General features: G+C 65.9%; 54 protein-coding genes (2 of these 54 running past the window's edge). 20 read left to right on the forward strand and 34 right to left on the reverse strand.

Annotated features, from left to right (window positions below; all coding sequences use genetic code 11):
* The 4 genes from WKW80_RS15790 to WKW80_RS15805 form a co-directional block, all read left to right on the forward strand.
* Positions 1-904: the 3' portion of a bifunctional riboflavin kinase/FAD synthetase gene (locus WKW80_RS15790; protein ID WP_340364516.1), read on the forward strand. It extends 95 nt beyond the left edge of the window; only the last 904 of its 999 coding nucleotides appear in the window; the start codon falls outside the window, past its left edge; the stop codon is at positions 902-904.
* 110 nt (positions 905-1,014) lie between these two features.
* On the forward strand, positions 1,015-3,858 hold the full coding sequence (gene ileS, locus WKW80_RS15795) for an isoleucine--tRNA ligase (RefSeq protein WP_340364517.1): 2,844 nt from the start codon (positions 1,015-1,017) through the stop codon (positions 3,856-3,858).
* A complete protein-coding gene (gene lspA / locus WKW80_RS15800; RefSeq protein WP_340364518.1) occupies positions 3,858-4,358 on the forward strand; it encodes a signal peptidase II in 501 nt (166 codons plus the stop codon). The genes ileS and lspA overlap by 1 nt, the downstream gene beginning before the upstream one ends.
* Positions 4,359-4,417: 59 nt before the next feature.
* Positions 4,418-6,073 carry a Na/Pi cotransporter family protein gene (locus WKW80_RS15805; protein ID WP_340364519.1) on the forward strand — a complete coding sequence of 552 codons (1,656 nt, stop codon included), beginning with the start codon at positions 4,418-4,420 and terminating at the stop codon, positions 6,071-6,073.
* 140 nt (positions 6,074-6,213) lie between these two features.
* Here WKW80_RS15805 and WKW80_RS15810 read toward each other — a convergent pair whose 3' ends face one another.
* The 7 genes from WKW80_RS15810 to WKW80_RS15840 all read right to left on the reverse strand — a co-directional run bounded on the left by WKW80_RS15810 (position 6,214) and on the right by WKW80_RS15840 (position 13,456).
* Positions 6,214-7,224 carry a bile acid:sodium symporter family protein gene (locus tag WKW80_RS15810; protein ID WP_340364520.1) on the reverse strand — a complete coding sequence of 337 codons (1,011 nt, stop codon included), beginning with the start codon at positions 7,222-7,224 and terminating at the stop codon, positions 6,214-6,216.
* A gap of 71 nt (positions 7,225-7,295) precedes the next feature.
* Entirely contained in the window at positions 7,296-7,688 is a 393-nt protein-coding gene (locus WKW80_RS15815; RefSeq protein ID WP_340364521.1) for a response regulator, read from the reverse strand.
* 104 nt (positions 7,689-7,792) lie between these two features.
* Complete coding sequence (locus WKW80_RS15820) at positions 7,793-8,779, reverse strand: quinone oxidoreductase family protein (protein WP_340364522.1); 987 nt, start codon at positions 8,777-8,779, stop codon at positions 7,793-7,795.
* A gap of 118 nt (positions 8,780-8,897) precedes the next feature.
* Entirely contained in the window at positions 8,898-9,689 is a 792-nt protein-coding gene (locus WKW80_RS15825; RefSeq protein ID WP_340364523.1) for an SDR family oxidoreductase, read from the reverse strand.
* Between the two features lie 143 nt (positions 9,690-9,832).
* Entirely contained in the window at positions 9,833-10,738 is a 906-nt protein-coding gene (locus WKW80_RS15830) for a DMT family transporter (RefSeq protein ID WP_340364603.1), read from the reverse strand.
* A 101-nt stretch (positions 10,739-10,839) separates the two neighbouring features.
* Positions 10,840-12,453, reverse strand: a complete 1,614-nt coding sequence (locus WKW80_RS15835) for a gamma-glutamyltransferase family protein (RefSeq protein ID WP_340364524.1) — start codon at positions 12,451-12,453, stop codon at positions 10,840-10,842.
* Positions 12,454-12,493: 40 nt separating this feature from the next.
* On the reverse strand, positions 12,494-13,456 hold the full coding sequence (locus WKW80_RS15840; RefSeq protein WP_340364525.1) for a Bug family tripartite tricarboxylate transporter substrate binding protein: 963 nt from the start codon (positions 13,454-13,456) through the stop codon (positions 12,494-12,496).
* A 129-nt stretch (positions 13,457-13,585) separates the two neighbouring features.
* Here WKW80_RS15840 and WKW80_RS15845 point away from each other — a divergent pair, with 129 nt between their 5' ends.
* Positions 13,586-14,488, forward strand: a complete 903-nt coding sequence (locus tag WKW80_RS15845) for a LysR family transcriptional regulator (RefSeq protein ID WP_340364526.1) — start codon at positions 13,586-13,588, stop codon at positions 14,486-14,488.
* A gap of 42 nt (positions 14,489-14,530) precedes the next feature.
* Here WKW80_RS15845 and WKW80_RS15850 read toward each other — a convergent pair whose 3' ends face one another.
* From WKW80_RS15850 to WKW80_RS15870, 5 genes are all read right to left on the reverse strand, one after another.
* Positions 14,531-16,048: a tripartite tricarboxylate transporter permease gene (locus tag WKW80_RS15850; protein ID WP_340364527.1), complete on the reverse strand. Its 1,518-nt coding sequence runs from the start codon at positions 16,046-16,048 to the stop codon at positions 14,531-14,533.
* Between the two features lie 13 nt (positions 16,049-16,061).
* The gene (locus WKW80_RS15855; RefSeq protein WP_340364528.1) at positions 16,062-16,550 is read right to left on the reverse strand and encodes a tripartite tricarboxylate transporter TctB family protein; all 489 of its coding nucleotides are present in this window, start codon (positions 16,548-16,550) and stop codon (positions 16,062-16,064) included.
* 115 nt (positions 16,551-16,665) lie between these two features.
* Entirely contained in the window at positions 16,666-18,462 is a 1,797-nt protein-coding gene (gene tfpB / locus WKW80_RS15860; protein WP_340364529.1) for a type IV pilus assembly ATPase TfpB, read from the reverse strand.
* A gap of 28 nt (positions 18,463-18,490) precedes the next feature.
* Positions 18,491-19,246 carry a class I SAM-dependent methyltransferase gene (locus WKW80_RS15865; RefSeq protein WP_340364530.1) on the reverse strand — a complete coding sequence of 252 codons (756 nt, stop codon included), beginning with the start codon at positions 19,244-19,246 and terminating at the stop codon, positions 18,491-18,493.
* Positions 19,246-19,788, reverse strand: a complete 543-nt coding sequence (locus WKW80_RS15870; protein ID WP_340364531.1) for a DNA-deoxyinosine glycosylase — start codon at positions 19,786-19,788, stop codon at positions 19,246-19,248. The genes WKW80_RS15865 and WKW80_RS15870 overlap by 1 nt, the downstream gene beginning before the upstream one ends.
* A 57-nt stretch (positions 19,789-19,845) precedes the next feature.
* On the opposite strand from WKW80_RS15870, the gene WKW80_RS15875 reads away from it, so the two are divergent.
* Positions 19,846-20,682, forward strand: a complete 837-nt coding sequence (locus WKW80_RS15875; RefSeq protein ID WP_340364604.1) for a mechanosensitive ion channel family protein — start codon at positions 19,846-19,848, stop codon at positions 20,680-20,682.
* A 48-nt stretch (positions 20,683-20,730) separates the two neighbouring features.
* Here WKW80_RS15875 and WKW80_RS15880 read toward each other — a convergent pair whose 3' ends face one another.
* On the reverse strand, positions 20,731-21,258 hold the full coding sequence (locus WKW80_RS15880) for a hypothetical protein (protein ID WP_340364532.1): 528 nt from the start codon (positions 21,256-21,258) through the stop codon (positions 20,731-20,733).
* Positions 21,259-21,391: 133 nt separating this feature from the next.
* The gene (locus WKW80_RS15885; protein WP_340364605.1) at positions 21,392-22,255 is read right to left on the reverse strand and encodes a TatD family hydrolase; all 864 of its coding nucleotides are present in this window, start codon (positions 22,253-22,255) and stop codon (positions 21,392-21,394) included.
* A gap of 89 nt (positions 22,256-22,344) precedes the next feature.
* On the opposite strand from WKW80_RS15885, the gene WKW80_RS15890 reads away from it, so the two are divergent.
* The 7 genes from WKW80_RS15890 to WKW80_RS15920 all read left to right on the forward strand — a co-directional run bounded on the left by WKW80_RS15890 (position 22,345) and on the right by WKW80_RS15920 (position 28,269).
* Complete coding sequence (locus tag WKW80_RS15890; RefSeq protein ID WP_340364533.1) at positions 22,345-23,328, forward strand: S1C family serine protease; 984 nt, start codon at positions 22,345-22,347, stop codon at positions 23,326-23,328.
* Between the two features lie 15 nt (positions 23,329-23,343).
* A complete protein-coding gene (locus tag WKW80_RS15895; protein ID WP_340364534.1) occupies positions 23,344-24,339 on the forward strand; it encodes an AAA family ATPase in 996 nt (331 codons plus the stop codon).
* 325 nt (positions 24,340-24,664) lie between these two features.
* On the forward strand, positions 24,665-25,651 hold the full coding sequence (locus tag WKW80_RS15900) for a DUF58 domain-containing protein (RefSeq protein WP_340364535.1): 987 nt from the start codon (positions 24,665-24,667) through the stop codon (positions 25,649-25,651).
* A complete protein-coding gene (locus WKW80_RS15905) occupies positions 25,648-26,688 on the forward strand; it encodes a VWA domain-containing protein (protein WP_340364536.1) in 1,041 nt (346 codons plus the stop codon). Before WKW80_RS15900 ends, WKW80_RS15905 begins: the two co-directional genes overlap by 4 nt.
* A gap of 176 nt (positions 26,689-26,864) precedes the next feature.
* Entirely contained in the window at positions 26,865-27,137 is a 273-nt protein-coding gene (locus tag WKW80_RS15910) for a type II toxin-antitoxin system Phd/YefM family antitoxin (protein WP_340364606.1), read from the forward strand.
* Positions 27,134-27,457, forward strand: coding sequence for a type II toxin-antitoxin system RelE/ParE family toxin (locus WKW80_RS15915; protein WP_340364537.1), 324 nt, complete (start codon positions 27,134-27,136; stop codon positions 27,455-27,457). The genes WKW80_RS15910 and WKW80_RS15915 overlap by 4 nt, the downstream gene beginning before the upstream one ends.
* Before the next feature lie 53 nt (positions 27,458-27,510).
* On the forward strand, positions 27,511-28,269 hold the full coding sequence (locus tag WKW80_RS15920; protein WP_340364538.1) for an SDR family NAD(P)-dependent oxidoreductase: 759 nt from the start codon (positions 27,511-27,513) through the stop codon (positions 28,267-28,269).
* A 17-nt stretch (positions 28,270-28,286) separates the two neighbouring features.
* On the opposite strand, the gene WKW80_RS15925 is transcribed toward WKW80_RS15920, so the two are convergent.
* Positions 28,287-29,249 (reverse strand): Bug family tripartite tricarboxylate transporter substrate binding protein, encoded by a 963-nt coding sequence (locus WKW80_RS15925; RefSeq protein ID WP_340364539.1) that lies wholly within the window; start codon positions 29,247-29,249, stop codon positions 28,287-28,289.
* A gap of 347 nt (positions 29,250-29,596) precedes the next feature.
* On the opposite strand from WKW80_RS15925, the gene WKW80_RS15930 reads away from it, so the two are divergent.
* Positions 29,597-31,321: an OPT/YSL family transporter gene (locus tag WKW80_RS15930; protein ID WP_340364540.1), complete on the forward strand. Its 1,725-nt coding sequence runs from the start codon at positions 29,597-29,599 to the stop codon at positions 31,319-31,321.
* 164 nt (positions 31,322-31,485) lie between these two features.
* Positions 31,486-31,815 carry a hypothetical protein gene (locus WKW80_RS15935; protein ID WP_340364541.1) on the forward strand — a complete coding sequence of 110 codons (330 nt, stop codon included), beginning with the start codon at positions 31,486-31,488 and terminating at the stop codon, positions 31,813-31,815.
* A 202-nt stretch (positions 31,816-32,017) separates the two neighbouring features.
* Here WKW80_RS15935 and WKW80_RS15940 read toward each other — a convergent pair whose 3' ends face one another.
* The 8 genes from WKW80_RS15940 to WKW80_RS15975 all read right to left on the reverse strand — a co-directional run bounded on the left by WKW80_RS15940 (position 32,018) and on the right by WKW80_RS15975 (position 41,442).
* Positions 32,018-33,484 (reverse strand): N-acyl-D-amino-acid deacylase family protein, encoded by a 1,467-nt coding sequence (locus WKW80_RS15940; protein ID WP_340364542.1) that lies wholly within the window; start codon positions 33,482-33,484, stop codon positions 32,018-32,020.
* A complete protein-coding gene (locus WKW80_RS15945; protein WP_340364543.1) occupies positions 33,481-34,419 on the reverse strand; it encodes a MurR/RpiR family transcriptional regulator in 939 nt (312 codons plus the stop codon). The genes WKW80_RS15940 and WKW80_RS15945 overlap by 4 nt, the downstream gene beginning before the upstream one ends.
* Before the next feature lie 2 nt (positions 34,420-34,421).
* On the reverse strand, positions 34,422-35,717 hold the full coding sequence (locus tag WKW80_RS15950) for an amino acid deaminase (RefSeq protein WP_340364544.1): 1,296 nt from the start codon (positions 35,715-35,717) through the stop codon (positions 34,422-34,424).
* A 3-nt stretch (positions 35,718-35,720) separates the two neighbouring features.
* A complete protein-coding gene (locus WKW80_RS15955) occupies positions 35,721-36,695 on the reverse strand; it encodes an ABC transporter ATP-binding protein (RefSeq protein WP_340364545.1) in 975 nt (324 codons plus the stop codon).
* A complete protein-coding gene (locus WKW80_RS15960) occupies positions 36,692-37,723 on the reverse strand; it encodes an ABC transporter ATP-binding protein (RefSeq protein ID WP_340364546.1) in 1,032 nt (343 codons plus the stop codon). Before WKW80_RS15960 ends, WKW80_RS15955 begins: the two co-directional genes overlap by 4 nt.
* A 195-nt stretch (positions 37,724-37,918) precedes the next feature.
* On the reverse strand, positions 37,919-38,764 hold the full coding sequence (locus tag WKW80_RS15965; RefSeq protein WP_340364547.1) for an ABC transporter permease: 846 nt from the start codon (positions 38,762-38,764) through the stop codon (positions 37,919-37,921).
* Positions 38,765-38,774: 10 nt separating this feature from the next.
* Positions 38,775-39,716 (reverse strand): ABC transporter permease, encoded by a 942-nt coding sequence (locus WKW80_RS15970; protein ID WP_340364548.1) that lies wholly within the window; start codon positions 39,714-39,716, stop codon positions 38,775-38,777.
* A 160-nt stretch (positions 39,717-39,876) separates the two neighbouring features.
* Positions 39,877-41,442: an ABC transporter substrate-binding protein gene (locus WKW80_RS15975; protein WP_340364549.1), complete on the reverse strand. Its 1,566-nt coding sequence runs from the start codon at positions 41,440-41,442 to the stop codon at positions 39,877-39,879.
* A 153-nt stretch (positions 41,443-41,595) separates the two neighbouring features.
* On the opposite strand from WKW80_RS15975, the gene WKW80_RS15980 reads away from it, so the two are divergent.
* Positions 41,596-41,985: a RidA family protein gene (locus tag WKW80_RS15980; protein ID WP_340364550.1), complete on the forward strand. Its 390-nt coding sequence runs from the start codon at positions 41,596-41,598 to the stop codon at positions 41,983-41,985.
* A gap of 11 nt (positions 41,986-41,996) precedes the next feature.
* Complete coding sequence (locus WKW80_RS15985; protein ID WP_340364607.1) at positions 41,997-42,407, forward strand: type II toxin-antitoxin system VapC family toxin; 411 nt, start codon at positions 41,997-41,999, stop codon at positions 42,405-42,407.
* 10 nt (positions 42,408-42,417) lie between these two features.
* Here WKW80_RS15985 and lolD read toward each other — a convergent pair whose 3' ends face one another.
* Positions 42,418-43,161, reverse strand: coding sequence for a lipoprotein-releasing ABC transporter ATP-binding protein LolD (gene lolD, locus WKW80_RS15990; protein WP_340364551.1), 744 nt, complete (start codon positions 43,159-43,161; stop codon positions 42,418-42,420).
* Positions 43,154-44,410, reverse strand: coding sequence for a lipoprotein-releasing ABC transporter permease subunit (locus WKW80_RS15995; RefSeq protein WP_340364552.1), 1,257 nt, complete (start codon positions 44,408-44,410; stop codon positions 43,154-43,156). Before WKW80_RS15995 ends, lolD begins: the two co-directional genes overlap by 8 nt.
* Before the next feature lie 51 nt (positions 44,411-44,461).
* On the opposite strand from WKW80_RS15995, the gene WKW80_RS16000 reads away from it, so the two are divergent.
* The 3 genes from WKW80_RS16000 to WKW80_RS16010 all read left to right on the forward strand — a co-directional run bounded on the left by WKW80_RS16000 (position 44,462) and on the right by WKW80_RS16010 (position 47,972).
* Positions 44,462-45,430: a hypothetical protein gene (locus tag WKW80_RS16000; RefSeq protein WP_340364553.1), complete on the forward strand. Its 969-nt coding sequence runs from the start codon at positions 44,462-44,464 to the stop codon at positions 45,428-45,430.
* Positions 45,427-47,238: a single-stranded-DNA-specific exonuclease RecJ gene (recJ, locus tag WKW80_RS16005; RefSeq protein WP_340364554.1), complete on the forward strand. Its 1,812-nt coding sequence runs from the start codon at positions 45,427-45,429 to the stop codon at positions 47,236-47,238. Before WKW80_RS16000 ends, recJ begins: the two co-directional genes overlap by 4 nt.
* 233 nt (positions 47,239-47,471) lie before the next feature.
* Entirely contained in the window at positions 47,472-47,972 is a 501-nt protein-coding gene (locus WKW80_RS16010; RefSeq protein ID WP_340364555.1) for a hypothetical protein, read from the forward strand.
* Between the two features lie 20 nt (positions 47,973-47,992).
* Here the strand turns inward: WKW80_RS16010 and WKW80_RS16015 are convergent, their stop codons facing one another.
* The 9 genes from WKW80_RS16015 to WKW80_RS16055 form a co-directional block, all read right to left on the reverse strand.
* Entirely contained in the window at positions 47,993-48,673 is a 681-nt protein-coding gene (locus WKW80_RS16015) for a hypothetical protein (RefSeq protein WP_340364556.1), read from the reverse strand.
* Between the two features lie 190 nt (positions 48,674-48,863).
* On the reverse strand, positions 48,864-49,952 hold the full coding sequence (locus WKW80_RS16020; protein WP_340364557.1) for an ABC transporter ATP-binding protein: 1,089 nt from the start codon (positions 49,950-49,952) through the stop codon (positions 48,864-48,866).
* A gap of 18 nt (positions 49,953-49,970) precedes the next feature.
* Positions 49,971-50,864, reverse strand: a complete 894-nt coding sequence (locus tag WKW80_RS16025) for an N-acetylmuramic acid 6-phosphate etherase (protein ID WP_422822913.1) — start codon at positions 50,862-50,864, stop codon at positions 49,971-49,973.
* A 7-nt stretch (positions 50,865-50,871) separates the two neighbouring features.
* The gene (locus WKW80_RS16030; RefSeq protein WP_340364558.1) at positions 50,872-51,717 is read right to left on the reverse strand and encodes a carbohydrate ABC transporter permease; all 846 of its coding nucleotides are present in this window, start codon (positions 51,715-51,717) and stop codon (positions 50,872-50,874) included.
* The gene (locus WKW80_RS16035) at positions 51,714-52,610 is read right to left on the reverse strand and encodes a carbohydrate ABC transporter permease (RefSeq protein ID WP_340364559.1); all 897 of its coding nucleotides are present in this window, start codon (positions 52,608-52,610) and stop codon (positions 51,714-51,716) included. The genes WKW80_RS16030 and WKW80_RS16035 overlap by 4 nt, the downstream gene beginning before the upstream one ends.
* 20 nt (positions 52,611-52,630) lie before the next feature.
* Positions 52,631-53,878: an ABC transporter substrate-binding protein gene (locus WKW80_RS16040; protein WP_340364560.1), complete on the reverse strand. Its 1,248-nt coding sequence runs from the start codon at positions 53,876-53,878 to the stop codon at positions 52,631-52,633.
* Between the two features lie 12 nt (positions 53,879-53,890).
* Positions 53,891-55,060: a porin gene (locus tag WKW80_RS16045; protein ID WP_340364561.1), complete on the reverse strand. Its 1,170-nt coding sequence runs from the start codon at positions 55,058-55,060 to the stop codon at positions 53,891-53,893.
* Between the two features lie 41 nt (positions 55,061-55,101).
* The gene (locus WKW80_RS16050; protein WP_340364562.1) at positions 55,102-56,064 is read right to left on the reverse strand and encodes a BadF/BadG/BcrA/BcrD ATPase family protein; all 963 of its coding nucleotides are present in this window, start codon (positions 56,062-56,064) and stop codon (positions 55,102-55,104) included.
* A protein-coding gene (locus WKW80_RS16055) for a protein phosphatase 2C domain-containing protein (RefSeq protein ID WP_340364563.1) crosses the window boundary here: on the reverse strand, positions 56,061-56,607 show its 3' portion. The gene runs 341 nt beyond the window's last position; the window shows 547 of its 888 coding nt (coding positions 342-888); its start codon lies beyond the right edge, outside the window; its stop codon occupies positions 56,061-56,063. Before WKW80_RS16055 ends, WKW80_RS16050 begins: the two co-directional genes overlap by 4 nt.

A 56,607-nucleotide genomic window follows, 5' to 3' on the forward strand; every position in this document is an offset into this window, starting at 1 on the left:
CATGCTGGCGCTGCTCAACACCGAGGCGCGCCATCGCGGGCTACCCAGCTGTGTGCTGACTTTCGAACCCCATCCGCGCGATTACTTCGCCGCGCTCACCAAAAAGCCCGAACTGGCACCCGCGCGCGTCGGCACGCTGCGCGACAAGCTCACCGAGCTGGCCGCCTGCGGCGTCGACCAGACCGTGGTCCTGCCCTTCGATGCGCGCCTGGCCGGCCAGGCGCCCGATGAGTTCGTCGACCGCGTGCTGGTCAATGGCCTGGGCGCCCGCTACGTATTGGTAGGGGACGATTTCCGCTTCGGCGCCAAGCGTGCGGGCGACTATGCGACGCTCGATGCGGCCGGCGACGCGCGGGGCTTCGACGTGGCGCGCATGCAGAGCTACGAGGTGCATCGCATGCGCGTGTCGAGCTCTGCCGTGCGCGAAGCCCTTGGCAAGGGCCGCATGCCCGACGTTCAGTCGCTGCTGGGACGGCCCTACAGCATCAGCGGCCACATCGTGCACGGCCGCAAGCTGGGCCGCACGCTGGGCTTTCCGACGCTCAACCTGCGCTTCAAGCACTGGAAGCCAGCGGCCAGCGGCATCTTCGCGGTGCTGGTGCACGGCCTGGTCGACCGGCCGATTCAGGGTGTCGCCAATCTCGGTGTTCGTCCGTCGCTCGATGCCAATGACGTCAACGCCGGCCGCGTGCTGCTGGAGACGCACTGTCTCGAATGGCCGGCTGATCTCGCCAGCGAAGAGGCCTACGGTAAAATCGTCCGCGTGGAACTGCTGCACAAACTGCACGACGAATTGCGCTACACCAGCCTGGAGGCCCTGACTGCGGGCATCGCCAAGGATGGCGACGATGCACGCGCGTTCTTCGCTTCCACCCATCGCCAGACCACGCGCGACCGAATTTAGAGCGGAACCTTCGCTTCCGCCGCGTGCGGCGCGCGCCTTCGATCGGCTCGCCTCACGCCCCTTCGATTCTTCGAGCGTTGCAGGATGCAGCGCAGACTTCTGGAACCCCCATGTCCGACAACAAAACCGCTGGCGCCACCGACTATCGCGCCACCCTCAACCTGCCCGATACCCCGTTCCCGATGCGCGGCGACATGGCCAAGCGCGAGCCCGGGTGGGTGAAGGAGTGGGAGGACGAAGGCCGCTACCACCGCCTGCGCGACGCCCGTGTCGGCGCGCCCAAGTTCATCCTGCACGACGGCCCGCCCTATGCCAACGGGCAGATCCACATGGGCCATGCGGTCAACAAGATCCTGAAGGACATGATCACCAAGGAGCGACAGCTCGAAGGCTACGACGCGCTCTACGTACCGGGCTGGGACTGCCACGGCCTGCCGATCGAGAACGCCATCGAGAAGAAGTACGGCCGCAACCTGAGCCGCGACGACATGCAGGCCAGGAGCCGCGCCTTCGCGACCGAGCAGATCGCGCAGCAGATGGTGGACTTCAAGCGCCTGGGCGTGCTGGGCGAGTGGGACCATCCGTACAAGACCATGGACTTCGCCAACGAGGCGGGCGAACTGCGTGCCTTCAAGCGCGTGATCGAGCGCGGCTTCGTGTATCGCGGGCTGAAGCCGGTGTATTGGTGCTTCGACTGCGGCTCGTCGCTGGCCGAGTTCGAGATCGAATACGCCGACAAGAAGTCACAGACCCTCGACGTGGCCTTCAAGGCGCACGATCCGGCCAGGCTGGCTGCCGCCTTCGGCCTGCCGGAATTGACCAAGAAAGCCTTCGCCGTCATCTGGACCACCACCGCCTGGACCATCCCGGCCAATCAGGCGATCAACCTGAACCCCGAGCTGGACTACGCGCTGGTCGACACGCCGCGCGGCTTGCTGGTGCTGGCCGCCTCGCTTGTCGAGATGTGCCTGAACCGCTATGCGCTCGACGGCGAGGTGCTGGCCACGGTCAAGGGCGAGAAGCTCGGCGGGCTCGAATTCGAGCATCCGCTGTACGACGTCGATGTGGGCTACCGGCGCCTGTCGCCCGTGTATCTGGCCGACTATGCAACGGCCGACGATGGCACCGGCCTGGTCCACTCCTCGCCGGCCTACGGCGTGGACGACTTCAACTCCTGCATCGCGCATGGGGTGGCATACGACGACATCCTGAACCCTGTGCAGGGCAACGGCAGCTACGCGGCCGACTTCCCGCTGTTCGGCGGCCAGAACATCTGGAAGGCCGTGCCCGTCATCATCCAGGCACTGCGCGACGCCGGCCGCCTGATGACGACCGAAGGCATCACCCACAGCTACCCGCACTGCTGGCGCCACAAGACGCCGGTGATCTACCGCGCCGCGGCGCAATGGTTCGTGCGCATGGACGAAGGCGAAGGCGTGTTCACCAAGGACAAGGCGCCGAAGACGCTGCGCCAGACCGCGCTCGAAGCCATCGAGCAGACCAGCTTCTACCCCGAGAACGGCAAGGCGCGCCTGCACGACATGATCGCCAACCGGCCCGACTGGTGCATCAGCCGGCAGCGCAGCTGGGGCGTGCCGATCCCGTTCTTCCTGCACAAGGATTCAGGCGAGCTGCATCCGCGCACGATGGAGATCCTCGACCAGGCCGCCGACATCGTCGAGGAAGGCGGCATCGAGGCCTGGAGCCGCGTCACCGTCGAGGAAATGCTGGGTGCCGCAGACGCGCCCCACTACACCAAGAGCACCGACATCCTGGAGGTGTGGTTCGACTCGGGTTCGACCTTCTGGCACGTGCTGCGCGGCACGCACCCCACGGTGCACCACGAAACCGGCCCCGAGGCCGACCTGTACCTCGAAGGACATGACCAGCATCGCGGCTGGTTCCATTCGTCGCTGCTGATCGCCAGTGCGCTCGAAGGCCGCGCGCCGTATCGCGGCCTGCTCACGCACGGCTTCACCGTCGACAGCCAGGGCCGCAAGATGAGCAAGTCGCTCGGCAACGGCATCGATCCGCAGGAGGTCAGCAAGAAGCTGGGCGCGGAAATCATCCGCCTGTGGGTCGCTGCCAGCGACTACTCCGGCGACATCGCCGGCGACGACAAGATCCTGGCGCGCGTGGTGGATGCGTATCGCCGCATCCGCAACACGCTGCGCTTCCTGCTGGCGAACACGAGCGACTTCGACATCGCAAAGGATGCGGTGCCGCTCGACCAGTTGCTGGAGATCGACCGCTACGCGCTGGCCCGCGCAGCGCAGTTCCAGGCCGAGATCCTGGCGCACTACAAGGTCTACGAGTTCCATCCGGTGGTGGCCAAGCTGCAGGTGTATTGCTCGGAAGACCTGGGCGCGTTCTACCTCGACATACTGAAGGACCGCCTTTACACGACCGCGCCGGGTTCGCTGGCGCGCCGCAGCGCTCAGACCGCGCTCTGGCACATCGCGCAGGCAATGCTGCGCTGGATGGCGCCGTTCCTGAGCTTCACGGCCGAGGAGGCGTGGAAGCTGGTCGGCGACGGCCGGTCGATCTTTGCGCAGGTGTTCAGCCAATTCGGTGCACCCGACGAAGCATTACTGGCCAAGTGGAACCGCATCCGCGAGATCCGCGACGACGTCAACAAGCAGATCGAGGCGGTGCGGGCCGAGGGCAAGGTTGGCTCGTCGCTGCAGGCCAACATCGAACTCATCGCGGGCCCTGAAGACCATGCCCTGCTGGCCAGCCTGGGCGATGACCTGAAGTTCGTGTTCATCACCTCTGCGATCAGCCTGGTGACCGGCAGCGCCGTGTCGACCCAGGTCAAGGTAAGCACGGACGCGAAGTGCGAGCGCTGCTGGCATTACCGCCCCGACGTTGGCCACGATGCAGCCCATCCGACGATCTGCGGCCGCTGCACCAGCAACCTGCATGGCGCCGGCGAAGCGCGGAGCTTCGCCTGATGGCGAGACGTTCGGCTTCTTCCGCGTCGGGTACCGGCGTCTGGCCCTGGCTGGGACTGGCCGCGATCATCCTGATCATCGACCAGTTCACCAAGACGCTGATCCTCGGCTACTACCAGTACGGCGGCGTCACCGAGATCACGAGCTTCTTCAACATCGTGCGGGCGCACAACACGGGCGCGGCGTTTTCGTTCCTGGCGGATGCGGCTGGGTGGCAGCGCTGGATGTTCACCGGCATCGGCGTGGTTGCAGCCGTGTTCATTTTCTGGATGCTCAGGAAGCATGCCGGACAGAAGCTGTTTTCGTTCGCGATGGCCTGCATCCTGGGCGGCGCGATCGGCAATGTGATCGACCGGATGATGCACGGCTACGTGGTGGACTTCCTGGACTTTCATCTGGGCGGCAAGCACTTTCCGGCATTCAACGTGGCCGACAGCGCGATCACCATCGGCGCGGTTTGCCTGGTGCTGGACGAGCTGCGGCGGGTCCGGAAAAGCTGAAACCGCCGACCTGGCGGGCATTTCGCAAGGCAGAGGGTGTTCTATAGTCCCTCCGCTCAATGAAACATTTGCTGAACTTGTTGGCAGCGGTTGCGCTGCTTGTGTGGGGTACCCACCTCGTTCGCACAGGCGTGCTGCGCGTCTTCGGCGCCAATCTGCGCAAGTTCCTTGCGCGCAGCATGCGCAATCGGTTCACGTCCGCCCTGTCGGGCATCGCGGTCACCGCGCTGGTGCAGTCAAGCACGGCCACCTCGCTGATGACTTCGTCCTTCGTCGGGCAGGGACTGGTGACACTGCCTGCGGCGCTGGCCGTGATGCGCGGCGCCGATGTCGGAACGGCCCTGATGTCGGTGCTGTTCTCCACCGATTTGTCCTGGCTGTCGCCGCTGTTCATCCTGGTCGGCGTGGTGCTGTTCATCACCCGCGCGGCGAGCGCGGCGGGGCGCTTCGGCCGCGTGCTGATCGGGCTGGGGTTGATGCTGCTGGCACTGCAGTTGGTCGTCGAGGCGACGGGCCCGCTTTTCTCCGCGCCCGCGGTCCGCGCATTGCTCGCGTCGCTCAACAGCGATGTGTTGCTGGAGATCACCATCGGCGCGGCCTTCGCCGTCGTGGCCTATTCCAGCCTGGCCGTGGTGCTGCTGGTCGCGGCCATGGCCAGTTCGAACGTGGTGCCGCTCGACGTGGCGCTGGGCCTGGTGCTCGGGGCCAATCTCGGCAGCGGCATCCTCGCGGTGCTGACGACCGCCAAGTCCGAGATTCCAGTTCGGCACGTGACCGTCGGCAATCTGATCTTCAAGCTGCTCGGCGTGGCGATTGCGGCGCCCTTTGTCGGGCTGTATCTCAAGCACGTTCGGCACTATGTGGCGGATGCGACGCACCTGGTGGTGCTGTATCACCTGGCCTTCAACGTCGTGGTGAGCATCGGCTTCATCGGGCTGACGAACCGTGTCGCGTTGCTGGTGACGCGCCTGATGCCGGCACCGGTGGAGCCTGTCGCCACGCAGCGGCGGCATCACCTGGACCCTTCTGCCCTCTCCACGCCCAGCCTGGCCATCTCCAACGCCGCGCGCGAGGCGCTGCACCAGGCGGACATCGTCGAGACCATGCTGATCGGCATGCTCAACGTGATCCGGCACAACGACCTGCGACTGGCGCGGGAGTTGCGCGACCTGGACGACACGGTGGACGAGCTGTACTCGTCCATCAAGTACTACATGACGAAGATCTCGCGCGAAGCCCTGGGCGAAGACGAGAGCAAACGCTGGACCGACATCATCAGCTTCACCATCAATATGGAGCAGATCGGCGACATCATCGAGCGCGTGATCATCGACATCGAGGACAAGAAGATCAAGCCGCAGCGCAACTTCTCCGACGCGGGCATGCGGGAGATCGTCGAGCTGCACGAGCGGCTGGTGGCCAACCTGCGGCTCAGCATGAGCGTGTTCCTGAACGGCAACGTGCGCGACGCACAGAGACTGCTGCAGGAAAAGGCGCGCTTCCGCGACCTGGAACGAGCCTATGCGACCACGCACCTGGCCCGGCTCTCTGAGCAGACCGCGCTGAGCATCGAGACCAGTTCGCTGCACATCGACCTGATCAGCGACCTGAAGCGCATCAATTCGCACATCTGCTCGATTGCATATCCCATCCTCGATTCGGCCGGGGCCTTGGCGCCTAGCCGGCTGCGCGCGTCGCGGCTCGGGGATTTGTAGCTCGCCCCCAGGCTCCACCCACTACGTGCGCTCCTCCCACCCCCTGCCGGGGGCAACACCAGCGGCCTGGCAAAGCCAGTTCCACGGTGTTTCTGGAATGTTTGATTGGTCTGTTTGATCCGGTCTGGCCGCCGCCGCTTTCAGCCGGCGCGCTTGAGCGGCGGCACTGCCGTTGCGATCGGCTCGATGCGCCTGGCATAGCGCTGCGCCAGCACCGCGCAGACCATGAGCTGGATCTGGTGGAACAGCATCAAGGGCAGCACGATGGCGCCGACCGCGTGGGAGGCAAAGAGCACCTTGGCCATCGGGATGCCGCTGGCCAGGCTCTTCTTCGAGCCACAGAAAACGATGGTGATCTCGTCGGCCTTGACGAAGCCGAGCTTGCGCGCGATCCAGGTGGTGCTGGTGAGGGCCAGCGCGAGCAGCACCACGCACACGACGATCAGGCCGGCCAGCGCGCTCAAGGGCACCTCTTTCCACAAGCCCTCGATCACGGCCGCGCTGAATGCGGTGTAGACCACCAGCAGGATCGAGCCCTGGTCGACGAACTTGAGCACATGGGCGCGCTTCTTCATGAAGCCGGCGATCAGCGGTCGCATCAGGTGGCCGACGGCGAAGGGCAGCATGAGTTGCATCAGGATGCGGCCGATGGCGTCAAGCGCGCTGCCGGCGCCGCCGCCGCTGTGGGGCACGACCAGCAGGTTCACGAGGATCGGCGTGACGAACACCCCCAGCAACGTCGAGGCCGAGGCGCTGCAAACCGCCGCCGGTATGTTGCCGCGCGCCATCGACGTGAAGGCGATGGCCGACTGCACCGTGGCCGGCAACACGCACAGGAACAACACGCCGGTGTAGATGTCGGGCGTCACCAGCGGTGACAGCACCGGTTTGAGCGCGAAGCCGAGCACCGGGAACAGCACGAAGGTGCAGGCGAACACCAGGAGATGCAGGCGCCAGTGCATGATGCCCGCCAGGATGGCTTCGCGCGAAAGCTTGGCGCCGTGCAGGAAAAACAGCAGGCCGATCGCGAACGTCGTCAGCCCTTCGAAGAAACGGGCCGCGTCGCCGCTCGCGGGCAGGAAGCTGGCCAACGCGACGGTGGAGACGAGGGCAAGCGTGAAGTTGTCGGGGAGAAAGCGTGAGCGGGCCATGGACGCTATTGGACGCCCCGGTCATTCAAAAGTGAAATGGATTTATCTGATAGATATATTCATTCATCTCATCAATAAGCGCTTTGCGGCTCCTCCCGCCGGCGCAGGCAGAAATCGATCAGGTCGTCGAGTTCGCTGGCCTTGTCGAACACCGCATCGGCGCCGAGTTGGGCGCACTTGCGGCGCATGTCGGGCGACGTGTGGTTGCTCAGCACGACGATCTTGCGGGCCGGATCGCGATCGCGCCAGGCTTCCAGGATGCTCAGCCCGGTTCCCTGTCTCAGGAAGAGGTCGACGATGACCAAGTCCCACTCGTCGTCGTGGTCGAGCAGCCAGCGCACGGCGTCGTCCTCGGAATCGGCCGTGCCCACCGGGTCGACATGCGCCACTTCGCGCAGCGTGCTGACCAGGTGACGGAGGATCGTCGGGTTGTCCTCGATGATGAAAGCTCTGACTTCAGTCATGGGTCTCCTTTTTCAGCGGAGGCTATGCTCGGTCGCACGTGAATACGCAGTCCCCGTGCGCAACCGAAAGTAGGAGAACTCCCTGCTTGTGGACGTGCGCTGCGTCAGAGCGTCAGCACGGTGCAACCTGTGGTCTTGCGCGCTTCGAGGTCCCGATGCGCCTGTTGCACGTCCGCCAGTGGATAGCGCTGCTCGACCGGGATCTTCACGGCCCCGCTTTCGACCACGGCGAATAGGTCGTCCGCCATCGCCTGCGTGGCCTCGCGCGTGGCGATGTGGGTGAACAGCGTCGGGCGCGTCAGGTAGAGCGAGCCCTTGGACGCCAGCGTGCCCAGGCTGACCGGCGGCACCGGTCCTGAGCCGTTACCGAACACCGCCAGCAGGCCGAACGGCCGCAGGCAGTCGATCGAGCCGTCGAAGGTGTCCTTGCCGACCGAGTCGTAGACCGCCTTCACGCCCTTGCCGCCCGTGATTTCCCGGACCTGCGCGGCAAAGTTGCCGGTGCTGTAGTTGATCGCATGGGCAGCGCCATGGTCCAGCGCCAGCTTGCACTTGGCGTCGGTGCCTGCCGTGCCGATCAGCTTCAACCCGAGCGCCTTCGCCCACTGGCAGGCAATCAGGCCCACGCCGCCGGCTGCCGCGTGGAAGAGGATGTGGTCGCCGGGCTGCAAGCCTTCCACGGGCAAGGTCTTCTTGAGCAGGTATTGCGCCGTCAGGCCCTTGAGCATCATGGCCGCGCCGGTCTCGAACGAGATGGCGTCCGGCAATTTGCAGACATTCTTGGCTGGCATCACACGCAGCTCGCAATACGCGCCTGGCGGGTTGCTGGCGTAGGCGGCGCGGTCGCCGGCCTTGAGGTGCTGGACACCCTCGCCCACCGCCTCCACCACGCCAGCCGCCTCCATGCCCAGGAGAAGCGGCATCTTGAACGGATAGAGCCCGCTGCGCTGATAGGTGTCTATGAAATTCAGCCCCAAGGCCTTGTGGCGGATGCGGATCTCGCCCGGCCCGGGATCGCCCACGTCGACCTCGACGATCTTCAGCTCTTCAGGACCGCCATGGCGGTCGATGCGGACGGCTTTGCTCTGCATGTCGAGGGGCTCCTTGCGGCGGTTCTGCGGGGAACGGATCGTGCCACGAAACAATGACAACTGTCGCAGTACCGATACGCAGTCAGGGAAAGCCCGCCCGAGCGACGGTAAAGTCCCATCAGAACGTGCCCGGATAGGCCCCGCCGTCGGTCAACACATTCTGGCCAGTGATGTAGCCGGCCTGCATGCTGCAGAGGAAGGCGCACACCGCGCCGAACTCCTCAGGCGTGCCGAAGCGGGCGGCCGGGATGCTCTTCATCCGGGCGGCGCGCAGCATGTCGATGTCCTGGCCGGTCTTCTGTTTCGCGGCTTCCATCATCCCCCTGATCCGGTCGGTGTCAAAAACACCCGGCAGCAGGTTGTTGATGGTCACGCCCTTGGCCGCGATGGACGTGCGCGCCACGCCGGCGACGAATCCGGTCAGCCCACTGCGCGCGCCATTCGAGAGGCCGAGCACATCGATTGGCGACTTCACCGAACTCGACGTGATGTTGACGATGCGGCCATAGCCACGCGCAGCCATGCCATCGACGGTGGCCTTGATGAGCTCGATCGGCGTCAGCATGTTGGCGTCCACGGCCTTGATCCAGGCCTCTCGGTCCCAGTCGCGGAAGTCGCCCGGGGGCGGCCCACCTGCGTTGGTGACCACGATGTCGTAGTCGGCGTGCGCGGCAAATGCGGCTGCGCGGCCTTCGGCGGTGGTGATGTCGGCCGCGACATGCTTGACGAAGGGGGCGGAGGCCGCGCGGACCGCCATCAGTTTCGCGGCGGCGGCCTGCAGCACCTCGGCGCCGCGCGCCACGATCACCACGTTCACGCCTTCGCGCACCAGCGCCTCCGCGCAGCCCAGGCCGAGCCCTTTGCTCGCACCACACACCAAGGCTGTCTTGCCCACGATTCCCAAGTCCATGATCGGCTTTCCTACGGTGTTTCAAAAAGCCGAGATGATCCTCGGAACCTTCCCGGCTGTCGACCGAAGCGCCGGAGAGCCCCCGAGACTCGCCGGATTCTGCGCGCGGTAGATGCCATGGCCCGCTGCGACCCGCGCCGCGCTCACCGCCCCGTTCGCGTGAACACGAAGATGCCGGCGATCACCAGCACCGTACCTACCGCGATCCAGATGGTAAACGGCTCGCCCAGGATGACGATGCCCATGAGGATGGTCGACATCGGGCCGATCATGCCGGTCTGTGCGGCCACCGCGGCGCCAATGCGCTCGATGGCCATCATCACCATCAGTACCGGAACGGCCGTGCACAAGGTGGCGTTGAGCACCGACAGCCATATCACCTGGGGTGCCACGGCGAACGCCGAATCCAGGGGCCGCAAAACCGCGAACTGGGCGATGCAGAACAGGCAGGCCACGCTTGTCGCAAGCCCCACCAGGCGCAATGACCCGAGCCGCTTGACGAACTCGCCGCTATAGATAAGGTACCCCGCGTAACTCACCGCGCTCAGGAAGCACAGGAACGCGCCCCACGCCGCGAGCCCGCCACCAGCGCCCGTGCCACCCCAGATTTCATGGCCGAACACCAGCGCGACGCCGATGTAGCTGATGGCCATGCCGATCAGTTGCCTGCGAGAGGCCCGGCGCCGATACAGCACCCAGCCGAACAACAGCACCAGCGTCGGGTTGAGGTAGAGGATGAGTCGCTCGAAGCCCGCGCTGATATAGGCGAGACCGGCAAAGTCGAGGAAGCTCGCGAGGTAGTAGCCCGAGAAACCCAGTCCCAGCACGCCGAACCAGTCGCGCATCGTCAGCGCCGGCTTGCCGCGGCCGGCCCACCAGGCCATGAGCGCGAACAACGGCAACGCAAACAGCATGCGCAACATGATGAGCGCGACCGCGTCGACACCGTGGCGGTACGCGAGCTTGACGATGATCGCCTTGCCGCTGAATGCGATGGCGCCCACAGTCGCCAACACCAGCCCCGCTGCACGACCGGAACCTCGCGGGATTGCGGGGAACGCCGCAGAACCGGCGCCGCCGGCCTGCGGGGGTTGCACGCTTGAAGGGGATTGGAGGAGCGACACGAAATGCGGGGACCTTGAAGGTGGGCCTAGTAACCGGCGGCCAAGCCGTCGCGGCGCGGATCGCTGGCCGCGACGTAGCCCTCGACACCCGGATCGCCCTGGCGCCAGATGAACTGGCCCGCGCCGAAGTCCTGGTAGGAATCGTTGATGACTTCCGTCTGGTGGCCGAGCGCGCCCAGGCCCTGGATGGTTTGCGCATTCATCGCCGATTCGACGTTGATCTCGAACCCGGCATTGAAGCGCCAGCGCGGCGCATCGCAGGCAGCCTGCAGGTTCTGCTTGTAGTCGATCATGCGCACCAGTGTCTGCATGTGGCCCTGCGGCTGCATGTTGCCGCCCATCACGCCGAAGCTCATCACCGGCTCGCCGTCCTTGGTGAGGAAGGCCGGGATGATGGTGTGGAAAGGCCGCTTGCCCGGCGCCACGACATTTGGGCTGTCGGCCTTGAGGCTGAAGCCGTGGCCACGGTTCTGCAGGCTGATGCCGAATTCCGGCTCCACGCAGCCCGAGCCGAAGCCCATGTAGTTGCTCTGGATGAAGCTGACCATCATGCCGCGCTCGTCGGCGGCGGTGAGGTAGATGGTGCCGCCCTTGACGGGGTTGCCGGCCTTGAAGTCCTGTGCCTTGTTCACGTCGATCAGTTTGGCACGCGATGCCAGGTAGGCGTCATCGAGCATTTGCGCGGGGGTCACCGTCATCGACGATGGCTCCGACACGTAGCGGTACACGTCGGCAAAGGCCAGCTTCATGGCTTCGATCTGCAGGTGCTGCGATGCAACCGAGTCGACCGGCAGCGAGGCGATGTCGAACTTCTCGAGGATGCCCAGCGCGATCAGCGCCGCGATGCCCTGGCCGTTCGGCGGGATCTCGTGCAGCGTGTAGCCGCGGTAGTCGCGCGAGATGGGCGTGACCCATTCGGGCTGGTAGGCCGACAGGTCTTCCACGGTGAGCGCCCCGCCCTGCTCCTTTGAAAACCTTGAGATGGCTTCGGCAATCTCGCCGCTGTAATACGCCTCGCCCTTGGTGCGGGCGATGGCCTTGAGCGCACGGGCCGCGGCGGCAAAGCGGAACAACTCGCCCACTTCCGGCGCGCGCCCCCAAGGCAGGAAGGCTTGCGCAAAGCCCGGCTGCCCCTGCAGCAGCGGCGTCGCGGCGGCCCATTTCTGTTGCACCACCGGCGGCATCAGGTAGCCGCGCTCGGCGATGTCGATGGCCGGCGCCATGAGGTCCGCGAACGGCAGCTTGCCAAAGCGGTCGCTCAACGCAACCCAGCCACGCACCGCGCCCGGCACGGTGACCGAGTCGATGCCGCGCTGCGGGGGCGTGGTCTTGTCGGCGCCGTACTTGTTGCGGAAGTAGTCGGGCGTCCATGCCTTCGGCGCTGGGCCGGAGGCATTGAGGCCATGCAACTGCTGCCCGTCCCAGAGAATGCAGAAGGCATCGCTGCCCAACCCGTTGCTCACGGGCTCGACCAGCGTCATCACGGCAGCCGTTGCAATGGCCGCATCGACCGCGTTGCCGCCCTGCTGCAGGATGCGCAGACCCGCCTGCGCGGCCAGCGGATGCGAGGTCGACACCACATTGCGCGCAAACACGGGAATGCGGGTGGAGAGATAGGGGTTGGCGTAATCGAATTTCATGCAGAGCCTCTTCTGTGAGCAGCGAATGGGGCGAGCTAGTTCAATCACTCGTGATCTTGCGATCGACGATGATCTTTTTCCACTTGGCAGTGTCGTCGGCCACGGTCTTGGCCAGTTGGTCGGGCGTGCTGATCACGGGCTCGATGCCCAGCCGCGAGAGCTTGTCCTTCACATCCGGATCGGCCAGTGCCTGGTTGGCCGCGGTGTTGATGCGCGCCACCAATTCAGGCGGCAAGCCCTTGGGGCCATACAGGCCGAACAGCGTGTTGGACTCGTAGCCGGGCAGGGTGTCGGCCACCGCCGGCAAATCGGGTGCCAGCGGGCTGCGCTTGAGCGAGGTCACGCCGAGCGCACGAAGACGACCGTCGCGCACATAGGGCAGCCCGGTGGGCAATGAATCGAACAGCAAGTCGACCTTGCCGCTCATCAGGTCGGGGATCGCGAGGGCCGTGCCCTTGTAAGGGATGTGCGTGACCTGCACGCCTGCCTGCGCCTTGAACAGCTCGGCCGACAGTTGCACGATGGTGCCGGGGCCGCTCGATGCGTAGTTGAGCTTGTCGGGATTCTTCTTCGCGTAGTCGATGAACTCCTTCACCGTCTTCGCGGGGGAAGTGTTTGGAACCAGCATGATGCTCGGCGCGTTGCCGACGTGGGCGATGGGCGTGAAGTCGCGCACCGTGTCGTACGGCAGCTTGTTGGGCAGGGCCGGCCCGATGGAATGCGTGCTCGTGGTGGCGAGCAGCAGCGTGTAGCCGTCAGCGGGCGCTTTCGCTGCGGCGTCGGAACCGATCGAACCACCGGCCCCCGGCTTGTTGTCGATGACAAAAGTGGCGCCGAGCGTTTCGGCCATCTTGTGGGTGAGCGTGCGCGCAAACAGGTCGGTGGCGCCGGCTGCGGGGAACGGAACGATCAGGCGAATCGGCCTGGAGGGGTAGTTCTGGGCCCAGGCGGGCAAGGTCGACATCAGCAGCGCGGTCACCAGCGCAAGGCTTCTGCGTTTCATTGGATCGTTTCTTTCATGGACATCTGAAGGGCGTGGCGCCTCGCCTCCCCGCGAGCCGCGCGCTCGATTGGACACGCGCCGCATTCAAACGGGAAATGGATTTATTTGATAGATATATGATCCGTCCGCATGAATGTGACGTTGCGCCAGCTTCGGGTTTTCCTTGCGGTGGCCGAGAGCCGCAACTTCAGCCGCGCGGGCAACCAGATCGGGCTGACGCAGCCCGCCGTGAGCCGGTCGATCGTCGAGTTCGAGGCACAGCTGGGCCTCAAGCTGCTGGACCGCACGACGCGTGAAGTCGCGCTGACCGAGGCCGGCCAATCGCTGGCCGCACGGCTCCACCGCGTGCTCGACGAGTTGGAGCAAACCCTGCTCGACGTGCAGGGCATGTCGAACGCGCGCCGCGGCAAGGTGCGCGTTGCCAGCAGCCCGACGCTGTCGGCCAACCTCATGCCCGCCTGTATCGCGGCCTGCGCCAAGGTGGAGCCGGACATCGAACTGGTGCTGCTCGACCGCATCCAGCAGGACGTGCTCGACAGTGTGCGGGCGGGCGAAGTCGACTTCGGCGTGGTGATCGAGCCAGCCTCGCCGGACGACCTGCATTGCGAAACCATCCTGGCCGATCCGTTCTGCCTCGTGGTTCCGCCGGGGCACCGCTTCGCCGGCCGCAAGCAACTGCGCTGGTCGGCGCTCGACGGCGAGGCGCTGGTACTGCTCGACCATGCCTCGGGCAGCCGCCGCCTGATCGACCAAGCCTTGCAGCATCAGGGCGCCCACTGCACGGTGCGCCAGCAAGTCGGCCACCCGACCACTGCGTTCCGCATGCTCGAAGCCGGCCTCGGCATCAGCGTGATGCCGTCGCTGGCCGTGCCGCCCGCGGGCTTTCGCAACCTACAGGTGGTGCAACTCACACCGCGCATCGATCGCGCCGTGATGCTGGTCCACCGCCGCAACCGCGCCCCCGCCCCGCTGGCCCAGCGCGTGTGGGGCCTGATCCGCGATACCGCGACCGACGTTCACCCCGCCCCATGAAAAACGGCGCCCGAAGGCGCCGTTTCTGTTCACGGGCGAGCGTCAATCCTCTTCTTCGTGGAAGGCTTCCTCGCGCTTCGCCTTGATCGAAGGCATCAGCACGATCACAAGCAACAGCGCAGCTGCGGCCAGCAGCACGGCCGAGATCGGCCGCAGGACGAACACGCTCCAGTCGCCCCGCGACAGCAACAACGCGCGGCGCAGGTTCTCTTCCATCATCGGCCCGAGGATGAAGCCCAGCAGCAGCGGCGCCGGCTCGCAGCCCAGCTTGAAGAACAGGTAGCCGATGAAGCCGAAGCCGCCCACCATCCAGATGTCGAAGGTGTTGTTGTTGGTCGAGTACACGCCGATCGCGCAGAACAGCACGATCGCCGGGAACAGGTACTTGTAGGGCACCGACAGCAGCTTGATCCACATGCCGATCAGCGGCAGGTTCAGGATGATGAGCATCGCGTTGCCGATCCACATCGAGGCGATCAGGCCCCAGAACAGCTCGGGGTTGCTGGTCATCACCTGCGGGCCCGGCTGGATGTTGTGGATGGTCATGGCGCCGACCATCAGCGCCATCACCGCGTTGGGCGGAATGCCCAGCGTCAGCAGCGGGATGAACGAGGTTTGAGCGCCAGCGTTGTTGGCCGACTCGGGGGCCGCCACGCCGCGGATGTTGCCCTTGCCGAACGGCACTTCGCCCGGGTGCAGCTTGGTCTTCTTCTCGATGGTGTAGGCCGCAAAGGCCGCCAGCAGCGCGCCGCCGCCGGGCAGGATGCCCAGCGCCGCACCCAGCGCCGTGCCGCGAAGCACGGCAGGCAACATGCGCTTGAAGTCTTCCTTGGTCGGGAACAGGCCCGAGACCTTGGCCGTAAACACTTCGCGCTCGTGCTCGGGGCGCGACAGATTGGCAATGATTTCGCCATAGCCGAACACGCCCATCGCGATGGCCACGAAGCCGATGCCGTCGGTGAGTTCGGGCACGTCGAAGCTGAAGCGCGCCACGCCCGAATTCACGTCGGTGCCGACCAGGCCGAGCAGCAGCCCGAGCACGATCATGGCGATAGCCTTGAGCAGCGAACCCGAGGCCAGCACCACGGCGCCGATCAGGCCCAGGATCATCAGCGAGAAGTATTCGGCCGGGCCGAACTTGAAGGCCAGCTCGGTCAGCGGCGGCGCGAACGCCGCCAGGATCAGCGTGCCGACGCAACCCGCAAAGAACGAGCCCAGACCGGCCGCGGAAAGCGCGGGCCCCGCGCGGCCCTTGCGCGCCATCTGGTAGCCGTCGATCACGGTCACCACCGAGGACGATTCGCCCGGCAGGTTGACCAGGATGGCCGTGGTGGAGCCGCCGTACTGCGCCCCGTAGTAGATGCCGGCCAGCATGATGAGCGCCGACACCGGCGGCAGCGCATAGGTGGCGGGCAGCAGCATCGCGATGGTCGCGACCGGGCCGATGCCCGGCAACACGCCGATCAGCGTGCCCAGGATGCAGCCGATCAGGCAATACAGCAGGTTGGTGAAGGTGAACGCTACGCCGAAGCCGAGCGAGAGGTTGTTGATCAGGTCCATGGTTGTTTTCCTGTCAACCCGTGATGAAGGTCGGCCAGACCTGGATCTGGAGCTTGAGCGCCCAGATGAATGCGATGTAGCTGCCGATGGCCAGCACGGTGGCGAGCACGAGCACCTTCTTCAGGTCGAATTCGTGGCCGGCCAGGCTGGCGATGATGACCAGCGCGTAGATCGCGATGATCATGCCCATGGCCGGCACGCCGATACTCGGCAGGCCGCCGAGCAGCAAGCCGAACGCGAGGTTGGCGCCGATGATGTAGACGATCTGCTTCCAGGCCCACTTGCCGATCGGCTCGCCGTCTTCGGTCTCGGCGGTCAGGCTGGTGAACATGATGACAAGGCCGATCAGCCCCATGACGATGCCAAGCATCAACGGGAAGTAGCCCGGCCCCATGCGGGCGCCGTTGCCGACGTTGTAGGTGCTGGCGCCCCATGCGAATGCCGCACCGGCCACGGCAAACATCAGTCCCGAATAGAAGTCCTTCTGACTCTTGATTCTCACGAACAGTCTCCTCGAATGGATCGAGCAGACATTGTCCGGTCAGCATCCGGTCAGGTTGATGTGGGTTCCACTAACCGGCGCATTAGGGATTACCCGGCCGGACCGGTGCGGCGATCTATTCCAGCGGCGGGGTCGCAGCCAGCACTTCCTCGATGGTCGTCACACCTTCCGCCACGCGCAGCGCGCCGGCCAATCGCAAGGGCCGCATGCCATCGGCCACTGCCTGGCGCCGCAGGCCGATGAGGTTCGGCTCCTTGTTGACCAGGCCTTTGAAACCCTCGGTTACGGTGAGCAACTCGTACAGGCCCATGCGGCCCATGTAGCCGGTCATGCGGCAGTCGACGCAGCCGACCGCCTTGCAGGCGCGCACGGAGCCGCTGATCTGCCAGGGCGCGACGAACTCCGCCAGCTTTTCGCGCGTCATCGACTCGTCGGGCTTCTTGCAATGGGAGCACAGGGTGCGCACCAACCGCTGCGCGAGCACACCGAGCATCACGGCGTTGATGAGGTAGGACGGCACACCAAGCTCCATGAGCCGCGTGATGGCGCTCGGCGCATCGTTGGTGTGCAGCGTGCTGAACACCAGGTGGCCGGTGAGCGCGGCCTGCACCGCCATGTCGCCGGTGGCGAGGTCGCGGATTTCGCCGACCATGATGATGTCCGGGTCTTGCCGCATCAAGGCGCGCAAGCCTTCGGTGAAGCCGAAATCGAGTTGCGGCTGCACCTGCGTCTGGTTGAACGAAGGCTCGATCATTTCGATCGGGTCTTCGATGGTGCTGACGTTGACCTCCTCAGTCGCCACGCGCTTGAGCGTCGAATAGAGCGTGGTGGTCTTGCCGGAGCCGGTCGGCCCCGTCACGAGGATGATGCCGTGCGGCCGCGTCACCAATTGCTGCCAGCGCTGCGCATCGTGCTGCGCGAAGCCGAGCGCATCGAGATCCTTCACGGCGGTGTCGGGGTCGAAGATTCGCATCACCATCTTTTCGCCGAAGGCCGTGGGCAAGGTCGACAGGCGCATTTCGACTTCGTCGCCGCGCATGTTGCGGGTCTTGATGCGGCCGTCGAGCGGGCGGCGCTTCTCGACCACGTCCATGCGGCCGAGCAGCTTGATGCGCGCGACCATCGCGTTCATCACGCCCATCGGCATCTGGTAGGCCGGATGCAGCACGCCGTCGATGCGGAAGCGGATCACGCCCTGCTCGCGGCGCGGCTCCAGGTGGATGTCGCTGGCACGCTGGTCGAAGGCGTATTGCCAGAGCCAGTCGACCACCTGCACCACGCTCTGGTCGTTCGCGTCGAGCTGCTTGTTGCTCTTGCCGAGCTCGACCAGTTGCTCGAAGCTCGCGCGTGCCGTGCTGCCGCCGGCCTTCTGCGCAGCCCGCACCGACTTGGCCAGCGCGAAGAACTCGGCCCGGAAGCGCTGGATGTCGGAAGGATTGGCCACGACACGGCGCACCTTGCGGCGCGACTGGCGCTCGACCTCGGGAATCCAGTCGGTGACGAACGGTTCCGCCGTGGCGACTACCAATTCGGTCGGCGAGACCTGCACCGGCAGCACCTTGTGCCGCTCGGCATAGGCCGCGCTCATGGTGTCGGCCACCTTGCCCACGTCGACCTTGAGCGGATCGATGCGCAGGTAGGCCAGGTCGGCGCGCACGGCCAACCACTGCGTGAGCATCTCGAGATCGAGCGGCTTGCCGTCCTGTTCGCGCGTCATCGCGACATTGGCCAGCCGGACCATGGGCGCCTGCTTGCTCTCTGCCTGGGCGCAGCGCGCAATGGTGCGCTTGGCTTCCTCGCGCGAGATGACGCCGTCCGTCGCAAGCCATTCGATCAACTGGCGCAGTTCGAGCGGGCCTTCAGGGCGGCCGGATGCAGGATTCGTCGGATGCAGTGGCGAGACAGCGCTCATTGAAAATAACCTCCGTGCTACGCACTGCTCATGGATTGTGAGGCTTGAACACCCGCAGCCACTTGGGCGCGGGCAAACCCCAGCGAGTCTGGATGGTTTGCGCCCGGTCGGCAAGCACCGGGCGCTTTGGACGTTGCGGCGAGCGATGCGCCAGCACCACGGTGTTGCCCTCGCGCGTCGGCTTGAAGGCCCACACGGCGTCGGCACCGAAGGCATTGACTATCTGTTCCAGGCTCCGCGCGTAGCTCGACGAGCGGCCGAACAGGTTCACTGTCATCGCGCCGTCTTCGGTGAGCAGCGTGCGGCAGTCCGCATAGAAGGCTTCGCTGTCGAGCACCGGCGCCGCAGCTTCATGGTCGTACAGGTCGACCTGCAGGGCATCGACCGTGCCGATCCATTGCGGCTTGCGGATCTCGACACCCGCATCGGCGATGACGACGCTCAGCTTCAAGTCATCAGCCGGCAGCTTGAACCAGCCGCGGCAGGCCGCGACCACCTGTGGATTGAGTTCGATGGCCGTGGTGCGCATGCGCAAGGTCTTGCGGCTGAACTTGGTGAGCGTGGCGGCACCGAGGCCGAGTTGCATCGCGTGGCGCCCTGCCACGCTCGACGGTTCGACGAACAGCAACCAGGCCATCATGCGCTGCACGTACTCCAGTTCGATCTCGAACGGCGCGTCGAGCTTCATCGAGCCCTGGACCCATTCGGTGCCCAGGTGCAGGTAGCGTACGTCGCCCCAGTCGGAGAAATTGACTTCTGGCAGTTCGATCGCTTTGGTTTTCATCAGGATGGTCGGGCTATGCCATGCCGCACGAACACTTCGCGCCAGGCATCGAGTTTGCGATCGAAGCTCCAGCTCGCGTTGGCCGGGCTGGTCGACGGCAGTTTGTAGACGGGTACGCCGAGCTCGGACGTGTGGCGGGCGTGGCGGAAGCTCTCGCCGCCGTTGTGAACGACGGCCGCAAGCCTCGGCAGCTCGAGGCTGGCGATGTCGTTGACGACGGCGTCGCGGATGGCGGTGTCGAGGCTTCCTTCACGGCGGCATGCGGCATAGACATCCCAAAGGCCAAGCCCGCGGTCGAGCAGCCATGCGCTGCGCTGCTCGTAGCCATCGGTCCGATCCGGCAGCGGATGGGCGGGCCAGACGGCTTGGACGATCTTCCAGAAATGGTTCTGCGGGTGCGCATAGTACTGCTGCCGAGCTATTGACCGCGCACCGGGAAAGCTGCCTAAGATGAGCACGGCGGTGTCGTTTGAAACCAGCGGCGCCAGCCCAGTAAGCAAGGTGCCGGCGTCGTCGTCGCGTCGTGTTGCCAGCTTGTTCATAACGCCTGCCGGTCAGTCGACTTCGGCGCCCTCGAGGATAAGGACATGAAGGACATGATGAATACGGAAGCGATCTGGCTGTTCCTGACGACGCAAGGGGTGGATTTTGGCCTGAAAGTGATCGGCGCTCTCGTTGCCTGGGGGATCGGTCGCTGGCTGATTCAGCTGGCGCAAAACCTCCTGGGCAAGGCACTGGCGCGTGGCAAGCGCATGGACGCCACGCTGAGCAACTACATCGTCTCGATTGTCGGCGTGTTGCTGAACATTCTCCTGATCCTGTCGATCCTGGACATGTTCGGCATCAAGACCACCTCGTTCGCAGTGCTCCTGGCCGGCGCGGGCCTGGCCATCGGCACGGCCTGGGGCGGCTTGCTCACGCATTTCGCGGCGGGCGTGTTCCTGCAGGTGCTGCGGCCCTATGTCGTTGGGGACTACGTCACCATTGGCGGCGTGAACGGCACGGTCAGCGAGTTGGGCCTCTTCGGTACCAGCGTGATCACGCCCGACAACACGCTCTGCATGATCGGCAACAACAAGGTGCTGTCCGACACCATCCAGAACTTCAGCCGGCTCAAGTTCCGGCGCGTCGACGTGACGGCCAAGGTGGCCAACGGCGTGGACGTGAACCAGGCGATCCAGTTGCTGAAAGACGCGGTCGGCAAGATTCCGAACACTTCGCCAGAGCAGCCGGCAGACGTCGAGATCCTGCAGTTCACGCCGGAGGGGCCGTTGCTGGCGGTGCGGCCCTACACCCACACCGACCACTACTGGCAGGTGTATTTCGACACCCACCGCGCCATCGTGCAGACTTTCGGCGCGGCAGGCTACCCGACCCCGGAAACGCCCATCGTGCGCCGCAGCATCGTGCCGCCGGCAGAACCCCAGGTCCAATGACAAAAACCCGCCGTCGGCGGGTTTTTGCGCTGCGCGGAGGGCCGAAGCTCAGGGCTTCGTAGCCGGAAGTTCCGAACCGATCTTGTCACCGACCTTGCGGGTGGCGTCGGCTGCCGCCGTACCGGCATTGCTCACGGCCTTGCCGGTGGCGTCGACGGCCTTGCCGGTCGCGTCCACGGCCTTGCTGGTGCCCGACTTGGTGGCGTCCCAACCCTTTTCGGTCGTCTTCTTGGTCTCATCCCAGCCCTTGGCCGTGGTCTTCTTGGTCTTGTGCCAGGCCTTCTTCGTGCCCTGCTTCGTGGAGTCGTAAGCCTTGACGGTGCCTTCCTTGGTCGCGTCGTAGGCCTTGACGGTGCCTTCCTTGGTGGCATCGTAGGCCTTCACGGTACCCTCCTTGGTGGCGTCGTACGCCTTGACCGTGCCTTCCTTGGTCGCATCGTAGGCCTTCTTTCCGGCGTCTTCGATCTTTTCAGTGGTACTCGGAGTGGCCGCCGTCTGCGCACCGGCCGGCACGCACACCGATGCCACGGCAATGGCCAGCGCTGCGGGCAGTAGGCGGATTGAGGACGTGTTCATTTCGAAAGCTCCTTAGATGTGTGATCTTCAATTGACGTGACGATTGCCACCCTGAAGCAACGGTCTCCGACGGCCCGAGGATGACACCAAAAACGTGCCCTGAAACGCGGCTGTGGCAAATCGGGCACTCGGCCTACCCGGCGGGCGGGACAAAGTCTGACGAATCGGTCAGCTTTTGCAGCCGCGGCAGCGCCAACAGCGCGTTGTGCGTCGTCGCCCGCGCCAGCGCCGCGGTCTCGATCCCTCGCAAATCGGCCATCACCCCGGCGATCCGCGGCAATTCGGCCGGCTCGTTGCGACCCTGCGGCTGGCCGGCCGCGCGTTCTTCTTGCGTTCGATAAAGCCAGTGCGGCGGAATGTCGGGTGCATCGGTCTCCAGCACGATGGACGCCAGGGGCAAGGTCGCCGCAAGCCGGCGCAATTGCAGCGCCCGCTCGAAAGTCACCGCCCCGCCAAAGCCGAGCCTCAGGCCCAGCGCGATGCATGCGCGGGCCTGCTGCTCGCTGCCGTTGAACGCATGCGCAATGCCGTGCCAGCGTGCGCCGGGTCCCCCCACCTGGCGCAGGTGCTTCACCACCTGGTCGACGGAGCGCCGCACGTGGATGACCAAGGGCAATCCATGCTGGCGCGCCAACTGCAACTGGGTGTGAAAGAAGTGCGCCTGCTTTTCAGCATCGAGGCCCGGCACGAAGAAGTCGAGGCCGATCTCGCCGACGGCCACCAGCCGCGGGTCGTCATGATGCGCTTGCAGGGCATCGGCCAGCGTTTGCAGATCGGCCTCGGTCGCCTGGCCGGTGCACAGCGGATGGATGCCGAGCGCGTAGGCGTCGCCCTGCCGGTGCGCCAATTCGCGCACTGTGTCGAAATTGAAGGCGGAGACCGCCGGAATGACACACATGCCCACGCCCGCGCGCGCGGCCCGGGCGCGCACGGCCGGCGTCTCCGCGCCGAACTCGGCCGCGTCGAGGTGGCAGTGGGTGTCGATGTAGGCCGGCATCGCCGGCATGATGCCCGAAGGGATGCACGGCGGCACAAAGCGTGCTACCGTGAAACCTTCCACGCGCCATCTTTGCCGGAGGTGTACCGATGCGCAGGCCCGCCCTCTACAGCAGCTCGCCCCGCGCGCCGCAATCTGCAGGCGAGCCGCCGTCTGCGGACGTGCCAGGTACAGCCGACGCGAATCCCGCCTCAGCCGGGCCGGCCTCCAAGGCCGGATGGCAGCCGGGCCGACGCAGTTTTGCGCTGCTGGTGCTGCTGTGCGCCAGCCTCGTCAGCGGGTCGTTCCTTTACGGCCCCCGCAATACACCCCCCAAGCTGACGCAAAAAGACATCGACTCGGCCGTGCTGCGCACGCTGCAAACCAACACCCTGCCCTCTGCCGCCGCCAAGGCCGCTGAAATCATCCGGCCTTCCGTGGTGCGCGTGGTCGGGTACGGCCCCGAAAAGGCGACACCCGAGGCCAAGACCGAGAAGCGCGGCCGCAATCTCGCCAAGGGCAAGCCGCCCGAGGCAACCGACCCGCCCGGCGAAGTGGAGCGCGGCGTGGGCACCGGCGTGGTGATCGTCGACAAAGGCATGATCCTCACCAACCTCCACGTGATCGCAGGGTCCGAGAAGATCAAGGTCACGTTCTACGACGGACTGGAAGCGGACGCCAACGTCGTCAGCGTGCAGCCCGAGAACGATCTCGCCGTGCTGCAGGCCAGGAAGATCCCGGACGACCTGATCCCCGCCACGATGCGCTCCACCGATGACCTGCAGTCCGGCGACCAGGTCGTGGCGGTCGGCTTTCCGTTCGGCATCGGGCCTTCCGTCTCGGCGGGTGTGGTGTCGGGCCTGAAACGCGCCTTCCGCTCGCCTGAAGGCAAGCAGGAACTGAGCAACCTGATCCAGTTCGACGCCGCGGCCAATCCCGGCAATTCGGGCGGCCCGCTGGTCAACATGGACGGCGAGGTGCTCGGCATCGTCACCGCCATCCTGAACCCGACGCAGGCGCGCACCTTCATCGGCATCGGCTTTGCCGTGCCGATCGAGAACGCGGCCGCCGCCGTTGGTACTTCACCCTTCTGAAAGACGAGAAAAAGCATGAGCAACGAGACCAACATCGCCGAATTGATGGAACAGATCCTCTACCAGGTCAAGCGCGTGGTCGTGGGGCAGGACCGCTTCCTGGAGCGCGTGATGGTCGGCATGCTGGCGGGCGGACACTTGCTGGTCGAAGGCGTGCCAGGCCTGGCCAAGACGCTCACCGTGAAGACCCTCGCGGACACGGTACAGGGCCGGTTCAAGCGCATCCAGTTCACGCCCGACCTGGTACCCGCGGACCTGGTGGGCACGCGCATCTACAACCAGAAGACCGGCGACTTCAGTACCGCGCTGGGGCCGGTGTTCACCAACCTGCTGCTGGCCGATGAAATCAACCGCGCGCCGGCCAAGGTGCAGAGCGCGCTGCTGGAAGTGATGCAGGAGCGGCAAGTGACCATTGCCGGCGAGACGCACAAGGTACCGAGCCCCTTCCTCGTGATGGCGACGCAGAACCCGATCGAGACCGAAGGCACCTATCCGCTGCCCGAGGCACAGGTGGACCGCTTCATGATGAAGGTGCTGGTCGACTATCCGAGCGATGAAGAAGAGTTCGTGATCGTCGAGCGGGTGATCGGGCCGCCGGTGACCGCCAATCCGGTGGCCACCACCGAGCAGCTTGCGATGCTGCAGGCCGAGGCACGCCGCGTGTATGTTGACCCGTCGCTGATCTCCTACGCGGTGAAGCTGGTGTCAGCCACGCGCACACCGGAGAAGCACGGCTTGCAGGACATCCGCCGCTACATCACCTTCGGCGCGAGTCCGCGCGCGAGCATCAACTTGACCGAGGGCGCGCGTGCACTGGCGTTGCTGCGCGGGCGCAGCTATGCATTGCCCGAAGACATGACGGCGCTGGTGCCCGACGTGCTGCGGCATCGGGTCACGCTGTCGTACGAGGGCCTGTCGGAAGGCATGACGCCGGACAGCCTGGTCGACAAGATCATGCGGGCCGTGCCTGCGCCGCCGAAGCCGCTCGAACACGAAAAGCAGGCGGCGTGATGAAGCACCCCCGAAGCACCTGCGGCGCCTCCCCCTCTAGGGGGCGCACCCGGCGGCCCGGCAAAGCCGGTTCCGCGGGGGATATGAACCACCCCCGAAGCGCCTGCGGCGCCTCCCCCTCGAGGGGGCGCACCCAGCGGCCCGGCAAAGCCGGTTCCGCGGGGGACATGAACCACCCCCGATGCGCCTGCGGCGCCTCCCCCTCGAGGGGGCGCACCCAGCGGCCCGGCAAAGCCGGTTCCGCGGGTGCCCACGAACAGACTTGGCGGGGTTCGTCCTGGTCTCGTGCGTCGTGGGTCGCGCGAAGCGCGGTGGAGCGACTGACATGAAAAACTGGTGGCGCAAGCAAAAACCTGCATCGGAGGCGGCCAACGACGCGCCGCCGGCGATGGGGGTCGAGCGTGCGCTGCGCCGGCTGGAATGGACGGTCATCCGGCGGCTCGATGGCTTGCTGCAGGGCGACTACCGGACCCTGATGCGCGGCGTGGGGCTGGACCTGGCCGACTTGCGCGAATACCAGCATCACGACGACGTGCGCCATATCGACTGGAATGTCACCGCGCGCCTTCAGGTGCCGCATGTGCGGGTGTTCACCGAAGACCGCGAGATGGCGGCGTGGTTCATCCTCGACCTGAGCCGCTCGGTCGACTTCGGTTCGGGCGAGAAGGCCAAGCGCGAGATGTCCGCCGGCTTTGTCGGGGTGCTGGCGCGGCTGCTGACGCGGCACGGCAATCGCGTCGGCGCGCTGGTCTATGGCAATGATCTCGAAGCCGTGATCCCGCCGCGCAGCGGGCGCCGGCATGTGTTGCACCTGCTGCATTCGATGGAGCGGCGCGCGGCCGAACTGCGCTCGGGCACGGGCATGACGCGACTGGCCGAGATGCTGAAATCGGCGGCGACGCTGATGCCGCGCCGGTCCACCGTGTTCGTTGTGTCCGACTTCCTGAGCGAGCCCGGTTGGGAGAAGCCGCTGGGCCACCTTGCGCAGCGGCACGAGGTGGTGGCGGTGCGCCTGTACGACCCGCTCGAACTCAACCTGCCCGACCTCGGCCTGGTGCCGCTGAGCGATTCCGAGACCGGCGAGCAGGTCTGGGTCGATACGCACGACGCGGGCTTTCGCAAGCGCTTTGCGCGCATCGCGGCCGAGCGCGAGGCCACGCTGCGTGCTTCGCTCGCCAAGGCCGGCGTCGACGCACTGGAACTGTCGACAGCGGACGACCTGGTCGAATCGATCGTGCGTTTCGCCGATATGCGCAAGCGCCGCGTACGCAATGGTGGCGGCGCGGGTAACGTGAAGGTGGTGGCGGCATGACATTCCTATGGCCACAGTTCCTCTGGTTGCTGGCAGCGGTGCCGCTGCTGGTGCTGCTGTACGTCTGGCTGATGCGCCGCAAGAAAAAGCTGGCGATCCGCTATGCCAGCCTGTCGATCGTGCGCGAGGCCATGGGCGCGGGGCAGAGCATCCGGCGCCACATTCCGCCGTTCCTGTTCCTGTTGTCGATGGTGACGCTGCTGATCGCTGCCGCGCGCCCGCTGGCGGTCGTGATGCTGCCGACCAACCAGCAGACCATCATTCTCGCGATGGACGTGTCCGGCAGCATGCGCGCGACCGACGTGCTGCCCAACCGCCTGATCGCCGCACAGGAAGCAGCAAAGGGTTTCATCAAGGATCTGCCGCGCAATGTGAAGGTCGGCATCGTCGCCTTTGCCGGCAGTGCGCAGGTAGCGCAATTGCCCACCACCAACCGCGAAGACCTGGTCACCGCCATCGACGCGTTCCAGTTGCAGCGCGCCACCGCCACGGGCAACGCGATCGTGGTGTCGCTGGCCACGCTGTTCCCGGATGCCGGCATCGACGTGTCGCAGTTCGGCCCGCAGACGCGGCAGCGCGGAACCTCCATCGAGCAGGCCGGCAAAGATGGGCCCAAGCCGTTCACGCCGGTGACGCCGGGCTCCTACACCTCGGCGGCCATCATCATGCTGACCGACGGCCAGCGCACCACCGGCGTCGACCCGCTCGACGCGGCCAAGGCTGCGGCCGATCGCGGCGTGCGCGTGTACACGGTGGGCGTGGGCACAGTGGACGGCGAGACGATCGGGTTCGAGGGCTGGTCGATGCGGGTGCGGCTGGACGAGGAAACGCTGAAGGCGGTGGCCAACAAGACGTCGGCGGATTACTTCTATGCCGGGACCGCGGCGGACCTGAAGAAGGTTTACGACACGCTGAGTTCGCGGCTGACGGTGGAGAAGAAGGAGACCGAAATCTCTGCGTTGTTCGCGATGGCCGCGGCGGCGCTGGCGCTGCTTTCCGCGGGGTTGTCGCTGTTCTGGTTCAACCGGATTCTTTAGCGGGTCTGCCGTCGCCCGCGAGGATCGAATCACCGGCCGTAGACCGGCCATTGCCCTGTGCCGAACCGTTGGTGGAATAGGCCGACATGGACCATCCGCGCGGCGGCGAACAATGCCTTACGGGCAACCCTGGACTAAATTCAGTCTATTATCAGTCTCATTTTTCGAGGCATGCCATGAAATTTTCAACCCAGGTCAAGCCCATCAGCTACCTAAAGAGTCACGCTGCAGAAATCGTCAAGAACATTTCCGAGACGCGTGAGCCCATGCTTATCACGCAGAACGGTGAAGCCAAACTCGTCGTAATGGATGTCCGCTCATATGAAGAACATGCGGAGACGCTTGCCCTTCTGAAACTACTGGCGCTTGGCAACCGCGAAATCGAGCAAGGCAAATTTCGTTTGGCGCACGATGTATTTGCCGAGATGGACAAGGACGACGTGCAATGAAGGTCGTCTTCCTCCAGTCCGCGGAGGCAGACTTGAAGGAACTGCGCAGTTACATCGTCAAGAACTTCGACAAGCATGTATGGCTCACGCGCTACGGCAAGATGAAGGAGTCCGTGGCCATGATTCAAGACCACCCCAAGATTGGGAGCATGCCACCCGAACTGGAGAGCCTCAACAACGCCCAGTTCAGGCAAGTTATCGCCAGCATGAATCGGATGATCTACGAGGTGCGGGGAGACACTGCCTACATCCATATCGTCTGCGATACGAGACGCGATTTGCAGGGCCTTCTCATGAGGAGATTGGTCGGCCTTGAATAAATGCGAGAAGAAAACTCGCGCGAGGTGAACTTTCAAGAAGCGGAGAAGCACTCATGTTCGATCTGACCGGCAAGGTCGCGCTCGTCACGGGCGGCAACGGGGGCATCGGCCTCGGCATGGCGAAAGGCCTGGCGCAAGCCGGAGCGCGCGTGGTGGTCGTGGCGCGCAATGCGCAGAAATCGGCTGCGGCGGTCGAAGCGCTGAAGGCGCTGGGCAGCGATTCGTTCGCGCTCGCGGCGGACGTGAGGGATGAGGCTTCCGTGGCTGCGTTGTTTGCCCAGGTTGCCGAGCGCTGCGGCCGCCTCGACATCCTGGTCAACAACGCGGGAATCAACATTCGCAAGCGGGTCGACCAACTCGCACTGGCCGAGTGGAACCAGGTGATGGACACCAACCTCACCAGCGCATTCCTCTGCAGCCGCGCGGCGCATCCGCATCTCAAGGCTGCGGGCGGCGGCAAGATCATCAACATCGGTTCGATGATGTCGATCTTCGGCGCGTCCTTTGCGCCGGCCTATGCCGCCAGCAAGGGCGGCATCGTGCAACTCACCAAGTCCATGGCCGCCTCCTGGGCGGTCGACGGTATCCAGGTGAACGCGGTGCTGCCGGGGTGGATCGAGACCGAGTTGACCGACGGCGCACGCGCGCAGGTGCCAGGGCTCTACGAACGGGTGCTCGCGCGCACCGCCGCCGGCCGCTGGGGCCAGCCGCAGGACCTGGCCGGCATCGCGGTGTTCCTCGCGAGCGCGGCATCGGACTTCATCACCGGCACGGCGATACCGGTCGACGGCGGGTATTCGGTCGCGGGCTGATCGCGAAAGGCGCGCGCCTACTCGATCGTCGCGCCGGACGCCTTCACGATGTCGCGCCACTGCAGGTAGTCGGTCTTCAGCAGCGTACCGAACTGTTCCGTCGTCATGCCTTGCGGTTCCGCGCCCTGGGCGATGATGGCGGCCTTCATGTCGGGCGTGGCCAGCAGCTTGTTGACCTCGGCGTTGACGGTCGAGACGATGTCCTTCGGCGTGCCGGCCGGCATGAAGAGGCCGTACCAGGTGCTGACGTCGAAACCCTCGTAGCCCAGTTCCGCGACGGTGGGCACCTCGGGCAGCGAACTGCTGCGCTTCGCGGAGGTCACGGCCAGCGCGCGCAGCTTGCCGGACTTGATCTGGCCCATCGCCGAAGGCAGCGAGGACACCATGAGGTCCACGTTGCCGGCCAGCACGTCCATCATGGCCGGGTTCGAGCCCTTGTACGGCACGTGGCGCAGCTTGACGCTGGCGGCGCGGCCGAAGATCTCGCCTGCGAGGTGGATGGTGGTGCCGTTGCCGGGCGACCCGTACGTGACGCTGTCGGGCGCGGCGCGCGCGGCGGCGACCAAGTCCTTGAGCGTCTTGAACTTCGATTCGTTGCGGGTCACGATGACCACGGGCGTGTAGGCCACATGGGCCACGGCGACGAGGTCTTTCGTCGGGTCGTAGCTCAGGTTCTTGTAGAGCCAGGGCGCGACGACCATGTTGTCCTTCTGCCCCATCACCATCTCGTAGCCGGTGTGCGGTGCGCGCGCCGCCTCGGTGATGCCGATGGTGCCGCCCGCGCCGGCGCGGTTGTCGGGCACCACGGTCCACTTGCTCGCCTCGGTGAGCTTGGTCGCGACCAGGCGCGACAGGATGTCGGTGCCGCCGCCCGGCGGGAACGGAATGATCAGGTGGATGGGCTTGGCCGGAAAAGGCTGGGCCTGCGCGGCGGTGAAAGCGAGCGCGAGGGCGACGGCGCCGAACAGCTTGCGGATCATGGTGTGTCTCGTCGTGGATGAGGCCGGGTCGCGGCGAACGACGGCACCCGCCGCGAGGGGCAACCCTCGGCCCCGACCTTGAATGCGGCGGATTATCCGCGCCGCAATCCGTCTGCGACGCCGTGTTTGGCGAAGAGGCTCATCGGGAATGGAGAACGGCGGCCCCCTACGCGGCCTCAGGTCCGCGCATTTGGCTATTCTGTCCATCATGCTTGCGGAAGGACCTCAGCTTGAACAAGACCGAATTCATCGCCCCCCTCGCAACGCAAAGGCACTTCCGGCATGGCACGATCGAGAGCCGCTGACGCCTGCGCCAGGAAGTTGACGCCGGCACGCTGACGCATTCCATGACGCAACACCCGCGCGCCCGCTGGCGATGGCTTCCCGCCGAGGGCAGCTGGAAATACCACCTGCTGCTGGCGGCCACGGGCATGCTGGTGCTGGGACCCTTGGCCGGCGTGACGGCGGCCTACATGAATTTCTCGCTGGGCTTCTTTGTCGGGGGCCAGGTACTGGCGGGCCTTCTCGGCTCGGCTGTCACGGCAGGCTACGGCGCGGCAGGCAAGCACGGCGCCAACTACATCCAGACCGCGGCCGCGTCGGTCGCCAGCATGAGCGGCCTCGGCGTGTTGCTGCAGGCGATGGTGTGGATGGGCCTGCCGCAGCCTCCGGCCTGGCAGATGGTGCTGTACCTGGGCTGCGTCGGGATGTTCGGCGTGGGTGTGGGCATGCTCTACACGCCGGTGCTGGTCGACCGCATGCAACTGGCCTTTCCTTCCGGGCTGGCGGTGGCCAACATCCTGCGCGCGCTGACCGACACCACGCTGCTGCGCCGCTCGGTGCGCCAACTCGGCGGCGGCGTTGCCCTTGGACTGGCCACCGGACTGGCTGCGGCCCGCCTGCCATTGCTGGGCGCCATCGAACTGTCGGCGTCCACTTTCGGCGCGGGGCTCGTGATCGGCGCGCGCATCGGCATCCCGGCGGTGGTGGGCGGGTTGATCGGGGTGGCGCTGCAGCCGTACTTCGTCCTGATCGGCTGGCTGCAGGCGGGCGATCCGCCGCGCAAGATCATGTTCCTCATCTCGCTCGGGACGATCATGGGCGCGGCACTGGTGGATTTGGCGCTGATCCTTGCGCGCGCTCTGCCCCGTGCGCGGCGGCAGAGTGCAAGCGATGCGCCTGTGCACGCCGTCGACGACTGGCGCACGGTGAACAGCACTCGCCTCGTGTTGTGGGTGGCCTTCTGGGCGGCCGCCACAGTGGCCTGTGGCCACTGGTTGCTGGGACAGCCTGTCTTCTTTCTCATGGTGGCCGTGTCGCTGGTGTTCCTCTTTGCCCTGGTCAACGGCATCTCGGTGGGCATCAGCGACTCCAACCCGATCTCCTCGGCCTTCGTCGTGACGGTCGTCATCCTCGCCGCCCTGGGCTTGCGCGACCCTGGCGTGGGCCTGATGGCGGGCGCGGTGCTGCTGGTGGCTACCAGTGTGGCCTGCGACATGCAGCAGGACCGCTCCACCGGCTGGCGGCTCGGCACGCCACGCGTGCCGCAGTTCCGCTACCAGGTGCTGGGGATCGTCGTGGGCGCGGTACTGGCAGTGGTGTTCGCGCGGCTGTTCATGAATGCCTATCCGGCACTGCTGCAGGACCAGACGGTGCTCAAGGCCGACCAGCAGCCGGCCGGCTGGAGTTCGGCCATGACATACAAGTTCGTCGGCGTGCTGCGCGGCCTGGCCCAGGACTTGCCGTTCCAGCGCGTCGCCATCGGCGTGGGCATCGCCATCGGCCTGGTGATCGAGGTGCTGCGCAAGTGGCTGCAACCGCGCAATTTCGTGCTGGACGCCGTCGTGCTGCCCTCTCCGTATGCCTTGTCTTTCGGGGGCTTCGTCAACCTGCCGACGTCGCTGTGGCTCGGGGCGGGCGGCATCGTGGGCAGCCTGTTGGCAGCGCACGCACCCGCGCGTCGGGACCTGCCGGAAGACATGAGCAGCGCCTCGCTGTTCGGCGGCGGGTTGATCGCCGGAGATGCACTGGCGGCGGTGGGGATTGGCATCGCCAGCTTGATATCACAATGAAGCACCCCCGAAGCGCCTGCGGCGCCTCCCCCTCCAAGGGGCGCACCCGGCGGCCCGGCAAAGCCGGTTCCGCGGGGGAATCAAACACCCCCACGAACAGACTTCGCCGTGCTCGTCCTGGGTTCATGCGTCGCGGAAGACGCTCGGCGTCATGGAGCACTGACATGACTACTACATTGCGGCGACTCGGCTTCATGTTGCTTCTTGTTCTTGCGCTTGCACAGCACAAGGACATCGAGGCGCAGGACCACAAGACGCATTCCGTTCCGGACACCGAGGTCGCGCGATGCGTCAACGCAGCACGGGAGGCCTGTGCGAATGTCGCGGCCCAGATGATTGCTTCCATCGAAGCGACCTGCGGGCACTTTGGCCTTGGCTGGGCTTGCGGACTGGCGCGGTCGTATTGGAACGCGCCGCGAGAAAAGGATGCCGAATGGGTGAACGGGAAGTGCCAGCAAGAGGCCTTGAAGCAGTGCACGACTGCGAAGCCGTAAGTCGAAACCGCATGCTGCGGCGGGCCGGGGCATTTGCACTGTGCGCATGGACCTCGCACCGGATTTGTCGCGCGACTGTTCGCCGCACTCGTGAACGGCTTCGGCTCCGAAGTGCCGTGCGGAAGGGCTGCGGCTTGAAGTGGCCTCGCGCCCTCGCTTGGCGAGGCGATTGCAACGGCGCGCGGAAAACCGCGCCGGAAAATCAGCCCCCGGCGCCTGCGCGCGTGAGCATGCGCCCTGCACGCGCCAATACGCGCGCTTCATTGCCGCGATAGGCGCACACGCCGTTCACGAAGACATGCAGGATGCCTTCGCTCACGCCATGCGGCTTGTCGTAGGTGGCGGTGTCGCGGACGGTCTCGGGGTCGAACACCACGACGTCGGCCATCTGGCCCACGCGCAGCAGGCCGCGGTCGGCGATTCGCAGGTTGCGTGCGGTCAGGCCGGTCATCTTGTGCACGGCCTGTTCGAGCGAGAACAGGCGGCGCTCGCGCCAGTAGCGCGCCAGCACGCGCGGGAAGGCACCCCAGAGCCGCGGATGCGGATGGCGGTCGTGCGGGAGGCCGTCGCTGCCGATCATCGTGCGCGGGTGTGCAATCACGCGTTCGACGTCTTCCTCGTTCATCTGGAAGTAGCAGGCACCGCCGGGCTTCAGGCGCAGGCAGGCCGCCTGCTGGGTAACGCCCCATTCGGCGGCAATGTCGGACAGCATCCGGCCCGTCACTTCAGGGTGCGGATCGGACCAGGTCAGCATGACATCGATGACACCGTCGACCAGGTCTTCGCGCAGCACCGTGGAGCCGGCGACGTAGGGGTACACGTCCATCGAGATTTCCTGGCGCTGCGCCAAGGCTTCGACGAGCGGCAGGGTCTCCAGCGTGCGGCCCCAGTTCTCGGGGCCGGCGCACTTGTGGTGCGAGAGCACGAGCGGCACGCCGGCACTGAAGGCGGTGTCGCCGGCCTCATGCATGGCTTCGAGGATGGTCGCCATCTCGCTGCGCAGGTGCGTCGCGTACACGCCGCCGTGGCGCGCGACGATGCGCGCGAGCGCGGTGACTTCCTCGGCCGGTGCCTGGAAGGCCTCCTCGTAGAACAGGCCCGAGGACATGCCATGCGCGCCCTCGGCCATGGAGGCATCGAGCAGCGCCGCCATGCGCGCGGCTTCGTCGGCATTGGCTGGACGGTCTAGCGATTCCATCGCCGCGAATCGCAGCGTCGTGTGGCCGATCAGCGCGGCGACGTTCAACGCGGGCCGGGCTTCGGTCACCGCGTCGCGATAGGAAGCCATCGACGCATGGCGAAACGAATCGGCGCCCAGCAGCGTAAGCGGCGGCTTCGACTGCGGCGTACTGTACGGCGCGAGCGAGATGCCGCAGTTGCCGGTGACGACCGTGGTGATGCCTTGCGAGACCTTGGGCAGGCACAGCGGGTCGCGCAGCACGATCGCATCGTCGTGCGTGTGCACGTCGATGAAGCCGGGTGCGATGACCTTGCCGCGGCAGTCGACCACGTCGACGTCTTCGAGTTCGATGCCTTCGGGCAGCCGCGTGCGCAGGCCTTCACCCAGGGCAATGATGCGGTCGCCCGACAGCAACACGTCGCCGGGCCAGGCCGGGCCACCCGAGCCGTCGATGACCAGTCCCGATTCAAGCAATACCGGCTTGCTCATGATGTGGCGCTCCCGTTTCCAGTGCCGTTGGCGGCTTTGTCTTCGCCGATGCCGCCGCCGTCCCAGCTTTGCAGCGGGTGGGTGGTGGCATCGATGCCGTGGCGTTGAAAGGCGTCGCGTGCCCGTTGCAGGCGTTGCATGGCCGGGTCGCCCAGGCGCTGCGCGACCAGCACCGTGAGGATCTCGATCACCGTCAGGTGCGTGAGGTAGGCGTCGATGCCGACGTGCATCACCGCATCGTCGGGCACCGTCAGGCCAAGCAGGTAATCGGCCTTGGCCGCAAGCGCCGTGCCGGGCCGCGTCAGCGCGACCACCTTGGCGCCCTGTGCGCGCGCAATGTCGACCGCGTCGAGCAGCGACGGCATGCCGCCGACATGCGATATGGCGATGACCACGCCGCCCGGCCTCTGCGCAGCACCCGCCACTTGCTGCAGGTGGTAGTCCGCCCAGGCGTTGGCCGACAGGCCGAGCCGGAACAGGCGCGCCTGCAGGTCGCCTGTCATGAACCACGATGTGGCGCCGGCACCGTACAGGTCGATGTGCGGCGCTGCAGCGATGGCGCCAACGGCACCGTCGAGCACGTCCATGTCGAGCTGGCTGCGAACGCCCGACACGGAGGCCGCAGCGCTGCGCGCGATCTTGCCGACCACATCGGTGGCCGCGTCTTCGATGCTCACGCGTCGGTGCAACGGCGAGCCGCCGACGGCCAGTTCCTGTGCCAACGCAAGCTTGAACTCGCGCAGGCCCGCAAAGCCCAGGTCGCGCACCGTTCGCATGATGGTCGGCACCGAACTGCGCGAGCGTTCCGCCAGCGAATCGAAGCTTTCTTCGAGCACGCGGTCCGGATCCTCGAGCATCAGGTCGAGGATGGCGCGCCGCGTGGCCGGGGCGCTGCCGCGGATCTCTGCGACGCGCTGAAGGAGGGTCAAGGTCATGGTCAGAAGTGCATCAACACCGCGTCGCTGACGCGATAGTCGTTTTCGACGACCGGCATCCAGTGCCATTTGTCGAAGGTCGTGCAGGGGTGCGAGATGCCGAACGCGATGCGCTCGCCGACCACCGGGGCCAACGCGGCATCGGCGTCGCTCCAGCGCAGGTAGCCGTGCTGGTCGTTCAGCGCGGTGATCTCCCAGCTCGCGGGCACGTCGGAGGGAACCAGCACGCCGCGTGCAGCACGCGCGATCGGCGTCGGCATCGACAGGTCGAACGAAATGTCGCGCTTGCCCATCGCGATGATGGCGAGGTTCGGCTCGGGGCATGACTGCACCGTGGCCCATATCTCCATCGCGGGCCGCAGGCTCTCGCCGGGCGCACAGCCAAGGCGCGCATCGAGTGGCTTCTGAAACCGCTGATAGGTGCCGTGGTCGTGGGTGACGTAGCAGCCGGAACGCAGCAACCCGCGCACGGGCATCCCGAGCGTGGGCTTCAACCGCAGCGCGACGAGGTCGTAGATCGCGGAGCCGCCGGCCGTGACCAGCACTTCGTCCGTCTCGAACAAGCCGTTCGAAACGCAATGCCGCGCGACCGCATCGACGCGGTCCATCAGCGTGTTGGTGTAGCCGGTGTCGTGGCCGCTGTCGCCGGTGGCGCCCTGCCCTTCGTAGGTCTCGATGCCGACCAGCCTGGCGGCCTTGCCGGCGCGAATGCGTTCGGCCAACTGGATGGCTTGCGCGTGCGTGCGCACGCCGGTGCGCGCGTTGTCGACGCCGATTTCGATCATCACTTCGAAGGGCACGCTGTCGGGGTGGCGCGCGCTCCACGCTTCGATCAGGTCGAGTTGGGCCAACGAGTCGACGAGGAAGACCACGCGCAGGTCCGCATGCTCCTGCATCAGCATCTGGATGCCGGCGAAGTCCTGGTCGCTCACGACCTGGTTCGCGATGAGTGTGCGGCGCGCACCCGCCGCCACGCCGACGGCAAGCTGCGTCACGGTCGCGAAGGTGATGCCCCAGGCACCTGCGTCGAGTTGCCGCCGGAACAGTTGCGGCGACATCGTCGTCTTGCCATGCGGCGCAAGATCGATGCCCCAGCCACGCACACGCGCCTGCATCCATGCGAGGTTGTGCTCGACGGCCTCGCGCTTGAGCACCGCGAGCGGCAACGGCAGGTCGCCGGCCAGCACGTTCCAGCCCGCCTTCGCGACCTCGCTGCGTCGCATCGGCGTCTGCACACGGGGAAAGCCCTTGAAGCCGTTGTCGAGCAACGGGTCGTTCAGCGTGTCTTGAATGGTCATGTCTTAAACGGCAGAAAGAAGATCCTTGCGGATGCAGGCAGAAAAGTGGCCGGCGGAGAGTTCTTCGAGCGGCGGAACGGTTTTCGAACAGGCGTCGATGGCATGCGGGCAACGTGTGCGGAATACGCAGCCCGAAGGCGGTGCGATCGGACTCGGGATGTCGCCTTTCAACGCGATGGGTTCCGTGGCTTGCAATGGATCGGGCTTGGGGCTGGCTGCCAGCAGCGCCTGCGTGTAAGGGTGCAGGGGCCGCTCGAAAAGCTCGGCAGTCGTCGCCACCTCCATCACCTTGCCGAGGTACAGCACCACGACGCGATCACAGAGGTATTCGACCACATCGAGGTCGTGCGAGATGAAGAGCATCGTGAGCGACAGGCGCTCGCGCAGGTCGGCCAGCAGGTTGATCACCTGCGCCTGGATCGACACGTCGAGCGCCGACAGCGGCTCATCGGCGACGATGAACTCGGGCTCGACCGCGAGCGCCCGTGCGACGCCGATGCGCTGGCGTTGTCCGCCCGAGAATTCGTGCGGGAAGCGACTCGCATGCTCGGGTCGCAGGCCCACCGTCTCGAGCAGTTCGGCGATGCGCTTTTCGCGTTCACCCGGACCCTTGCACAGCCCGTGCGTCGACAGCGCCTCGTTGAGGATCGCGCTGATGCGCATCTTCGGATTCAGGCTCGCGTAGGGGTCCTGGAAGATGATCTGCAGCTTGCTGCGGAGCTTGCGCATCTGTTCGCTGGAAGCCTCGCCGAGGTCTTCGCCGCGGTACATCACAGCGCCATCGGTGCGCTCGACGAGGCGCAGCACCGTGCGGCCGATGGTGCTCTTGCCCGAGCCCGATTCGCCGACCAGACCCAGCGTCTCGCCCTTGCGGATGGCGAACGACACGTCGTCCACCGCACGTACGGGACGCGCACCCGAGCCGAAATACTTCTTGAGGTTGCGGACCTCGATGAGGGGTGTGTCGGTGGTGTTCATGCGGCTTGCTCGAGGGGAAGGTTTTCCGCGACGCGAATGCAGCGCGCCTGGCGATTCGGTTGATTGACGAGCAGCGGCGGCATGGCGTCGCGGCAAGCGGCAATGGCACGGTCGCAGCGCGGCTCGAAGGCGCAGCCGGGCGGAGGCGCCAGCGGACTCGACACCTGCCCGCGGATGGCGAACAGGCGCTTCGGCTTGGGCTGCCCCGGTGTGTGCGCTGCCTTGCCCGGAAGGCAGGCAAGCAGGCCCTGGGTGTACGGATGTTCAGGCTGCGCGAACAACGGCCGCACGGGCGCGCTTTCCACGACGCGGCCCGCGTACATCACCACGACATCGTCGGCATGGTGCGCGACCACGCCCAGGTTGTGCGTTATGAACAGAATGCTCATGCCCGTCTCCGCCTGCAGCCGGCGCATCAGCATCAGGATCTGCGCCTGGATCGTGACGTCGAGCGCGGTGGTCGGCTCGTCGGCGATCAGCAGCGTCGGGTCGCAAGCCATGGCCAGCGCGATCATCACGCGCTGGCGCATGCCGCCCGACAGTTGGTGCGGGTACTCATGGATGCGTTGTGCCGCTGCCGGAATCTCGACCAGTTCGAGCATGCGCAGCGCTTGCGCCATGGCGGCCTTGTTGTCGACGCCCTTGTGCAGGCGCACGCTCTCCGCGATCTGCTCGCCGATCCTGAAGACCGGATTCAGGCTCGTCATCGGCTCCTGAAAGATCATCGACAGTTCGTTGCCGCGCAGCTTGCGCATCTCCTGCGTGCCGAGCGAGAGCAGATCGACCGTGCCGCCATTGCGCGTGACGAAAGCGGTCTGGCCGCTGACCTGTGCGTTGGCGGTCTTCGGCAACAGGCCCATCAAGGTGAGGCTGGTGACCGACTTGCCGGAGCCCGACTCGCCCACCAGCGCGGTGGTCTTGCCCGGCATGATCGAGAAGCTCACGTCGGCGACCGAACGCACGAGGCCGTCTTCGGTCGGGAACGCGGTGCTGAGGTTCTTGACTGTGAGTCTGGGTGCCATCGTCATTTCAGTTGCTCCCATGATGTGCAGGGGTAGAGGCGCGTGGGTCTGGGGTGCGTGCCGAGGACAACGGGTATCCCCCTCCGCGAATGTCCCCCGCCTTCGGCTCCTTTTTTATTTCGCAGTGGAGTACGCCGACGGCGTGATCCCGCCCCGAACGCCTCGCCGACTTCGAACAGTTCAAGGAAAGGCGCTTCATGCTCATGCCGCCTTCTTCAACTTGGGATCGAGCAAGTCGCGCACGCCGTCGCCAAGCAATTGCAACGACAACGCCGTGAAGATGATCGCAAGGCCAGGGAACAACACCACCCAGAAGGCCTTGTCCGCATACTGCTGGCTGCCCGCGACCATCGTGCCCCAGGTCGGAATCTCGGGCGGCACGCCCACGCCGAGGAACGACAGGCCCGCCTCGGCCAGGATGGCGTAGGCAAAGATGAACGACACCTGCACCAGGATCGGCGACATCAGGTTCGGCAGGATGTGGCGCCACAGGATGCGCGACGTGCGCACGCCCAATGCGCGCACTGCCTCGACGAACAACAGTTCGCGCACCACCAGCGTCGATGCGCGAACCACCCGCGCGACACGCGGCGTGTAGACCAGCACCAGCGCCAGCACCACGTTGCCGAGCGAGGCGCCGAGGATGGCGACCAGCGCGATGGCCAGCAGGATGTCGGGGAAGGACATCATCGCGTCGACCACGCGCATCAACGGCGCGTCGAGCTTGCGGAAGAAGCCTGCGATCAAGCCGAGGATCGTGCCGAAGACGACCGAGCCGATGGCTGTGAGCGCCGCGATGCTCAGCGAATAGCGTGCGCCATGGACGATGCGCGCATACATGTCGCGGCCCAGTTCGTCGGTGCCCAGCAAATGCTCGGCGCTGGGTGCCTTCAGGCGCTCCATGACGGCCGTGTCGTTCGGATCGGCCGATGCGAAGATTGGCGCCCCGATGGCGAGCACGGCGATGATGAGCAGCACCACCGCCGACACCATCACGATGCGACGGTGCAGCAGTTGCCGCACCATGCGGGGAAGTTGGAATTTCATGGTCGGCGCCTCAGACTTTCACGCGCGGATCGACAACGGCGTAGAGCAGGTCGATCGAGAAATTGATGAGCACATAGATCCCCGCGATCACCAGCAGCGCGCCCTGGATCACCGGGTAGTCGCGGCGCAGCACCGCGTTCACCACGAGACTGCCGACGCCCGGCAGGCCGAATACCGTCTCTGTAACGACAGCCCCGCCGATCATCAACGCGACCGTGAGGCCGAGCACCGTGACGATGGGCACCAGCGCGTTGCGCAATGCATGCTTGAGCACGACAGTGCTTTCCGACAGGCCCTTGGAGCGCGCGGTACGCACATAGTCTTCACCAAGCACGTCGAGCATCGACGCCCGCGTGAAGCGGATGATGAGCGCCGAGTTCAGGATGCCGAGCACCGTGGCCGGCAGGATCAGCGAGTGGATGCGTTCCGCGAACGGCGCATCCGGCGCCCCGTAGCCCGACACCGGAAACCAGCCGAGCGACACCGCGAATATCTGGATCAGCACGATGCCGAACCAGAAGCTCGGAATGCTCGCGCCCAGCATCGCGATACCGGTGAAGAACTGGTCGATCGCCTTGCCGCGAAACACCGCCGAAACGATGCCGCACGGCAAGCCGATGAGCGCCGCGATGGCCACCGCCATCAGCGACAGCAGCGTGGTCGGCTCGGCGCGCTCGGCCAGGGCCTGCGTCACCGGGCGCTGCAGGAAGATCGACTGTCCGAGGTTGCCCTGGAGCACCTCGCGCAGCCAGTAGCCGAACTGCACGGGCAACGGCTTGTCGAGGCCGTATTCCCTCTGCACGCGGGCGATGTCGGTGGCGGTGGCCTGGTCGCCGAGCAGCACCGACACCGGATCACCCGATGCCGCGCGCGTCAGCACGAAAACCAGCACCGCCACGATGGCCAGCACGACGAGCATGCCGGCGAAGCGGGTTGCGAGAAAGCGGAACATCCTGATGACTCCTACGCGGAAGGCGAAACGCGCGCTGCGCGAGAGCAGTCGACCCTCGAAAGGGCGCTGCCGGAAACACCGCGCAACCGGCTTTGCCGGGCCGCTGGTGTTGCCCCTTGCAAGGGGGTGGGAGGCCACGCGTAGTGGGCAAGCCTGGGTGTCATTTGATCTTCACGTTCCAGAAGTACGGCCAGGTCGCCGGCTGGTAGTTGTCCAGTGCCAGGCTCTTCGCCGAGAGGCCATTGAACTTGCCGACGTTGATGTAGGGCACCTCCGTGTAGACCACTTCCTGCACCTTGCCCCACAACGCGCCACGCTTGACCGGATCGCTTGCCGTGTTGAATGCGTTCAGCGCTGCCTGCTTGGCAGGCGTGTCCCACCAGCCGGGTGCACCGTCGCCGAGTTGCGGCGGCGAGAGCATCGGCTCGGGGAACTGGCCCGAATGCGTCACGTAGATGTCCCACAGCTTCGGGTCGTTGCGGCGTTGCACCAGCGTGGCCCAGTCGACCACGTTCATCTCGACCTTGAAGCCGGCACGCTTGAGTTGCTCGGCCATCAGGAGCGCCATGTTGTAGTGGAAGTCGTACTGGCGGCTGGTGAGGATGCGGATCGGCTCGCCCTTGTAGCCGGCCTTGGCCGCGGCCTCCTTGGCCTTCGGAGCATTGCGCTGGTTGTACTGGTCGGCGCCGGTCGCCGAGTAGAACGGCGAGCCCTTCGGGAAGTGGTTGCCTTCCGCCACGAAGAAGCGCGTATCGCCGAAGCCCGCGGCCAGCATCTCGCCTTCGCCGAGTGCGGTCTGGATCGCCTGGCGCACCCCTTGATTGGCGGCCACGCCTTCCTTGGTGTTCAGAACGAGGTACGGGAAGCCGAAAGCCGGCGTCATGATCGGCAGCGTCTTGCCCGAAGCCTTCTCGATGCGCGGCAGTGCCTCGACCGGCAGCAGGTCCGCAAAGTCATACTGGCCGGCCAGCGAGCCTTCGACGCGGGTGCTCGCATTGGGCACCGGCACGAAGCGCAGTTCCTCGATGACGGCCTCGCGCTTGCCGCCGTAGCCATTCGCCGGCTCCTTGCGGGCGCTGTATTTGTCGAAGCGCGTGAGCAGCACGAATTGATCCGGCTTGCGTTCCTTGAACTTGTACGGCCCGGTGCCGACGAAGTCCTTCAGCGGCGTCGCGATGGAGTCCTTGGCCATGATCGCGGCCATGCCACTGGGCAGCGCGAGTTGCGAGACCAGCGGCGCATAGGGTTCCTTCAGCACGATCTCGACCCCCTGCGGACCCTTGGCCTTGACGCTTTCGATTTCCTTGCTGACGGCCTTGCCGCGCGGCGACACGTCCATCCAGCGCTGCAGGCTGGCGACCACGTCGTCTGAATTGAGTTCGCGGCCGCTGTGCAGCATCACGCCCTTGCGCAGCGTGATCGAATAGCTCTTGCCGTCGGCCGAGACCTTGGGCAGCGTTTCGGCCAGCATCGGCACCACGTTCCACTTCGCGTCGAAGGTGTAGAGCGTTTCGTAGACGTGCTGCATGATGGTGCCGACCAGGTCGGCGGTCGATGCCATCGGGTCGAGCGTTTGCGGCTCGGCCACCATCGCCAGCGTGGCGTAGTTGCGCGGCGCCTGAGCTTGCGCAGGCAGGGCAACGCAAAGGGCAGCGAGCAGTGACGCACCGAGGAAGGCACGTTTGGCGGGCGCGTGCACTGCACGCAGAAAGCTGGCATCGAGCATCGGGAACTCCTTGGTGGGGCGGGTCGTTTTGAAAAACACTTTCACAACGGACTGGACTTTGAGGCATGATTCGCGCCGAATCATGGGTATTTACCCTATATTCATCGAAATTTTCTGAAATAGAATTTCAAAACCAACAACCGGAGACCTTTCATGTCGCTCGAATTTCTGGGTGGTTCGCCCACCGCTTCTGACCGCCAGGTGCGCCCTTTCTCCCCGGCCGTGCGTGCCGGAGACTTCATCTACGTGTCGGGCCAGGTGCCGGGCAATGCCGACGGCGAGATCGTGGTGGGCGGCATCGAGGCGCAGACGCGCCAGGTGATGGAGAACCTCAAGGCCGCGCTCGCGCTGGCCGGCGCCACGCTCGACGACGTCTGCAAGACCACCTGCTGGCTGCAGGACGCCCGTGACTTCGGCGCGTTCAACCGCGTCTACATGAGCTACTTCAGCGGGAACCGCCCCGCCCGTTCGACCACTGAGGCGCGGTTGATGGTGGATGCGAAAGTGGAGATCGACTGCGTGGCGTACAAGCCGAAGGGTTGAGCGTTGTCCCCGTGGCTTGCGCAAGAGGAAACGTTCTCTCGGAACTGCGACCACGCAAGCCAAACGCTTCATCAGGCGTGCGCGCTTGGGCGGCAAGCGTTCCTGAGAGCGAGTTCTTTCTCTCCGCCGTGACCGTCCTGGAACACCAGAAGTGCATCTTGCAGTTGGAGCGCAAGACACCGCCAGCGGGTGCCGCGCTGCGAACGTGGTTCGATGCGGTACGCCGCGCATTTGAAGGACGGATCTTGCCGTTCATTGCGGACGCCGCGATGCGATGCGCGCGCATGCACATACCCGACCCGAAGAGTTACCGCGATTCGATGATCGCGGCCACAGCGCTTGAGCACGGCTTCACGGTTGTCACACGCAATGTCGGCGACTTCGCTGGCACCGGCGTGACTTTGCTGAATCCTTGGGATTAGTGGGCGCGGCTTACGCCAACCGTCCCGCCACCAACCGCAACACCCGATCGCACCGCTTCGCCAGCGACTCATCGTGCGTGACCATCACGAATGCCGTTCGATGCCGATGCGCAAGATCGAGCATCAACGCGAACACGCCATCGGCGGTGCCACGGTCAAGGTTGCCGGTCGGCTCGTCGGCCAGCACGCAATCGGGCTGCGTGACCAGTGCACGCGCAATCGCCACGCGCTGGCGTTCGCCACCTGACAATTCCGCCGGCCGGTGGTGTACGCGCTCCGACAAGCCCACCGCCGCCAGCATCTTCGACGCCGCATCGTGGGAGGCGGCCGGTGGCATGCGCCGGATCCTGAGCGGCATCGCCACATTGTCGAGTGCGCTGAACTCGGGAAGCAAATGGTGGAACTGGTAGACGAAGCCAAGATGTTGGTTGCGCAAACGCCCCTGCTCGGCGGCATCGACCTTGGCGATGTCCTTGCCGTGCAGTTCGACGCTGCCGCCAGTCGGTGCATCGAGCCCGCCCATCAGGTGCAGCAGCGTGCTCTTGCCGGAACCGGATGCACCGACGATGGCCAGTGTTTCCCCGGCCTGCACGTCGAGGTCCACGCCGTGCAGCACGGTCAGGTCGATCCGACCTTCGTGGAAGCGCTTGGTCAGGCCGCGTGTTCGAAGGACCACCGCACCAGCGCCATCACGCGCCGCACTGGTGGCAACGACAGACGCGTCGGCGTCGAGCACCGAAGCACGGTTATTCATAGCGCAGCGCCTCCGCGGGATTGACGCGGCTCGCGCGCCAGCTCGGATACAGCGTTGCCGCAAACGCAAGGATCAGCGAGATGATGGCGATCGGCAGGATGTCGCTGCGCTGCGGGTCGCTCGGCATCTTGCTGATGAGATAGATGTCCTTCGGCAGGAAGCTCGCGTGGAACAGTTGCTCCAGCCACGGCACGATCACGTCGATGTTGTAGGCAATGCCCAGTCCCAGCAGCAGCCCGCCCAGCGTGCCTATCACGCCCACCATCGCGCCCTGCACGACGAAAATGCCCATGATGCTGCGCGGACTGGAACCGAGCGTGCGCAGGATGGCGATGTCGGCGCGCTTGTCGGTGACGGTCATGACCAGCGTCGAGACCAGGTTGAACGCCGCCACCGCGACGATCAGCGTGAGGATGATGAACATCATCCGTTTCTCGACCTGCACCGCGGCAAACCATGTCTTGTTCTGCCGCGTCCAGTCGCGCACCAGGAAGCTGCCCGGCAAGGTGGCCGCGAACTCATCGGCCACTTCGCGCGCCTGGTTCAAGTCTTTCAGCTTGATGCGGATCCCGCTCGGGCCTTCGAGCCGGAACACGCGCGCCGCATCCTCCTCATGGATCATCGCGAGTGCCGAGTCGTATTCGTAGTGGCCGGAGTCGAAGGTGCCGACCACGGTGAACTGCTTGAGCCGCGGAACCACGCCTGCCGGCGTGACCTGCCCCCCCGGCGCGACCAGCGTGACCTGGTCGCCTTCACGCACGAACAGCGAGCGCGCCAGCTCGCCGCCGAGCACGATGCCGAACTCGCCCGCCACCAGCTTGTCGAGCACGCCTCGTTGTGCCGTCGTCGCGAAGTCGGTGACCTGGGGCTCCAGCGTCGGCACGATGCCGCGCACCAGCGTGCCCTTCATGTCCTCGCCGCGCGCGATGAGCGCCTGCGTGGCGATGAAGGGTGCAACACCGACCACCTCGGGGTTCTTGCGTGCGGCATCCATGATCTGGTCGATGCCCTGCAGGGCCTGGCCGTCGCGCGAAAGAATTTCGATGTGCGACACCACGCCGAGCATGCGGTCGCGCACCTCTTTCTGGAAGCCGTTCATGACCGACAGCACGATGATCAACGCGGCCACACCCAGCCCGATGCCGAGCATCGACACGCCAGAGATGAAGGAAATGAAACCGTTGCGCCGCGTCGCCCGGCCGGCTCGTGTGTAGCGCCAGCCGAGCTGGAGTTCGTAGGGGAGACTCATAGGGGAAGAATTGTGGCATCCCGGACACATCGCATCCGGGACAATGGAACCATGGCCGAATCCTCTCCAGCCCGTCACTTGTTGATTCCCTTTGCCGGCCGGGGTTCCCCCGCTTGCCGTGCACTGCTGCCCGGCATTCGCCTGCCCAGGCTCGAAGCGCTGCTCGCGCGCCTGGCGCCGGCCAGCATCGATACGCAGGACGACACCACCTTTTCGCCCCCGCACGAACGCGCATTGGCCGCCGCGCTGGGCTTGCAGGCCGCAGATGGCTGCATTCCGTGGGCCGCCTGCGACGCACGCCGGCTTGGCCTGCCGGGCAGCGAAGGCGACACGGCCTGGGGCTGGATCGACCTGTGCAACTGGCAGGTCGACCTCAGCGACGTGGTGCTGGGCGACCCGGCCCAGACACGACTCGAAGCGGACGAATCGCAGACCCTGCTCGATGCGGCCCGTCCGCTGTTCGAGGAAGACGCCATCCGGTTGCACATGACGTCCACGCCCGGCCGATGGCTTGCCTGCGGCGACCTGTTTCGCACATTGCCCACCGCCTCGCTCGACCGTGCCATCGGCAATTCGATTTCGCAGTGGTCCCACATGACCGATGCCGGACGGCCGCTGCGTCGCCTGCAGAACGAAGTCCAGATGCTGCTGTACACCGAGCGCGTGAACGACCAGCGCACCGCGCGCGGACTGCCGCCCATCAATTCCTTCTGGCTGAGCGGCACCGGCGCGATGCCCGCATCGGTGCAGCCGGACGGCGTGGAACCCGTCGTCGTCGATTCCCTGCGCGACGCGGCCTTGCGCGATGACGGCGCCGGCTGGGCCGCGGCCTGGCACGCTGTCGATGACGGGCCGGTCGCCGAACTGCTGGCCGATTGCGAGCGCGGCGCCGACGTGGCGCTCACGCTGTGCGGCGATTCGAGCGCACAGCGCTTCTCGGTGCAGCAGCGCGGCCTCTCCGGCTGGATCAAGCGCACGTTCAACCGCCCGCGCGCGGCAACGGTGCTCGAGGCACTATGAAGATCGTCGCCCGAGACATCCCGCCGCGCAGCGTGTGGGCGCTGGAGCAGGCCGGCGTGCATCCGTTGCTCGCGCGGCTTTATGCGGCGCGCGGCGTGCTCGGCAAGGACGAACTCGACGACGGCCTCGCACGCCTGTTGCCGCCCGCCACGCTGCGGGGCACGCCTGAAGCGGCCGTGCTGCTGGCCGACGCCATCCGCGACAACAAGCGCCTGTGCATCGTGGCCGACTACGACTGCGATGGCGCAACCGCCTGCGCAGTGGGCGTGCGCGGCCTCAGGCTGCTGGGTGCCTCGCACGTGAGCTACCTCGTGCCCGATCGCGTGGTCGACGGCTACGGCCTGACGCCGCCGATCGCCGAGCGCGTGGCCGCCACCGGCGCCGACATGCTGATCACGGTCGACAACGGCATCGCCAGCGTCGAGGGCGTGGCGACGGCCAGGGCGCGTGGACTCGCGGTGCTCGTCACCGACCATCACCTGCCCGGCCCCGAGTTGCCCGCCGCCGACGTGCTGGTGAATCCCAACCAGCCCGGCTGCGCGTTCGAGAGCAAGAGCATCGCGGGCGTGGGCGTGATGTTCTATGTGCTGCTGGCCCTGCGCGCCGAACTGCGCGCGCGCGGCGTGTTCGACGCAGCCAGCCAGCCCAAGCTCGATGCGCTGCTCCCGCTGGTGGCGCTGGGCACCGTCGCCGACGTCGTCAGGCTCGACGCCAACAATCGCCGCCTCGTCGCGCAAGGGCTGCGCCGCATCCGCGGCGGCCAGATGCCCGCCGGCGTCGCCGCACTGTTCAAGGCCGCGGGCCGGGCCTGCGCCATGGCCACGACCTTCGACTTCGGCTTCGCACTCGGCCCGCGCATCAACGCGGCCGGCCGTCTCGCCGACATGACGCTCGGCATCGAATGCCTGCTCACCGACGACGCCGGCCGCGCCGAAGAACTGGCCCGCACGCTCGACGGCATCAACCGAGAACGGCGGGACATCGAAGGCGACATGCGCGACCAGGCACTGCGGCTGGCCGAGTCGCTGTTGGACGAAGGTGCCTTGCCGCCCGCGGCCATCAGCGTCTTCGATGCCGGCTTCCACGAGGGCGTGGTCGGCATCGTGGCGTCGCGCATCAAGGACCGTTTTCATCGCCCGACCTTCGTGTTCGCGGCCAGTGCCGCGGAGGGCAAGGCGCATGAACTCAAAGGCTCGGGCCGCTCGATTCCGGGCTTTCATTTGCGCGACGCGCTCGACCTCGTGGCCAAACGGCATCCGGGGGTGCTGCTGCGCTTCGGCGGCCATGCCATGGCGGCCGGCTGCACCGTGGCCCAGGAACACTTCCGGACATTCGAGCAGGCCATGGCGCAGGTCGCGCAGGAATGGCTCGCCGCCGCCGCGCTCACGCGCCAGATCGAGACCGACGGCCCGCTGGCGCGCGAATACATGCGCGTGGACCTGGTCGACACCTTGCACCGCGAAGTCTGGGGCCAGGGATTCGCGCCACCGACTTTCAGCGAGGAAGTGGAAGTGATCTCGCAGCGCCTGGTCGGCGAGAAGCATCTCGCATTGAAGCTCAGGCACCAGGGCCAGCCGGTCGACGGCATGTGGTTCGGCCACACCGAGCCGTTGCCGGGCCGCGTGAGACTCGCCTTCCGCCTCGACGCGGACGAGTGGCAGGGCGTGCGGCGCGTGCGCTTCCTGGTCGAGGGCGCGGAGGTCGAGTGGAACACCCCCGATGCGCCTGCGGCGCCTCCCCCTCAAGGGGGCGCACCCGGCGGCCCGGCAAAGCCGGTTCCGCGGGTGCCCACGAACAGACCAGGATGAGCCCTCCCCGAATCACCTGCGGCGCCTCCCCCTCAAGTCCCCTCAAGGGGGCAATACCAGCGGCCCGGCAAAGCCGTTCCGCGGTATCCCTGGTATCTGACTGCGCCGGTTTCATGCGTCGCGGGTCACGCGATGGCGTGCTGGAAAACTGATGTGAGCCGGAACGGCGCCTTTACGGCGTCTTTACCCGCCGGCAATTCGAGCGATCAACGGGCGCACTCCAATCGCGGTCGATGAAAACACTTCGGAATTCGATGGCGGTCGCGCTCGCGCTGGCGGCCCTGAGCGGGTCCACCCTGGCGCAATATGGCGGCGGCATGGGTGGTGGCGGCGGCGGTGGCATGGGCGGTCGGCACGGCCGCGGCGGCGGCGACACCACCGGCACATCGCGGAGCACCGATATGCCCACCAGCCCGCAAGCACGCGCGAGTCAGGTCAACGACAAGTTCTACGACTTGCGCTTGCGACTGCAGCTCACGCCGGAGCAAGGCAAGCTCTGGGACACGCTGTCCGACCAGGTCTGGGACATGTCGGTGCACGCCAGCCTTCCTCGCGCCGCGACCGACAACGACGGGCTTTCCGCCTTGCAAACCGTGCAGCGCCGCGCAGTCGAAGCACAGGACCGCGCCCTGCGCCTGCAGAAGCTGGCCGACTGCGTCGACCGGCTGTACGCGGCCCTGACGTCCGATCAGCGACACATCGCCGACCAGTACCTGCCCGCGCTCATCCCCTGAACGGAATGACGCTCGAACGCTCAGGGCCGGGTGAACTCGTAGTTGAGTCCGACAAAGAATGAAGTGAGCTTGTCCGATCCGGTACCGATGCGCGCCCCGGTGACGTCGAGGCTGATCAGCGGCGTGAAGCTGTAGCGCACGCCGGCGCGCGTGGTCCACAGGTTGAACGCGCGGTTGTACTCTGCGATCACGGACCACGTGGGGTTCAGTGCGTATTCGAGTTGTGCGCCGCCGCGAGCAGATCGCGTACCGGTGCCAGGCAGCCAGTCGACGCCGAGATTGACATGCACCTGCAAGGCCGCCGAGGCGCGCCACGTCACGGGCAACAAGAACTGGCCGCCGTTGCGACCGCCGTGGGTCACGTCGAACACCAGGTTGCCCGCCACGGCCGCACTCAACGGCGCGTCGGCCGCCTGGCCGTAGTACGTCCATTTGACTTGCGGCCCAGAGAAGACCTGGGTTCGATCGCCCGACCGCGCGAAGCGGTCGAAGTTCAAACCCAGCTCGACTGGCCCGACGCGGCAAGCCGGTCCCAGGTGCTGGCCATTGAGGGGCGGCCTGGTGTCGGTGTGACTGGCCCAGATTTCGACCAGGCACTGGCCCGGGTCCAGCGTGCCGGCATCGTCCACGTCGAAGTGGCCGCCGGCCTGTGCGTGGCTTGCCAGCAATAGGCCGACCAGAAGAATCCCGCCTCGAAACATCGTGCGCTTGCTTTTTTCATCTTCGCCGCCCTTTTTTTGAAATCATTCTAGGGAGGAAAGACGCCATCTCGATGAAAGGCCGGCGCTGCAGTCCGCCCTGCTCATCGCTGCTCGCGAATGAGGAGCGCCCGACGCCATGGCACCCGCGTTGCCGGCCTGCGTCGACGCAGTCCGGTACGCCTCATGCCGGTCAGACAGACTTGCCGGTCCGCGGGTCGAAGAAGACTGCCCTCGACGCGTCGATCGTGACGTTGACGGTGTCGCCGGGCCGCGGCGTGTCGTGCGGCGCGCAGCGCCCGACGCAATGCGTGCCGTTGATCTCGAAGAACACATGCGTGTCGGGGCCGGTCGGCTCGACCAGCCGAACCTCCGCGGACAAGCCCCCAACCCCACCTACCTGCATGGCCTCGGGCCGCAGGCCGAGCGTCATGGACTTTCCGGAATGGTTCTTCAACGCGGCGCCGCGCACGACCATGCCCGATTCGGATTTGCCCGACGTCAGCACGACCGCCGCGTCCGTGCCCACGCCCTGCACGTCCACCGGAATGAAGTTCATCGACGGACTGCCGATGAAGCTTGCGACAAACAGGTTGGCCGGACGCTCGTAGATGTCCATCGGCGAGCCGTACTGCTGCACGATGCCATCTTTCATGACGGCAATTCGGTCGCCGAGCGTCATGGCCTCGATCTGGTCATGGGTGACGTAGACCGAGGTCGTGCCCGTGCGCTGGTGCAGCAGCTTGATTTCGGCGCGCATCTCAACGCGCAGCTTGGCATCGAGGTTGGACAGCGGCTCGTCGAACAGGAACAGCCCCGGGTTGCGGGCGAGCGCCCGTCCCATGGCCACGCGCTGGCGCTGGCCGCCCGACAACTGGCCGGGCTTGCGGTCCAGCAGATGATCGATCTGCAGCATCTTCGAGACGCGTTCGATGGTGGTGCGTTGCTCCGCCTCGGCCACCTTGCGCATCTGCAAGCCGAAGGCGATGTTCTGGCGCACGTCCATATTCGGATACAGCGCATAGCTCTGGAACACCATCGCGATATCGCGATCCTTTGGCGGCACGCCGTCGACGTTGCGCCCGCCGATATGGATCTCGCCCGAGCTCACCGTCTCCAACCCCGCCAGGCAGTTCAACAGGGTGGACTTGCCGCACCCCGAAGGGCCGACCAGGATCAGGAACTGCCCCGGATCGACCTCGATGTCGACCCCTTTGAGTATCTGGGTGGTGCCGAAAGTCTTAGCGACTTTCTTGATGGAAATGGAATGTTGCTGCCGCATTTGTGACGTCTCCCGGGTTCAGGCTTTACCGGACTGCACGACGCTGCCCACGCTGCCTTCGGCCTGCGCCAGCCGCAGGCGGGCCTCCCCGGGGTCGATCCGGCAGCACAGCACGACGATGGCGGTCTTGATTTCGTAGCCGCAGGCCTCGAGCGCTTCGCGCGCCGCAGTCCTCGTAGCGCCGGAGGCCGCCACCGTCAGGCGCAATGCACGCCGCACGAGCTTGTTGTTGGTGGCCCGCATGTCGACCATCAGGTTGCCGTAGACCTTGTGCAGGCGAACCATGATCGCGCTCGACAGCGAGTTGAGCGCGATCTTCTGCGCCGTGCCCGCCTTCAGCCGCGTGCTGCCCGAGATGACCTCGGCACCGGTGTCGAGCACGACCGGAATTTCCGCGAGCGCGTCGATGACCGAGCCCGGGTTGTTGACGATGCCGATGGTCAATGCACCGGCTGCGCGCGCCGCCTGCAGCGCCGCAACGACGTAGGGCGTGCGGCCCGAGGCCGCGACGAGGATCACGACGTCATTTGCCGTTGGCGCCAGCGCCCGCAGTTCGGTGGCGCCGGCAGCTTCGTCGTCCTCGGCCCCTTCGGCTGCTTCATTCATCGCATCGTCGCCGCCCGCGAGCCGCGCCACGGCGCGCGACTTGTCCCACGAGAACGTGGGGTTGAGTTCGACGCAGTCGAGCATTGCCAGGCGGCCGGAGGTGCCCGCGCCGAAGTAGAGCAGCCGGCCGCCGGCACGGATGCGCGGCACGGCGGCATCGACGGCGGCGGCCAGGCTTGCCGCTGCCGCCTGCACCGCCTGGACCGCATTCGCCTGGTCGTCCACGAAGGCGTTGACCAGGTCCTGCGTGTTGTAGGTGTCGAGCATGGAATGGTAGGAGCTGAGTTGCTCGGTGTTCTGGATCATGTGGATATCAGCCTTTGACGGCGCCCGCGGTCAGTCCCTTGATGAACTGCTCGGACAACAGGAGGTAGACCAGGACCAGCGGCAGTGCCGACAACGTCAGGCCCGCAAACAGCGCGCCCATGTTGACCGCGTGCTCGCCGAAGAAAACCGACAGGCCTTGCGGAATGGTCTTCAGGTCGGGACTCGAAATAAAGACGATCGGTAACAGGAAGTCGTTCCAGATCGGAATGGCGGTGTAGATCGCGACGATCGCCAGCTGCGGGCGGACGAGCGGCAGCATCACTTTCCAGAAGATGATCCAGTCGCTCGCGCCGTCCATCCGGGCGGCGGAGTCCAGCGCACCGGGCAACGCCTTGAAGAACCCCGTCATGATGAAGACGCCCGCCGGAATCCCGCCCGCCGCATAGACCAGGCTGAGGCCCCACAGGTTGTCCAGCAGGTTCATACCCTTGAGCTGGATGAACAGGGGCACCAGCAGCAGCTTGGCCGGAATCACCAAGCCGATCAGGAAGATCGTGAAGAAGAAGCTGTTCAGCTTGAAGTCGTAGCGGCCGAGCGCGTAGCCCGCCATCGCGCTGAAGCTCAGGATGAACACCTCCGACACCACGGTCACGAAGACCGAGTTGCGGAAGTAGACGCCGAAGTTGCCGGACGACATGACTTCGGTGAAGTTGTCCAGCGCCAGCGAACTCGGCAAGCCGAATGGCGATTCGGCAATCTCCACCGTGGACTTGAAGGCCGACATGACGGCCACCGCAAGCGGCGCCACCACGGCCACCGTGTTCATGATGAGCAGGCCCATCAGGAACATGGCGAGCGGGCTCCACCGGGTAGCGGATTCCGAAGTCTTCACATCTGCACCTCGCGTCTTCTGAGGAGGGTCGAGCCGAGCCGTGAGCCGATCAGCACGATGATGAACAACACAACGCTGACCGCTGAGCCAAGGCCTACGTCCGTGATCGCCGCCGAACCGTCGCCGAACGAGAGGCGGTAGAACATCAGGGCCAGCGTGTCGAGCGCATTGCCGGGGTTGCCGGTCGGCCCGCCGATGACGTAGGGCAGGTCGAACCACTCCATCGCGCCGATGAAGCTCAACACCACGACGATGGTGAACGACGGCCCCAGCAGCGGCAGCGTGACGTTGCGAAACGTCTGCCATTCGCTTGCGCCGTCCAACTCGGCCGCCTTGTAGAGGTCACCCGGTATGGCGTTCATGCCGGCCAGGAAGACCAGCGTCGGAAAGCCCACGTTGCGCCAGATAGAGATCAGGATCGCGGTGGCCAGCGCCATGCTGCTGTCGCCCAACGGCGCGAACTCCTCCAGGTGGAACGCGACCATCATCAGCCTGGTCACCGGGCCGAACAGCGGATGCAGGAACAGCTCCCACAGGTAGCCCGCGATCACCAGCGAAAGAATCACCGGCAGGAACACCGTGCCCCGAAAGAACCGGAAGCCCCAGGGCCGGCGATACAGCGCCGCGGCCAGCGCCAGCGCGATGCTGTTCTGTACCGCCAGCACCACGCCGAATGTGAGCACGTTGTGCCACAGCGCCGCCAGGAACGAACCCCGGTAGGCCTCGCTCGCGAGGCGGTAGAAGTTGTCGAGTCCGATGAACTTGCCGCGCGTGAACGCGTTCCATTCGAAGAGGCTGTAGCCCAATGCCGAGGCGGCCGGCAGCAGCATGAACAGCGTCATCATCAGGACGGCCGGGAACACGAAGAACGTGATCCAGAGGTTCCTGCTCATGCGCGCACGCGGGAGCCAGCCTACTTCTGGAATGGCTTGTGCCACGATGCCAGCCCGGTTTGAATGTCCTGCGCAAGTTGCTGCGCCGTGCCCTGTCCCTGGATCAGCTTCTGCAAGCCGTCACGCAGCAACACCGAACCATTGGGGTTCTGGTAGCGGAAGCCGACCAGCATCACGAAGGGCGTGCCGTCCGTCCGGGCTTTCGAGTTGATGCCGGCAAGCACCTTGTCGTCGGCCTTTGTGCCGGGTACCGCCGATGTCTGACGCAGTTCATTGATCAAGCGCTGGCCGAAGTCGCGGCTGGCAAGGTAGTTGATGAACTTCAGCGCCGCCGCCCGGTTCTTGCTCGATGCGCTGATCGAGTAGTTGCCGTCGGCGAAGGTCGACACCCAGGCCTTGCCGCCCTTTCGCAGCGGCGGCGCGGGCACCATGTCGAAGTCCAGCTTCGCATTCATCTCACGAACGGTGTCGATGTTCCAGGTGCCGGTGATGAAGAACGCGGTCATGCCGGTCGAGAACAGCGTGCGGCTCTCGTTCTCGCCGATGCCCAGCGAGTTGGCCGGCATGAACTGCTTCAGCCCGACGACTTCTTCGATGGCCTTGACGAACCCGGGGTCGGCGAAGGTCTTGTTGCCCATCTTGACGGCGCTGAAAAAGTCAGTGCCGCCGTAGAAGTTGGGGCCAACCACACCGAAGACCTGCTCCAGGACCGCCGCATCCCTGGTGCCGTTGGCCAGTGGCGTGACGCCCTTGGCCTTGAGCGTTGCGCAGAGCGCCTTGAACTCGTCCCAAGTGGCCGGCATTTCGGTGACGCCAGCTTTTGCGAGCACCGCCTTGTTGTAGATGATGCCCAGCGACTGGGTGGCGAAGGGCACGCCATGGAACTCCTTGTCGTGCGGCGGCTTGAAGCCGCGGGCGCCATCCAGGCTGGGGCCGAAAGCTGCGAGGCCGGGCACGGTCGTGCTGGTCAGCGGCAGCAGGTAGCCGGCATCCGCCAGGTTGCTCAGACCACCATAGGCACGCGTGTGGATGATGTCCGGTCCGCCGCCCGAGGCGAGCGCGGCCGACAGCACGGTCGGATATTCGGTGTTCTTGTAGGCGGAGAATTTGACGTCGTCGCCCGAGACCTTCCTGTAGTCCCGGGCCACCGATTCGTAGAAAGCCTTGTCTTCGACGCGCCAGCTCCAGAATGTGAGATCGGCGCTGTGGGCGAGCTGGGCGATGGCGACAAGGGTGCCGGCGGCCAGTGCCTTGAGATTGATTTTCATGGTGATGTGGGCTCAGAAGAAGTGGCGAATGCCAAGGGCGGAGATGTAGCTGCTGCGACGTGCCTGCCCGGCGAGCAACTCGTCGTATTTGCTGTAGCTGTAGGCGCCATACAGCGCGCTGCGCTTCGAGAGGTTGTAGAGAGCCTCGGCGCCGGCACCCCAGTCCCGGCCCGGCAGGTCGTTGCTGTTGCTGCCGGCGACGCTGAACCTCAATGCCCACGCATTGACCGGCACCACGGCGCCCACCGACCACTCGGTCGAAGTGATGCGCTTGCCCAGGGAAAACACGTCATAGCGCGACTGCCCCGCCATCGACACGAGGCGAACCGGACCGAAGTCGTAGTTGAAAGCGGCCGTGTAGGTCTCGAGCTTGCCGCTTCGCGCGGCCTTGGCGTCGTACTGGCCGGTGACCGGGTTGTAGAAGCTCCTGGTGTGCTGGGTGTAGTAGCCCACGCCAGCGCGGATCGGACCGTTGACGTAGAGCGCCGCATAGCTTTGGGCCTGAGGCTGCTTGCCGTCAATGCTCTCGTCCAACTGGACTTGCGCGGACAGCGTGATGCCGCCCATGGTCGGCGTGTCGTAGCGAATGGAATTGTCCATGCGCACGTGTGCCCACACCTGCGGATTGCCGGGGTCGTTGTTGGTGCCCACCGAGCCTGCAAGCCCGGTGAGCTGGCCCGCCGCATTGGGCACGGGCGAACCCAGCGGCACTGGCCCGGCGACGCGCCAGACTCGGACGAACGGATCGTAGGTGTCGCCGTAGCCCGTGGCCGCATTCGAGGCGATGTCGTTCCATGCGGTGTAGATGCGGCCCATCCGGATCTGTCCAAAGCCGCCATACAGGCCGACGTTCGCTTGCCGGTGGAAGTAGCGCGCCGGTGGTACGCCGGTGTCCAGCGCAAACTGGTTCTCCAGCACGATGGAGGCAGCCAGCCCGGCGCCCAGGTCCTCCACGCCGCGCAAGCCGAAGCGCGAGGCATTGATGCCGTAGGGAATCAGGCCGCGGGTTCGCCCCCTTTCGATCGCCGCGCCGAACGGATTGGTCTGCGAAACGGGCGCGGCGACGAGATTGCGCCACTGGCCGACTTGCGCCTCGGCCACGCCAAACAGCGTGAGCTTGGACTGCGCCGTCGCGGGCGCCGCGGCCGCGACGGCCGCCAATGCAATCAAACTTCTTTTCATTCATTCCTCCCTGGATTACCCGAGCCAATACGTTCACCGGGTCATGGCGGCGCTCTCGCCTCGCTCACTCGTCGCAATTCGGCGAGCCGCAGCGGACCCTGGGCGGCGAGATGCGCCGCCTTGTGGTGGGACTGCAATGTCCGCATCTGCAAAGGCGCATCGATGCAAAGGCCGGTCCGCATCGAATTCAGGATCAGCGGATGCAGCTTCGACGCACCGCCCGCCAGCACCACCGGCCGCAGGCCATGGCGCAGCAGATGTACGTTCGCGAGCCGCGCCAATTCCTCGCCGGCATCGCGCAGGACGTCGCGGGCCAACGGGTCCTCGTCGGCGCTCGCCGCGACGTGCAACGCGAGCTTGCCGATGTCGCCGCGCGAGCTGGCATAGAGAAACTGGCGCGTGGCCCGCCACTCGGGCGCACCGACAACGCCGAAGAGCCGAACCGCCATCGGCGACTCGCGCCAGGATTGCGGCACGGTCTCTTCACGGCGCCAGATACGGCGCAGCGCTTCCTTTGCAATCCAGAAGCCGCCACCGCCGTCATCGAGCAGCACGCCGCGCCCCCCGGCGCGATGCAAGACGCCGTGCCCGTCGATGAAGACGGCCATTGAACCGGTGCCCGCATAGACGAGGTAGCCTTCGCCCGGCTCGAATGCGCTGAGATAACCCATCTGAACGTCGTTGCACAACGCCATGTCTTGCGGCTGCAATGACAGCGACCGCGCCAGCGTCGACTCGAAAACATTCCCGCCAGGCCCGGTCGGCTCGAATCCCGTGATGCCTGCGGCGACATAGGCTGGAGCTGCGTGCCGGCGCGCCGCGCGCGCCAGTTGGTCCAGCACCGACTCGGTGTGCAGGCGTTCCTCGCTCGTGACTTGCCGGCCGTGCAGGCCATCGACCGTGCCCTCGGCCAGGATGCGGCCGTCGGCGCGCGCCAGCGCCCATCGGGTGGCCGTGCCGCCCGCGTCGAAGCCGAGGCCGAGTCCCGGTTCACCGGCACTCACTCAAACGCTCCGCCGGCGAACGTCAGCTCCGCCAGCATGCCGGTCGCATCGTCACCTGGCTTGACGCGCGCGAAGGCCTCGCAGGCCGGGTCGTCTGCTTCCATCGCCCTCAGCCGCGCCAGCACGCGGCCGATCCCCTGGTATTCGATGGCCTGCATCAACGCCTGCGGCGACATCTCCCGGAACAGGTCGACCAGACGCCACAAGCCATCGCTGGCCAGCAGGATGCGTGTGCCGGCCACGGCGGGCAACCGATGCACCTGCACGCCTTGCGCCCAGGCCAGCACCGGATGCACCACGCGATAGCCGCCGGGTTGATTCATGGCGCTGCGGTTTTCGCGGATGACCTTGCACGCCTCTTCCCACATCGCATTGGCGCCATGGGGGCTGGCGCGGGCGCGCTGCCAGGCATGCAAGGTGCGGCGTGAAAAGGGCTCCGCAGCGCCGTCCGTGAAAACCTGGAACAGACGGCCCGGCGCCTGCACCACGACGCTGATGTCCCCAACGCAGGCCACTTCGATCTCGTCGCCCAGCAGTTGGACG

Origin of the sequence: Variovorax humicola, from assembly GCF_037889915.1 — a bacterium.
Classification (GTDB): domain Bacteria; phylum Pseudomonadota; class Gammaproteobacteria; order Burkholderiales; family Burkholderiaceae_C; genus Variovorax; species Variovorax humicola.

Coding starts and splice junctions, on each gene's coding strand:
- WKW80_RS16010 (WP_340364555.1), top strand. CDS start 47,472: ATGAAAACACTTCGGAATTCGATGGCGGTCGCGCTCGCGCTGGCGGCC.
- WKW80_RS15880 (WP_340364532.1), bottom strand. CDS start 21,258: ATGAACACGTCCTCAATCCGCCTACTGCCCGCAGCGCTGGCCATTGCC.
- WKW80_RS15865 (WP_340364530.1), bottom strand. CDS start 19,246: ATGAAAACCAAAGCGATCGAACTGCCAGAAGTCAATTTCTCCGACTGG.
- WKW80_RS15915 (WP_340364537.1), top strand. CDS start 27,134: ATGAAGGTCGTCTTCCTCCAGTCCGCGGAGGCAGACTTGAAGGAACTG.
- WKW80_RS15965 (WP_340364547.1), bottom strand. CDS start 38,764: ATGAAATTCCAACTTCCCCGCATGGTGCGGCAACTGCTGCACCGTCGC.
- WKW80_RS15810 (WP_340364520.1), bottom strand. CDS start 7,224: ATGGCCCGCTCACGCTTTCTCCCCGACAACTTCACGCTTGCCCTCGTC.
- WKW80_RS15820 (WP_340364522.1), bottom strand. CDS start 8,779: ATGCAGAGCAAAGCCGTCCGCATCGACCGCCATGGCGGTCCTGAAGAG.
- WKW80_RS15995 (WP_340364552.1), bottom strand. CDS start 44,410: ATGAGTCTCCCCTACGAACTCCAGCTCGGCTGGCGCTACACACGAGCC.
- WKW80_RS15845 (WP_340364526.1), top strand. CDS start 13,586: ATGAATGTGACGTTGCGCCAGCTTCGGGTTTTCCTTGCGGTGGCCGAG.
- WKW80_RS16040 (WP_340364560.1), bottom strand. CDS start 53,878: ATGAAAATCAATCTCAAGGCACTGGCCGCCGGCACCCTTGTCGCCATC.
- WKW80_RS16015 (WP_340364556.1), bottom strand. CDS start 48,673: ATGTTTCGAGGCGGGATTCTTCTGGTCGGCCTATTGCTGGCAAGCCAC.
- WKW80_RS15825 (WP_340364523.1), bottom strand. CDS start 9,689: ATGGACTTGGGAATCGTGGGCAAGACAGCCTTGGTGTGTGGTGCGAGC.
- WKW80_RS15925 (WP_340364539.1), bottom strand. CDS start 29,249: ATGATCCGCAAGCTGTTCGGCGCCGTCGCCCTCGCGCTCGCTTTCACC.
- WKW80_RS15950 (WP_340364544.1), bottom strand. CDS start 35,717: ATGACCATTCAAGACACGCTGAACGACCCGTTGCTCGACAACGGCTTC.
- recJ (WP_340364554.1), top strand. CDS start 45,427: ATGAAGATCGTCGCCCGAGACATCCCGCCGCGCAGCGTGTGGGCGCTG.
- WKW80_RS15910 (WP_340364606.1), top strand. CDS start 26,865: ATGAAATTTTCAACCCAGGTCAAGCCCATCAGCTACCTAAAGAGTCAC.
- WKW80_RS15875 (WP_340364604.1), top strand. CDS start 19,846: ATGAATACGGAAGCGATCTGGCTGTTCCTGACGACGCAAGGGGTGGAT.
- WKW80_RS15980 (WP_340364550.1), top strand. CDS start 41,596: ATGTCGCTCGAATTTCTGGGTGGTTCGCCCACCGCTTCTGACCGCCAG.
- WKW80_RS16045 (WP_340364561.1), bottom strand. CDS start 55,060: ATGAAAAGAAGTTTGATTGCATTGGCGGCCGTCGCGGCCGCGGCGCCC.
- WKW80_RS15900 (WP_340364535.1), top strand. CDS start 24,665: ATGAAAAACTGGTGGCGCAAGCAAAAACCTGCATCGGAGGCGGCCAAC.
- WKW80_RS15895 (WP_340364534.1), top strand. CDS start 23,344: ATGAGCAACGAGACCAACATCGCCGAATTGATGGAACAGATCCTCTAC.
- WKW80_RS15815 (WP_340364521.1), bottom strand. CDS start 7,688: ATGACTGAAGTCAGAGCTTTCATCATCGAGGACAACCCGACGATCCTC.
- WKW80_RS15940 (WP_340364542.1), bottom strand. CDS start 33,484: ATGAGCAAGCCGGTATTGCTTGAATCGGGACTGGTCATCGACGGCTCG.
- WKW80_RS15890 (WP_340364533.1), top strand. CDS start 22,345: ATGCGCAGGCCCGCCCTCTACAGCAGCTCGCCCCGCGCGCCGCAATCT.
- WKW80_RS16000 (WP_340364553.1), top strand. CDS start 44,462: ATGGCCGAATCCTCTCCAGCCCGTCACTTGTTGATTCCCTTTGCCGGC.
- WKW80_RS15970 (WP_340364548.1), bottom strand. CDS start 39,716: ATGTTCCGCTTTCTCGCAACCCGCTTCGCCGGCATGCTCGTCGTGCTG.
- WKW80_RS15840 (WP_340364525.1), bottom strand. CDS start 13,456: ATGAAACGCAGAAGCCTTGCGCTGGTGACCGCGCTGCTGATGTCGACC.
- WKW80_RS15920 (WP_340364538.1), top strand. CDS start 27,511: ATGTTCGATCTGACCGGCAAGGTCGCGCTCGTCACGGGCGGCAACGGG.
- WKW80_RS16035 (WP_340364559.1), bottom strand. CDS start 52,610: ATGAGCAGGAACCTCTGGATCACGTTCTTCGTGTTCCCGGCCGTCCTG.
- WKW80_RS15930 (WP_340364540.1), top strand. CDS start 29,597: ATGACGCAACACCCGCGCGCCCGCTGGCGATGGCTTCCCGCCGAGGGC.
- WKW80_RS16025 (WP_422822913.1), bottom strand. CDS start 50,864: ATGATCCAGAACACCGAGCAACTCAGCTCCTACCATTCCATGCTCGAC.
- WKW80_RS15905 (WP_340364536.1), top strand. CDS start 25,648: ATGACATTCCTATGGCCACAGTTCCTCTGGTTGCTGGCAGCGGTGCCG.
- WKW80_RS15935 (WP_340364541.1), top strand. CDS start 31,486: ATGACTACTACATTGCGGCGACTCGGCTTCATGTTGCTTCTTGTTCTT.
- WKW80_RS15805 (WP_340364519.1), top strand. CDS start 4,418: ATGAAACATTTGCTGAACTTGTTGGCAGCGGTTGCGCTGCTTGTGTGG.
- WKW80_RS15975 (WP_340364549.1), bottom strand. CDS start 41,442: ATGCTCGATGCCAGCTTTCTGCGTGCAGTGCACGCGCCCGCCAAACGT.
- WKW80_RS15835 (WP_340364524.1), bottom strand. CDS start 12,453: ATGAAATTCGATTACGCCAACCCCTATCTCTCCACCCGCATTCCCGTG.
- ileS (WP_340364517.1), top strand. CDS start 1,015: ATGTCCGACAACAAAACCGCTGGCGCCACCGACTATCGCGCCACCCTC.
- WKW80_RS15885 (WP_340364605.1), bottom strand. CDS start 22,255: ATGCCGGCCTACATCGACACCCACTGCCACCTCGACGCGGCCGAGTTC.
- WKW80_RS15960 (WP_340364546.1), bottom strand. CDS start 37,723: ATGACGATGGCACCCAGACTCACAGTCAAGAACCTCAGCACCGCGTTC.
- WKW80_RS15870 (WP_340364531.1), bottom strand. CDS start 19,788: ATGAACAAGCTGGCAACACGACGCGACGACGACGCCGGCACCTTGCTT.
- WKW80_RS15945 (WP_340364543.1), bottom strand. CDS start 34,419: ATGACCTTGACCCTCCTTCAGCGCGTCGCAGAGATCCGCGGCAGCGCC.
- lolD (WP_340364551.1), bottom strand. CDS start 43,161: ATGAATAACCGTGCTTCGGTGCTCGACGCCGACGCGTCTGTCGTTGCC.
- tfpB (WP_340364529.1), bottom strand. CDS start 18,462: ATGAGCGCTGTCTCGCCACTGCATCCGACGAATCCTGCATCCGGCCGC.
- WKW80_RS15955 (WP_340364545.1), bottom strand. CDS start 36,695: ATGAACACCACCGACACACCCCTCATCGAGGTCCGCAACCTCAAGAAG.
- lspA (WP_340364518.1), top strand. CDS start 3,858: ATGGCGAGACGTTCGGCTTCTTCCGCGTCGGGTACCGGCGTCTGGCCC.
- WKW80_RS16020 (WP_340364557.1), bottom strand. CDS start 49,952: ATGCGGCAGCAACATTCCATTTCCATCAAGAAAGTCGCTAAGACTTTC.
- WKW80_RS15850 (WP_340364527.1), bottom strand. CDS start 16,048: ATGGACCTGATCAACAACCTCTCGCTCGGCTTCGGCGTAGCGTTCACC.